The organism is Shewanella sp. SR43-4 (assembly GCF_014163845.1).
In the GTDB taxonomy this organism is placed as follows: domain Bacteria; phylum Pseudomonadota; class Gammaproteobacteria; order Enterobacterales; family Shewanellaceae; genus Shewanella; species Shewanella vesiculosa.
The window spans coordinates 20,172-77,842 of record NZ_JACJEB010000007.1 but is presented as its reverse complement, the minus strand read 5'-3'; the positions used below and the strand labels follow the sequence as shown (position 1 = coordinate 77,842).

52 protein-coding genes (1 of these 52 only partly in view) are annotated in these 57,671 nt (G+C 41.7%); 22 read left to right on the top strand and 30 right to left on the bottom strand.

The window, feature by feature from the left end; genetic code table 11:
* The 11 genes from H5123_RS09805 to H5123_RS09755 form a co-directional block, all read right to left on the bottom strand.
* On the bottom strand, positions 1-479 hold the 5' portion of the coding sequence (locus tag H5123_RS09805; RefSeq protein WP_124015673.1) for a Na(+)-translocating NADH-quinone reductase subunit C. Its footprint begins 307 nt before the window's first position; the window shows 479 of its 786 coding nt (coding positions 1-479); its start codon is at positions 477-479; its stop codon lies beyond the left edge, outside the window.
* A complete protein-coding gene (locus tag H5123_RS09800; RefSeq protein WP_124015672.1) occupies positions 472-1,671 on the bottom strand; it encodes an NADH:ubiquinone reductase (Na(+)-transporting) subunit B in 1,200 nt (399 codons plus the stop codon). The genes H5123_RS09805 and H5123_RS09800 overlap by 8 nt, the downstream gene beginning before the upstream one ends.
* On the bottom strand, positions 1,671-3,005 hold the full coding sequence (locus tag H5123_RS09795; protein ID WP_182697845.1) for a Na(+)-translocating NADH-quinone reductase subunit A: 1,335 nt from the start codon (positions 3,003-3,005) through the stop codon (positions 1,671-1,673). The genes H5123_RS09800 and H5123_RS09795 overlap by 1 nt, the downstream gene beginning before the upstream one ends.
* Positions 3,006-3,461: 456 nt before the next feature.
* Complete coding sequence (locus H5123_RS09790; protein ID WP_182697844.1) at positions 3,462-5,537, bottom strand: TonB-dependent receptor; 2,076 nt, start codon at positions 5,535-5,537, stop codon at positions 3,462-3,464.
* 196 nt (positions 5,538-5,733) lie between these two features.
* Complete coding sequence (gene luxS, locus H5123_RS09785) at positions 5,734-6,243, bottom strand: S-ribosylhomocysteine lyase (RefSeq protein ID WP_124015669.1); 510 nt, start codon at positions 6,241-6,243, stop codon at positions 5,734-5,736.
* Positions 6,244-6,332: 89 nt separating this feature from the next.
* Complete coding sequence (locus tag H5123_RS09780) at positions 6,333-7,457, bottom strand: TRAP transporter substrate-binding protein (protein ID WP_182697843.1); 1,125 nt, start codon at positions 7,455-7,457, stop codon at positions 6,333-6,335.
* A gap of 145 nt (positions 7,458-7,602) precedes the next feature.
* Positions 7,603-7,902: a BolA family transcriptional regulator gene (locus H5123_RS09775; RefSeq protein ID WP_124015667.1), complete on the bottom strand. Its 300-nt coding sequence runs from the start codon at positions 7,900-7,902 to the stop codon at positions 7,603-7,605.
* 119 nt (positions 7,903-8,021) lie between these two features.
* On the bottom strand, positions 8,022-9,443 hold the full coding sequence (locus tag H5123_RS09770; RefSeq protein ID WP_182697842.1) for a DASH family cryptochrome: 1,422 nt from the start codon (positions 9,441-9,443) through the stop codon (positions 8,022-8,024).
* 296 nt (positions 9,444-9,739) lie between these two features.
* Positions 9,740-10,309, bottom strand: coding sequence for an alpha-ketoglutarate-dependent dioxygenase AlkB (locus tag H5123_RS09765; protein WP_310736380.1), 570 nt, complete (start codon positions 10,307-10,309; stop codon positions 9,740-9,742).
* A gap of 119 nt (positions 10,310-10,428) precedes the next feature.
* A complete protein-coding gene (locus tag H5123_RS09760; protein WP_124015664.1) occupies positions 10,429-11,397 on the bottom strand; it encodes a magnesium transporter CorA family protein in 969 nt (322 codons plus the stop codon).
* Positions 11,398-11,438: 41 nt separating this feature from the next.
* Positions 11,439-11,765, bottom strand: a complete 327-nt coding sequence (locus H5123_RS09755) for a winged helix-turn-helix domain-containing protein (RefSeq protein WP_182697840.1) — start codon at positions 11,763-11,765, stop codon at positions 11,439-11,441.
* Between the two features lie 228 nt (positions 11,766-11,993).
* Here H5123_RS09755 and H5123_RS20630 point away from each other — a divergent pair, with 228 nt between their 5' ends.
* From H5123_RS20630 to H5123_RS09740, 3 genes are read left to right on the top strand one after another with little or no spacing between them, the layout of a single operon-like run.
* A complete protein-coding gene (locus H5123_RS20630; protein WP_259395625.1) occupies positions 11,994-12,737 on the top strand; it encodes a PH domain-containing protein in 744 nt (247 codons plus the stop codon).
* Positions 12,730-14,373: a PH domain-containing protein gene (locus tag H5123_RS09745; RefSeq protein WP_182697839.1), complete on the top strand. Its 1,644-nt coding sequence runs from the start codon at positions 12,730-12,732 to the stop codon at positions 14,371-14,373. Before H5123_RS20630 ends, H5123_RS09745 begins: the two co-directional genes overlap by 8 nt.
* Positions 14,374-14,377: 4 nt before the next feature.
* Positions 14,378-14,935: a DUF924 family protein gene (locus tag H5123_RS09740; RefSeq protein ID WP_182697838.1), complete on the top strand. Its 558-nt coding sequence runs from the start codon at positions 14,378-14,380 to the stop codon at positions 14,933-14,935.
* A gap of 56 nt (positions 14,936-14,991) precedes the next feature.
* On the opposite strand, the gene H5123_RS09735 is transcribed toward H5123_RS09740, so the two are convergent.
* The gene (locus H5123_RS09735) at positions 14,992-15,423 is read right to left on the bottom strand and encodes a universal stress protein (protein ID WP_124015659.1); all 432 of its coding nucleotides are present in this window, start codon (positions 15,421-15,423) and stop codon (positions 14,992-14,994) included.
* Positions 15,424-15,725: 302 nt separating this feature from the next.
* On the opposite strand from H5123_RS09735, the gene H5123_RS09730 reads away from it, so the two are divergent.
* Entirely contained in the window at positions 15,726-17,147 is a 1,422-nt protein-coding gene (locus H5123_RS09730) for a coniferyl aldehyde dehydrogenase (RefSeq protein ID WP_182697837.1), read from the top strand.
* A gap of 137 nt (positions 17,148-17,284) precedes the next feature.
* Positions 17,285-17,872 (top strand): TetR/AcrR family transcriptional regulator, encoded by a 588-nt coding sequence (locus H5123_RS09725; protein WP_259395624.1) that lies wholly within the window; start codon positions 17,285-17,287, stop codon positions 17,870-17,872.
* A 16-nt stretch (positions 17,873-17,888) separates the two neighbouring features.
* Here the strand turns inward: H5123_RS09725 and H5123_RS09720 are convergent, their stop codons facing one another.
* Positions 17,889-18,206 carry a DUF1289 domain-containing protein gene (locus tag H5123_RS09720; protein WP_124015702.1) on the bottom strand — a complete coding sequence of 106 codons (318 nt, stop codon included), beginning with the start codon at positions 18,204-18,206 and terminating at the stop codon, positions 17,889-17,891.
* 175 nt (positions 18,207-18,381) lie between these two features.
* Between H5123_RS09720 and H5123_RS09715 the strand changes: the two genes are divergently transcribed.
* From H5123_RS09715 to H5123_RS09705, 3 genes are all read left to right on the top strand, one after another.
* On the top strand, positions 18,382-18,963 hold the full coding sequence (locus H5123_RS09715; protein ID WP_182697836.1) for a DUF4136 domain-containing protein: 582 nt from the start codon (positions 18,382-18,384) through the stop codon (positions 18,961-18,963).
* Positions 18,964-19,080: 117 nt separating this feature from the next.
* Positions 19,081-19,725 carry a DUF2913 family protein gene (locus H5123_RS09710; protein WP_182697835.1) on the top strand — a complete coding sequence of 215 codons (645 nt, stop codon included), beginning with the start codon at positions 19,081-19,083 and terminating at the stop codon, positions 19,723-19,725.
* A 51-nt stretch (positions 19,726-19,776) separates the two neighbouring features.
* Complete coding sequence (locus H5123_RS09705) at positions 19,777-20,520, top strand: ABC transporter substrate-binding protein (RefSeq protein WP_182697834.1); 744 nt, start codon at positions 19,777-19,779, stop codon at positions 20,518-20,520.
* Between the two features lie 40 nt (positions 20,521-20,560).
* Here the strand turns inward: H5123_RS09705 and H5123_RS09700 are convergent, their stop codons facing one another.
* Entirely contained in the window at positions 20,561-21,133 is a 573-nt protein-coding gene (locus H5123_RS09700; protein ID WP_182697833.1) for a DsrE family protein, read from the bottom strand.
* A gap of 114 nt (positions 21,134-21,247) precedes the next feature.
* On the opposite strand from H5123_RS09700, the gene H5123_RS09695 reads away from it, so the two are divergent.
* The 3 genes from H5123_RS09695 to H5123_RS09685 all read left to right on the top strand — a co-directional run bounded on the left by H5123_RS09695 (position 21,248) and on the right by H5123_RS09685 (position 23,163).
* Positions 21,248-21,739, top strand: coding sequence for a GNAT family N-acetyltransferase (locus H5123_RS09695; protein WP_182697832.1), 492 nt, complete (start codon positions 21,248-21,250; stop codon positions 21,737-21,739).
* Between the two features lie 632 nt (positions 21,740-22,371).
* Complete coding sequence (locus H5123_RS09690; RefSeq protein ID WP_124015653.1) at positions 22,372-22,626, top strand: DUF2960 domain-containing protein; 255 nt, start codon at positions 22,372-22,374, stop codon at positions 22,624-22,626.
* A gap of 27 nt (positions 22,627-22,653) precedes the next feature.
* Complete coding sequence (locus H5123_RS09685; RefSeq protein ID WP_124015652.1) at positions 22,654-23,163, top strand: RDD family protein; 510 nt, start codon at positions 22,654-22,656, stop codon at positions 23,161-23,163.
* 95 nt (positions 23,164-23,258) lie between these two features.
* Here H5123_RS09685 and lptG read toward each other — a convergent pair whose 3' ends face one another.
* The gene (lptG, locus tag H5123_RS09680) at positions 23,259-24,317 is read right to left on the bottom strand and encodes an LPS export ABC transporter permease LptG (RefSeq protein WP_182697831.1); all 1,059 of its coding nucleotides are present in this window, start codon (positions 24,315-24,317) and stop codon (positions 23,259-23,261) included.
* Positions 24,314-25,426: an LPS export ABC transporter permease LptF gene (gene lptF, locus H5123_RS09675; protein ID WP_124015650.1), complete on the bottom strand. Its 1,113-nt coding sequence runs from the start codon at positions 25,424-25,426 to the stop codon at positions 24,314-24,316. The genes lptG and lptF overlap by 4 nt, the downstream gene beginning before the upstream one ends.
* A gap of 273 nt (positions 25,427-25,699) precedes the next feature.
* Between lptF and pepA the strand changes: the two genes are divergently transcribed.
* Entirely contained in the window at positions 25,700-27,208 is a 1,509-nt protein-coding gene (pepA, locus tag H5123_RS09670) for a leucyl aminopeptidase (RefSeq protein ID WP_124015649.1), read from the top strand.
* Between the two features lie 114 nt (positions 27,209-27,322).
* Here pepA and punR read toward each other — a convergent pair whose 3' ends face one another.
* Positions 27,323-28,225, bottom strand: coding sequence for a DNA-binding transcriptional activator PunR (gene punR / locus H5123_RS09665; RefSeq protein ID WP_182697830.1), 903 nt, complete (start codon positions 28,223-28,225; stop codon positions 27,323-27,325).
* Positions 28,226-28,437: 212 nt separating this feature from the next.
* Here punR and punC point away from each other — a divergent pair, with 212 nt between their 5' ends.
* The 7 genes from punC to H5123_RS09630 all read left to right on the top strand — a co-directional run bounded on the left by punC (position 28,438) and on the right by H5123_RS09630 (position 37,739).
* Positions 28,438-29,712: a purine nucleoside transporter PunC gene (punC, locus tag H5123_RS09660; protein ID WP_404948304.1), complete on the top strand. Its 1,275-nt coding sequence runs from the start codon at positions 28,438-28,440 to the stop codon at positions 29,710-29,712.
* A 457-nt stretch (positions 29,713-30,169) separates the two neighbouring features.
* Positions 30,170-30,457, top strand: a complete 288-nt coding sequence (locus H5123_RS09655) for a hypothetical protein (RefSeq protein WP_182697829.1) — start codon at positions 30,170-30,172, stop codon at positions 30,455-30,457.
* A 410-nt stretch (positions 30,458-30,867) separates the two neighbouring features.
* Entirely contained in the window at positions 30,868-31,560 is a 693-nt protein-coding gene (locus tag H5123_RS09650; RefSeq protein ID WP_182697828.1) for a hypothetical protein, read from the top strand.
* A 466-nt stretch (positions 31,561-32,026) separates the two neighbouring features.
* On the top strand, positions 32,027-32,476 hold the full coding sequence (locus tag H5123_RS09645; RefSeq protein ID WP_124015645.1) for a DNA polymerase III subunit chi: 450 nt from the start codon (positions 32,027-32,029) through the stop codon (positions 32,474-32,476).
* Positions 32,477-32,509: 33 nt separating this feature from the next.
* A complete protein-coding gene (locus H5123_RS09640) occupies positions 32,510-35,416 on the top strand; it encodes a valine--tRNA ligase (protein ID WP_182697827.1) in 2,907 nt (968 codons plus the stop codon).
* A 217-nt stretch (positions 35,417-35,633) separates the two neighbouring features.
* Entirely contained in the window at positions 35,634-35,972 is a 339-nt protein-coding gene (locus H5123_RS09635) for a PBPRA1643 family SWIM/SEC-C metal-binding motif protein (protein ID WP_182697826.1), read from the top strand.
* Between the two features lie 231 nt (positions 35,973-36,203).
* On the top strand, positions 36,204-37,739 hold the full coding sequence (locus H5123_RS09630) for an MFS transporter (protein ID WP_124015642.1): 1,536 nt from the start codon (positions 36,204-36,206) through the stop codon (positions 37,737-37,739).
* 633 nt (positions 37,740-38,372) lie between these two features.
* On the opposite strand, the gene H5123_RS09625 is transcribed toward H5123_RS09630, so the two are convergent.
* The 3 genes from H5123_RS09625 to H5123_RS09615 all read right to left on the bottom strand — a co-directional run bounded on the left by H5123_RS09625 (position 38,373) and on the right by H5123_RS09615 (position 42,835).
* Positions 38,373-40,769 carry an OmcA/MtrC family decaheme c-type cytochrome gene (locus H5123_RS09625; RefSeq protein WP_182697825.1) on the bottom strand — a complete coding sequence of 799 codons (2,397 nt, stop codon included), beginning with the start codon at positions 40,767-40,769 and terminating at the stop codon, positions 38,373-38,375.
* A gap of 331 nt (positions 40,770-41,100) precedes the next feature.
* The gene (locus H5123_RS09620; RefSeq protein WP_124015640.1) at positions 41,101-42,057 is read right to left on the bottom strand and encodes a LysR family transcriptional regulator; all 957 of its coding nucleotides are present in this window, start codon (positions 42,055-42,057) and stop codon (positions 41,101-41,103) included.
* Positions 42,058-42,121: 64 nt separating this feature from the next.
* A complete protein-coding gene (locus H5123_RS09615; RefSeq protein WP_182697824.1) occupies positions 42,122-42,835 on the bottom strand; it encodes a 16S rRNA pseudouridine(516) synthase in 714 nt (237 codons plus the stop codon).
* An 81-nt stretch (positions 42,836-42,916) separates the two neighbouring features.
* Here H5123_RS09615 and glnD point away from each other — a divergent pair, with 81 nt between their 5' ends.
* Positions 42,917-45,562, top strand: coding sequence for a [protein-PII] uridylyltransferase (gene glnD, locus H5123_RS09610; RefSeq protein WP_182697823.1), 2,646 nt, complete (start codon positions 42,917-42,919; stop codon positions 45,560-45,562).
* A gap of 170 nt (positions 45,563-45,732) precedes the next feature.
* Complete coding sequence (locus H5123_RS09605; protein ID WP_124015637.1) at positions 45,733-46,233, top strand: YcxB family protein; 501 nt, start codon at positions 45,733-45,735, stop codon at positions 46,231-46,233.
* Positions 46,234-46,268: 35 nt separating this feature from the next.
* Here H5123_RS09605 and H5123_RS09600 read toward each other — a convergent pair whose 3' ends face one another.
* A complete protein-coding gene (locus H5123_RS09600; RefSeq protein ID WP_404948307.1) occupies positions 46,269-46,856 on the bottom strand; it encodes a uracil-DNA glycosylase family protein in 588 nt (195 codons plus the stop codon).
* 113 nt (positions 46,857-46,969) lie between these two features.
* Between H5123_RS09600 and H5123_RS09595 the strand changes: the two genes are divergently transcribed.
* Positions 46,970-47,215: a hypothetical protein gene (locus H5123_RS09595; protein WP_182697821.1), complete on the top strand. Its 246-nt coding sequence runs from the start codon at positions 46,970-46,972 to the stop codon at positions 47,213-47,215.
* A gap of 95 nt (positions 47,216-47,310) precedes the next feature.
* Here H5123_RS09595 and H5123_RS09590 read toward each other — a convergent pair whose 3' ends face one another.
* The 9 genes from H5123_RS09590 to H5123_RS09550 all read right to left on the bottom strand — a co-directional run bounded on the left by H5123_RS09590 (position 47,311) and on the right by H5123_RS09550 (position 57,338).
* Positions 47,311-47,694, bottom strand: coding sequence for an MAPEG family protein (locus H5123_RS09590; RefSeq protein ID WP_124015634.1), 384 nt, complete (start codon positions 47,692-47,694; stop codon positions 47,311-47,313).
* A 255-nt stretch (positions 47,695-47,949) separates the two neighbouring features.
* On the bottom strand, positions 47,950-49,281 hold the full coding sequence (locus tag H5123_RS09585) for a PAS domain-containing sensor histidine kinase (protein ID WP_182697928.1): 1,332 nt from the start codon (positions 49,279-49,281) through the stop codon (positions 47,950-47,952).
* Complete coding sequence (locus H5123_RS09580; RefSeq protein ID WP_182697820.1) at positions 49,281-50,720, bottom strand: sigma-54 dependent transcriptional regulator; 1,440 nt, start codon at positions 50,718-50,720, stop codon at positions 49,281-49,283. The genes H5123_RS09585 and H5123_RS09580 overlap by 1 nt, the downstream gene beginning before the upstream one ends.
* Positions 50,721-50,836: 116 nt before the next feature.
* Positions 50,837-52,045 carry an ABC transporter permease gene (locus tag H5123_RS09575; RefSeq protein ID WP_124015632.1) on the bottom strand — a complete coding sequence of 403 codons (1,209 nt, stop codon included), beginning with the start codon at positions 52,043-52,045 and terminating at the stop codon, positions 50,837-50,839.
* A 24-nt stretch (positions 52,046-52,069) separates the two neighbouring features.
* Positions 52,070-53,383 (bottom strand): ABC transporter permease, encoded by a 1,314-nt coding sequence (locus tag H5123_RS09570; RefSeq protein ID WP_124015631.1) that lies wholly within the window; start codon positions 53,381-53,383, stop codon positions 52,070-52,072.
* A gap of 18 nt (positions 53,384-53,401) precedes the next feature.
* Positions 53,402-54,100 (bottom strand): ABC transporter ATP-binding protein, encoded by a 699-nt coding sequence (locus H5123_RS09565; RefSeq protein ID WP_124015630.1) that lies wholly within the window; start codon positions 54,098-54,100, stop codon positions 53,402-53,404.
* Between the two features lie 190 nt (positions 54,101-54,290).
* Complete coding sequence (locus tag H5123_RS09560) at positions 54,291-54,512, bottom strand: hypothetical protein (protein WP_182697819.1); 222 nt, start codon at positions 54,510-54,512, stop codon at positions 54,291-54,293.
* A 66-nt stretch (positions 54,513-54,578) separates the two neighbouring features.
* Entirely contained in the window at positions 54,579-55,838 is a 1,260-nt protein-coding gene (locus tag H5123_RS09555) for an efflux RND transporter periplasmic adaptor subunit (protein ID WP_124015628.1), read from the bottom strand.
* 504 nt (positions 55,839-56,342) lie between these two features.
* Positions 56,343-57,338 carry a DUF5677 domain-containing protein gene (locus tag H5123_RS09550; RefSeq protein WP_182697818.1) on the bottom strand — a complete coding sequence of 332 codons (996 nt, stop codon included), beginning with the start codon at positions 57,336-57,338 and terminating at the stop codon, positions 56,343-56,345.
* Positions 57,339-57,671 lie beyond the last annotated feature (333 nt).

The following is a 57,671-nucleotide window of genomic DNA, read 5'->3' as shown; positions in this document are numbered from 1 at the left end:
TCAAGTGCCAAAAGTGCATACATGGTTGACCACAAACCATAACCGTGAATAGGAAGAATGACGCTAGTCAGTTTACCTTCATCATTATGAACAAGGTAAACCACTGCGGTATCTGCAACACGTTTAATCGAGGCAATATCGTTTTCTGGCACAGACGAAGTGTCAGTATCACGAGACGCTTTACGTTGATCATAAAGGTTAGCATTACCTTCAACAAACTCACCGGTTTTAAGATCAACTAAGCGAGCTTCAACATATTGTTCGTACTTGCTTAGGATTTCTTTCTTGGTGACTTTACCTTCTTTGGTATTTATCAGGCTCGCCGCTTCAAGAATATACTTTTGCTTATCGAGTAACTTATTTTCTTGCTGAATAGGCTTTAACACCACGGCAGCGGTCGAAACCAGTACTGAACAGATAAGACATAAGCCGACAACAACAAATAGCGTTCTTCCGAACGAATCTTTATTACTAGCCACGAGCAATCCTCCGCTTGATATTTGACTGTACGACAAAGTGGTCAAATAATGGAGCAAATAGGTTAGCAAACAAAATAGCTAACATAATACCTTCAGGGAATGCAGGGTTAACCACACGGATAAACACTACCATTGCGCCAATAAGGAAACCGTATGCCCACTTAGCGGTATTAGTAAACGACGCAGAAACAGGGTCTGTCGCCATAAACATCATACCAAATGCAAATCCACCTAACACTAAGTGCCAATACCAAGGCATTGCAAACATCGGGTTGGTGTCACTGCCAATCATGTTAAGTAAAGTCGCAATAGCAACCATACCTAAGAAAACACCACTGACAATTCGCCAAGAGGCAATACGGGCATAAATGATAACTAGACCACCGAGCAAAATAGCAAAGGTAGAGACTTCACCGACTGAACCAGGAATGAAGCCCATGAAAGAGTCAATCCAGTTAGCCGTTGAGGCATAGTCAAACGTACCTTGTGCTGCTTGGCTTAATGCTGTTGCACCTGAATAACCATCAGCAACAACCCAAGTAGTATCACCAGACATGCTTAATGGGTAGGCAAAGTACAAGAAAGCTCGACCAGCCAATGCAGGGTTTAAGAAGTTACGCCCTGTACCGCCAAAGATTTCTTTCGCTACAACCACACCGAAGGTAATACCTAGTGCAACCATCCACAATGGAATAGTAGCCGGTAAAGTCAGAGCAAATAGTACCGAGGTAACAAAGAAACCTTCGTTAACTTCATGACCACGCACTGATGCAAATAGCACTTCCCAAAAACCACCGACGATGAAAGTCACGGCGTAGATAGGTAGGAAGAAGCACGCACCGTAGAACATCAAGGACGTTATGCCAGAGTCTGCAGTAAGTTGAGCGCCAAATAACTCAAATAAGCCAACTTGCCAAACATCTGGCGTACCGAAACCGGCTGCCATCGCGACTTGAGCTTGTAAGCCTACGTTATACATACCAAAAAACATTGCTGGGAATGTACATGCCCAAACCGTAATCATGATACGTTTTAGGTCAACATTATCGCGAACGTGGGTAGCCCCTTTGTTCACTTTACCCGGAGTATAAAATACTGTGGCAGCCGCTTCATAAAGGGCATACCACTTTTCGTACTTGCCGCCTTTTTCAAATTGCGGCTCAATACGTTCGATAAAATCTTTCAAACTCATTAGCCTTCCCTCTCGATCGTATCTAAACAATCACGCAAATATGAACCGTAGTCATACTTACCTGGACATACGAACGTACACAATGCCAAATCTTCTTCATCTAACTCTAATGCGCCTAAACGGGCTGCGCCGTCAAAATCGCCAGAGAGTAAATCACGAAGTAGCATAGTAGGTAGAATGTCTAGAGGCATCACGCGTTCATAGTTACCAATAGGTACCATTGCACGGTCTGAACCGCAGGTGCTAGTGGTCATATTAAATAGACGCGATGGGCTTAAGTGGCCTAAGAATGCACGAGTGATAGAGAATTTATCTGCGCCAGGCATAGCCCAACCGAACAATTCTTTTTCTGTCCCTTCTTCCAGTACGCTCACCTGCTGATGATAGCGCCCCAAATAAGCTTGAGGTCCAACCGCTGTGCGACCGCTTAACACTGAGCCCGAAATCACACGAACACCATCACCAACTGTTTCATCAGCAGTCAGTTCAGTCATGCTTGCACCCAAAACGGTACGAACTAGACGAGGTTTTTTCGCTTTAGGACCACCAATTGCAACCACACGTTCAGTGTTTAATACACCTTGAGTGAACAGTTGACCAAAAGCAATCACATCCTGATAGCCAATATGCCACACAGTACGAGTTGCAGAAGCTGGAAGAACGTTGTGAATATGCGTACCCACAAGGCCTGCTGGATGTTTACCCGCAAACTCTTGGACTTGCGCATTGGCTGCTGGGATATCGGCACCTTGTGCTTTACATAGGTAAACTTTACCTTCAGTCAATCGTGCTAGAACCTTAAGGCCGTTAGCAAAATCTTCTTTATGTTGAGCTATGACTACCACAGGATCGGCAGCAAGAGGTTGGGTATCAATTGCAGTAACAAAAATACCTGCAGCAGTAGCATCTACAGCCGGCACTTTACTGAAAGGGCGTGTACGTAAAGCAGTCCACAAACCTGAGTCAATCAGATTATCACGAACAACTTGTACGTCTAACGTGTCTAACTTATCAGCATCGTATTGAGCAAAAGTAACGCTATCGTCACCTTCCACAGCAATAACAACTGACTGAAGTACACGTCTTGCACCTCGGTTGATTTCTAAAATAGTACCACTGGCTAAAGCCGTATATTTAACGCCTAAGTTCTTTTTATCTTCAAAAAGAACTTGGCCTTTTTGTACTTTATCGCCCACTTTGATTTTCATCGTTGGACGTAAGCCAATATACTCTTCACCCAAAGTCGCTACGTGTCTAATGGCTGGGCCATTATGGATAACTTGCTCTGGTCCGCCTGCTATAGGCAGTTCCAATCCTTTCTTAATTGTAATCATATCCACAAGCACTACGTTTGAAGGAAAGACAATGCGCCACGTTCCGCTGCAAAAACAAAGCATTAACAAATGCCTCACGTTTGAGCTAGCGCAGATTTAACTCGAAAATGCGATCGTAATCACGCTGGTCGCGCGCATTTTACCGCAAATATGAGACTATCGCCACGAAAATTATAGGTGTTTTCATACCAATACATTACTTTGCTAAATGATTTTTAGATCAGACTGAACGAATAAGAACCTGCAAGGTTATGCCGTATACTAAAATCTGATAAAAAAACTATCGCATTAATTTTAAAGAAATAAATTTCAGCTGTTCAACCACGAGAACAATTGTGACATAAATAATACTCCCCAAATGAGTCATCACTTGAGGAGTATTGGTATTTTGACATCAAAGTCACATCAGTTGTGATCGACTATGTCTACAGCTTACCTTAGCCTATAAACGATTCTCTAGAAATGGCCTTGATAACCAAAGTAAGTCGTCATTTCAGACTGTCCTTGGGATCCCATTACAGTGCGATTTGCCACTAACTCTTCGTCTAACAAATTCTCTACACGAACATACAGCTCGTGCTGCTCAGTCAAACGGTAAGTTGCGGCGATATCAACTTTCCATTGACTATCGATAGCACGCTCATTTGTGAAGCCACCTTGATAACCTAATTCAGATTGATACAAGGCTTGAGCCATAATAGAAAAGTCGCCATAAACAACACCTGAGCTTAAGGTCAGTTGTTGTTCAGGTACCCAAGGTAGTTGACTATTAGCAGCAAAACATCCCATCAACTCATTGCAATTAGCATTATCTGTTTCAGCTTGGGTATATTGATATTTGGCTTTAAGAGGAATTGAAAAACTATCAAAACTAACGCCATAGGCTATGCTCAAATCTGCGCCGACAACTGAGACATCTTTAATATTCTCTTGTAATGATATTTGCTCATAATCACATACCATGCCCGGCAAACAGCTCACATGCTGGCTATCGTAATCATGGATATAAGCCGTCATGGCAATCGATAAAGCATCTTGTTGATAGCTTAACGCTAATTGATATTGCAGTGCTTCTTGCGCCGTTTGCTCAATATTGCCAGCTGATGCGGCGGTCCAAGCTTGTTTGGCTTGTAACGCGGCTAACCAAGGCCCACTCTGATAAGCCACTTCAATAGATGGCAACCAGCCATCATCAGAAAAATCAGCAGCATTAAGACTCGTATTTACATCACCAAGCTCGCGCGAAACACTGACATGCTCATAACCTAAACCAAGGTTAACAGACCACTGACCATAATTTAATTTGGTATCTACCGCAGATGAAAAAGCTGAAGCATCGTCAGTATATGTTAGGGCATATTCATTGTCTGTGGTGGGCAAAAGTACCAAATCATTGCCCCATAACCAATCTCGTTGACCTAAACGCATTTCAGCTTTGTCGGTGTGATAACGTGCACTATAAGTCACTTGATGTTGACCATACATAGTGACACCTTTAGTTTGCACACCAAAGCCAGCAAAGTCGTTGTTTTGCGTTAACGCGCCTAAGTTCATGCCATCGACAGTGGGTGATGTTTCAAACGTCGCAATGTCAGTTAGTGAGTCATTATCAATCTGCACACCATCAACAAAACGCATTTCTTGAGTTTGTTGCGAATAGGTTTGATAGTAAAAATCAGTATCCATGGTTGACGTCGCTGACAATATCACCTTATGAGCGAGTACATAACGTTGACGTTCGCCATCTGTGTTATCTGTGCTGGATGCGGAATATAAGGCAGTCGGGTTTAAGGCGAAATCTGCAGAGGTTAGCCCTAAGTTTCCGCGATCACTGTCTTGCGATGAATACTGGTAACTGAATTCGGTAGTCTGTTGGTTGCGCGCACCAGGTAAACTTTTGGCTGCTATTTTAAATAAAATATCTTTTTGGGTGGTATCGGCCTCTTGCGAAATACGATAACCGACATCGTCTGACGCTGATTGATAATCAACCGCCAGTAACATACCAGATTCTTTTGAAGTGCCACTCACTATGACACCACCATTGATGGCGCTATTATCACTGCCTTCAAGGTTAACATCAGTTGCAGCTTTTTTAGGGCTAATTTGTACAGACTGATAATCCAATTTACCAAAAGCGGCTTCAGAGCTTTCGGTGACACTGGTCATCCCCGTAAAGGATACTTGTTGTTGATGCAACAAATTAGGTTGCAATACTAGATGCTGTCCTGAATACGGCGCCGGAGAAAAGAAGATTCCATCTTGTAAAATAGCAACACCGTCTGTGGCACCCGCATGGGTGAACATCACATTTTGATGTGGTGTAGCAGGTAATACTGTTGCGCCCGCCAAACCGAGCACAATATCACTCTGACGATAATGATATTGGCTTATTGATGACTGCTGCAACTCAAGTTGATTATTAATCTTATCAATAGACTCTGTTACCGTTTCGGCAACAGCATTGGTTGAATAGCAAACATAAAGCACTGCGGTGGCTATCACTGACAGGCTAAATGGGTGGTTAGACATATTAATCTCCGTATATGTGTCTGTTCACGCAAAAATCGCTTAATTTGACAAGTTACTAACTAAAACATAAGCATCACAATAACGGTTTTTTTCACATAAAAATAGCGTACTTTTAACGTTTACTCGACATTGAGATGTGCTATTTTCAAAAAAAGCGGCTAAAGCCGCTTTATGATTACCGAGTTAATCAATTGAATTATAATTTACCTAAAATTTCATCACTCAGTTTGAGATCATCATTTTGGTTAACGCTTACGCCAGCAGCAATAATCATCCGCGCAATATCTTGAGCTTGTTCTAATGAGTGCATCTCGTATGTGCCACATTGATACTCATTTAATTCAGGGATATCTTTTTGATCAATCACATTTGTGACGTCAATCATGGCTGCTAACCAAGCATCAGCAACGTTACTTTCTGTCGGTTGACCAATTAAGCTCATGTAAAAACCTGTGCGACATCCCATAGGTGAAATGTCAATAATCTCAATACCATCACCATTCAAATGATCACGCATAAAGCCAGCGAATAAATGCTCAAGCGTATGAATACCACGCTCGCTGAGGATATCTTTATTGGGTGCACAAAAACGCAAATCGAATACAGTAATAGCATCGCCACTTGGCGTGCTCATATGCTTAGCAACACGAACCGCTGGCGCATTCATACGTGTATGGTCTACGGTAAAACTGTCTAATAAAGGCATTGCTTTCTCCAAAATAAATTTAAAAATCTTACAATATAAAGCCTAATAACCAGATACTATCACTATTCCAGCATTGTCACAGTCAGAGTTTACTGCGGATGTTGTTCATCTATTTCAAACTGACTTAACGCATCTTCGGTATAACTAAAATAACGTTTCACAGACTTCTCATTAGCGATATATGACTCTAATACTTTATTAAATAGCGGATCTTTAGCCGCTTCATGATTAAGGACATCATCTCGGGCATTTTTTAATGCTCGCATAACACTATAGGGAAAAGCTTTCACTTGGACATTGTGTTCGTTAAGCAATACGTCCATGGCAGCAATATGGCCTTGAGTATAATCATCTAACATATCTTGGTTAATCGCACTTGCCGCAACTTTAACCATCATTTGTAAATCTTCAGGCAAGGCAGAGAAAGCCTGCTTGTTAATGAGAAATTCCATGGTCGATCCAGGCTCGTGCCAGCCTGGATAATAGTAGTACTTAGCCACCTGATACAAACCTAGCGATAAATCATTATAAGGTCCGACCCACTCAGCAGCATCAATAGCCCCGGTTTGAAGCGCGCTATATAATTCCCTGCCAGCTAGCGCATCAACAGGAACACCACCCAGTTTCTTAAGCACCTCGCCCCCAATACCGGGTAGGCGCATTTTAAGACCTTTAAAATCTTCAGGTGTTGCAATGACTTTATTAAACCAGCCGCCCATTTGCATGCCGGTATTTCCTCCTGCTAACGGTAACACGCCAAAAGGCTGATAAACTTCCTCCCACAATGCCATCCCACCACCATAATGAAGCCATGCATTCATCTGTTGTGCGGTTAAACCAAAAGGAATTGATGAAAAAAACTGCGCGGCGGAAGCTTTGCCTTTCCAATAATATGAAGCGCTATGTGCCATTTCAATGGTGCCTTTACTTACACCATCAAAAACCGATAATGCAGGCATCAACTCCCCGGCGCCATAAACCGTAATCACTAAACGTCCGTTTGACATTTGTTTGACTAACTGCGCAAATCGTTCTGGGGCCATGCCTAAACCGGGCAAGTTTTTCGGCCATGAGGTTGCCAAACGCCATTTAATAACTTGATGAGGGAGTAAATCAGTTTGAGAAACAGAGTTTACCTTTGCAGGCGCCTCTTGTTGACAGCCAAATAGTAATATAAGAACCATTAACCAGCAGATTGGTACCACCTTGCCCATGTCTATATCCTTTATCAATCAGGCTCTTCTACTCCATGACTGTAACATATTCATAACGAGTGACAAATACAACTGATTTACGACAAAAACAAAAAACCTCACGTCATCGGTGAGGTTTTTTATACACTAGACAAAGTGAAAAACATTAGCCTTTACAGTTAGGCGTTTTAGGTACTTCATCTAAAGCTTGCCATTCTGGCTGGCTGTAAGCATTGATAGATAAGGCATGTACACCGTTGGCTAATTCGTCTGCAAGTGCTTGGTTAACCAAACGGTGACGAGCAAGTAAACGCTGTTCGCTAAATTGATCGCTAACTACAACCACTTTAAAATGGGTTTCTGAATTAGGCGGCACATGATGACGGTTACTTTCATTAATCACCTCTAGATGCAATGGCGCAAAAGCGTGATTCAATTTATCGGTAATGATTTGTTCGACAGACATAGTGATACTCTTATTAATCCATATCGATGAAATCGCAGGGTACTGGTTTGCCGAATAAAGGTCAAACAAGCAGGGTAAAAGTTAACGTTTGAGCACAGCTTTCTCAAGTCGAACTGACATTAACTCCTTGGCCAATCGGTTATATCGACACTATCGATAAAATATAACGCATGGCTCTCATCATGTTGCTGTAATGCCTCACGTCCCAACCATGCATTAATAAATAATCCTTGTGGATCGTATGTCTGCTGCTGTTTTTGCAGATTAAAACGTCTCGAACCGCGTGGGTCGGCGCCAACACCGGCTAGATACTGCCAATTGCCCCAATTCACAGCTGGATCATAATCAATTAATTGCTGTTGAAAATACGCCGCCCCATAACGCCAATCACATTGCAGTTCATTGACCAAGCAACTTACTACAATTTGCCTGCCGCGGTTTGACATATAGCCAGTGTCATTTAACTGCTTCATCAATGCATTCACAAACGGATAAGGTGTCGTGGCGGTTTTCCAAGCTTGAATGCGTTGGGCGTAAAAACTGGTTAATGGTTTACGCCCATTAATGCCTGAAAATCTAAACACCAGCGTATTGAATTTATGCGCGTAAAAATGGAAATACTCACGCCAAAGCAGCTCATACAAAATACACTCGGTCGATTCGTTAGCACCTTGTTGCAACTCAAATTGCTTTAATGCTACCACGACTTGTCTTGCCGATAAGCAACCATTGGCTAACCAAGGCGAAAACTTTGTTGAGCATTCCCAGCCATCAAGTTCGTTGCGTACCGCTTTATAGTTATGGGCTAAATTTGACGAAAAGTAACTGTCTAATTGCAATTTTCCTTGTGCTTCACCACCGCAAAAGACATTGTTCATCGTTTGAGTTTGTGGCAACCAACTAGGATAAGCCAGCCAAGACTGAAGTTGTTTGTCTTGTTGCTTAAGTGCAACCATAGGCGGGAGCCAAGATACTGCATCAGTGGCTGGGCTGATATTAACGTTGTCGACCTTTTTACGAAACTGGCTGAATGTCGCAGCCAGATCGGCTAATTCAAAAGGCAGTTGCTGCAGCTCAAACAGCGTTTGCGTAGTAATAGTCGAATATTCAATATTGGGGCATTGCTGCTGAATCACTTGCCAAGCCGTTTGCTCATCGGCACCACTATGGTTACTACGGTATACCCTTGAAATATTATGAGTTTGAATTATATAGGGTAACGATTTTTGCGCTGAGGCATAAACAATATGCACCTGTTGACCATATTGATTCAACGTTTCGTCTAAAGCCCGTAATGACTCCAGTAAAAAACGCAGTCGGTACTTACCAACATACTCAGCCTGATATTGAGCTTGACGAAACCAGCTAGGGTCGATGCAGTACACCACCATCAACTGTTGTGCATGCAGGGCGATATCTGCAAAAATGGCATTATCTGCTACCCGCAGATCATCACCTAACCAATAAAGTGCATTGACAGTAGATTGGGACGTCGATTGTAGGTTCGAGTCTTCGAAAGTTTGCCCACCAGCATTATTCATCTATTCATTACCACAGTTTGTACTAATGCTAATGAGTACGTATACATAGCGGTTAACGGTTCAATAATGATCCATTTTAGCGATATTCTCAAACTAGCTCGACCTTCGGTCTTCGAGGTTCTAGAGTCGCTTCGCTGCTAGTTCGCTACGCGGATACAGCACTTCAATTTTACTCGATATCGCTTGTCATCTCTGGGATAGAGACTGCTTAGCTGCTGAGATTCTATAGCATCTAGCCGCGCAGCGTCCTAGCCTCTTGGCCTTTCGCTTTTAGCTATGGCCATTAACGATATCTGTTAACCATAGTAATTAGGGATAATTTGTCGAAAAGTAAAATTAATACGCGGTTCAACCACCTTAAGGCGTTTAGGTAAAGCATGTTGCCAGTCTTGCTGCATACTGGGATGCATAATGAGTAAATCGCCAGATCCAAGTGCAAAATTCACTTTTATTTTAGTGTTTTTGTGACGCACAACAAAGTCTCTACAGGCGCCTAAAGTAACAGAGGCGATAGCAGAACCGCTGACAATCTCAGGTTCATCATCACTGTGCCAGCCCATACAATCATGGCCATCAGCATAACGATTAACCAATACTGAATTAGTGTCTATTTGATGATCATTAAGTAATTTGGCACGTAATCGGCTCAGGACTCTGGGCCAAGGTAATGCGGTAATGTGTAATTTAGAATAATGATAATCGCATCCAGGATCACCAAACCACACTTGGGTTCGAGGAGTCAGATGCTGTTTACCGTATACCTCAATTGAAACCCGCTCTAATGGATATTGATTCACTTCATTGAGCAATAACTGCTGTTGCTTGGGCGATAGAAAACCTTTAATCCAAGTAACTGGGGGGCTAATTGGATTTTTAGCCGATGGCTCGACAACATAATCTTGGGTTAAGCCGTCTTGGGGCCCACCGAAATCTAACCCATGTTGAAATCCTGCCACCTCAATTACCCTCTTATCACTCAGCCTAGTTAATACCAACGCTTAATCTTGGCAATCCATAAACCTGATACCGCAATAACAGCCATTAGGATCAATACCGCAAAATAGCCAAAGCGCCATTTTAATTCAGGCATATTATCAAAATTCATTCCGTAAATACCCGCCACTAAGGTTAACGGTAAAAAAACGGCGGTAACTAGGGTTAATGTCATCATGACCCGATTGGTTTTATGAGCACTCACCGAAATAAAGCCATTAATGAGGCTATCCACTAAGCCTTGATAAAGACTGGCACGACTGGATAATCGCTCAAACTGATTATATAAATAGCTTAGCTGTTGATAATCCATCTTAATATGTTGATGGCTGTCATCGCGAAGCAATTGTTGCAATATCTCTTCGAGATAACTGAATGAACGTTTTGCTTTTTGTAATTTACTGCTATAACCGATTAACTCTGCCAGTAAATCATCAGATGACACCTCAAAAATCTCATCTTCTATGTCACTTAAACGCTCTTCTAACGCTAACATCACAGCTAAATAATCAACCACAATTTGGCGCATGAGATCAAAGCACACTTGACTCATATCAGCATTATCAAGCTGACCATGCTCAGAGATCCGTTGGGTAACCTTACTGACACTGACTGACGGTTTAATATGTTGGGTGACTAAAAAATGATCATTTACATGCAGTAGTAACTGGCTACGTTCAAGCAGAAGATACTCTTCTCGGTCCATAAGCTCATGGGTGAGCAAGTATGAATGTGTCTCATATTCTTCAAACTGTGGAGGATGACGTTCACGTTGTGCGTCTTCAAAATCGAGATGATCGATACCAAAGTAAGGATATTGTTTAAAAAATGCTTGGCTATGTTGACTGGTAATATCGACCCATATTAAGTGCTGTTGTGGGTCATATTCAGCCATAAGGGCCTCATCTCCTTGAGATAATAATAGACCTTGTGCATTGAATAACATTATCTTTATTGCCATGAATAGCCCTTTTAACAACTCATTATTGCAGTAAAAATAGCCTAACTTACCCTTTCAAGCTCAGCAATCGTCTTAATATGTTGTTTAATCTGCTCAAAATGACTATTAACCCAAGCACTGCTAATTGGTCCCCAGGTTGATATGCGATAATAACCATCATTATGACGTTGGCCTTGTTGCACAAAGTCCACTTCAATCCCAATATCGACAAATGCCGCTATTGCATCTTGCAATGTTCTTCTGGGCATCTGAGTCAGTTTTTGCAGGCTTAATAAGTTGTGCTGTTCTTCATCAAGCAAATGCGCTAAATATAATTTCCGTAAAAATGCTTTTTGCGATTTATTGATCACGTAATTATTTGAAAACATCTTTTACACGCCCTATTGTCTCTATATCACTCAGTTGAAATTACTGTATCAATAGCCCGTCACGCAAGCACTATTACTGGAGTGGCTTTATTACTGCATAATTAATTACTGATTGTTAAGCCACGGCATTGATTTATCGATACCTAAGATGATTAACACTACCTAAGTCACGACAATCTAGTTATAGTTTTTAATAATAGAAATAGCAGACATGGACAGCGAACAAACATGGATACTCCACCGCACGTGAAGAGCCCATTCGAGCAACCACCAATCAATGAGCCTGCAATAATAAGCGATACCGCTATATTATTCGCAGAAAAATTGTCAGCAGAAAAAGAATCATCAACAAATATTTATGATCATGGCCGACGTTTATCTCAAGCCGATTACATTCAGCTGGCCGACTTACCACTGAGCAATATTGATGCTAACTATCCTAAGTTATTGCTCATCATTAGTACGCTTATAGCAGTGGTTGCCTTATCGCTATTAAGTGTATTTCAATTAATCGCTCAACCACTGCCATTAATGATAGCCCTAGTAGGGCTAGTTTCAGTAACCTTGTTGGCCGCTATAATCATTAAACTTATCCACCTCAAAGCCAGCAAAATTGCTTATGGATTGTTTAAACATGAAATGGTGCTGCGTGAAGGATTATTTTGGATATCGACAACAGCGCTGCCCTATACTCGGCTGCAACATGTTAATTTGTCTCAGGGACCTCTTGAGCGAAAATACAACTTGGTCACCTTAAAATGCTTTAGTGCTGGCAGTGGATTAGCTGAAATAGATTTACCAGGCCTCAATGCTGATTTAGCTGAACATTTACGCCAACACTTATTAAGCCGAGCGGCAGCGAGTCACCCGTCAGGCATTGCCGAAGATGATATGGTTGAAACAAGGGCTCCTAACCAAGAAACCGATACTTTATCCATTTATCCTGCGCAACAGGATAACCATAATGGATAAGCCATCAACAGCAGATAACCATCAGCCGCATGGAACGGAAGACGTTGTCACTGTTCAACCAGTTGATGCAGCCAGCAGCGATATTAATCATACGCTAACCGATAACATCAATATCGCAAGTGATTTACAGCAATGGCAAGCACTGTCAGCGTGGTCTATCGTCAGTAATATTTTCAGTACCTTAAAAAGCATCCTTAGCAATGGCTTTGCTATTGTGCCCATTGTTTACACTGGATGGAAACAAGGTTTTGACATGCAATGGGGCATATTGGCGTCTGGCATACTATTATTGCTGGTGACATTATTGGCGATAATAGAATGGCGTAAATTTCGCTTTCGTCTTAATAACCATCAACTTGAAGTAAAACGCGGCTTATTGTTTACTAAAAAAGATGAAATACCCCTTAGCCGTATTCAAAATATTCGTTATGAACAACCCTTTTATTTTAAGCCACTGTCACTTGGAACCTTAGTGATTGAAACTGCAGGTTCTAAGAATGATGAGGCTCACTTAGCGGCTTTAGATACCCAACAAGCGCAAACCCTAAAACGTTTGCTGCTAAATTTACCCTACGCAAAAACAGTATCAACAAGTGAACATTCACAGGTTAACGAACAAGATAGCGCAGATACCTCCCAGACTATAGTGCGTAAAAGTTTATGGGACTTAGTGTTATTTGGCTTTTATCAAAACAACTTTATTTGGTTTGCAGTCATTGCCGGCCCCATAGCAGGCCAAGTCAATTGGGATAACATATTCGACTCACCAGTGGCGCAGCAATTTTGGCTATGGGCCCAACAACAAACCCATCAAAATATTGGCCTACAAACCATCATGGTCATAGTGGTGTTGTTTGGGATTTACAGCTTGTTTTCGTTAATTTCAATTATCGCGGCAATCTTAAAATATCATCCATATCAGCTCGACAAACATGATGATACTTTACAGCGCAGTGGCGGTGTGATTTCACATCAACAAGATGCCTTGGCTATAAGGCGTATTCAATTAGTACATGTTCAACAACCTATCATTGCACGTTTATTTAACCGCTGGACCTTATACTTCAAACAGGTCAAAGGCCATGAGGTTGAACATAAGACCAAGCAACACATGTTAGTTCCAAGCGTTAAGTCAGCTGAAATAGAATCTCTTTTGGCAAAAATACCTCACCTCAGCGGTGGAGCAAGCGCACTGCCCAACAGTTACTCGCCTATTCATGTTAATTGGCTAACCAGAAGAATCGCGCTGCCACTGACCCTAGCCAGTGTAATCAGTATCATGGGGTATTATGGCCATCAAAGCCTTGGTTTTTTTGAAGTGATTTGGTTTGCCGCCACCATGGTAACAGTCGCACTGTTTATCCGCTATAAGCAGTGGGGTTATGTCGTAGCAGATCAGGTGATTTGGCAACACAGTGGCTTTTTAGGTCAACAATGGAAGCGAGTCACATTTGAAAAAGTTCAACACGTTTCGATTACTCAAACTCAAAGCCAAAAACAGGCTAAACTAGCATATGTTGAAGTTGGATTAGCCAGTGGCAGTGTGGTGTTCCCATATATACCCATACAAGTGGCCGAACTGATTATTACACGATCACTTAATGCAACGAGTCACGATAACCGCAATTGGATTTAGCAAAATGAATCAAATAATAACAAGTGTTACCCCAGACCATGTAATTGATTTTTGGTTTGTGCAACTATCCTCTAAGCAATGGTGGATAAAGGATTTAGCGCTTGATTTGCAGATAAAACAAGCTTTTAGCACCACGCTTGATGCAGCCGTAAAAGGTGAATTACAACATTGGCGTACTAATGCTCAAGGCCGATTAGCTGAAATTATCGTGCTAGACCAATTTTCACGAAATATTCATCGCGATACCCCAGCGGCATTTGCCGCTGACAATATCGCGTTAGTACTTGCACAAGAAGCTGTAACATTAGGTTGTTTAGCTCAGTTACCAACACAACAGGCGGGCTTTTTAATCATGCCCTACATGCATAGTGAATCAATGATAATCCACCAACAAGGCTTGCCATTATTTGAGCAATTTGCGCCCAATAATCTGCCCAGCCAACAGCAACATCAAGCTATTATCGCGCAATTTAATCGTTATCCACATCGAAATAAAATATTAGGGCGCGACTCTACAACTGCCGAAATCGAATTTTTAACTCAACCCGGCTCTAGCTTTTAAGCAGATTAAAAGCATCGTTTGGTAATACCCTAGCCAGCTAGCTTCAACAAGCCATGCTATTTAACCACTAATACCGGGCAATCAGCTTTATTGGCAATTGCTTCGGCTACATTATCATGTAAAAAATGAGCCAACCCGCTTCTGCCATGACTGGCAATTACTACCATACCAATATCACCTTTATTGGCTTCGGCTAAAATTTCGGTAATCGCATCGCCACGGCGGATAACCGTTTCAATTTTTAAATTAGTATTTAGCTGCCCAAGCAGTTCATGCATTCGACTCGCAGCCGCTTCTTCCATACTTTTAGCTAACTCTTCGGGAGTAATCGCAAGTACCATATAATTTTCATCACCAAAAGGCTGATCAACCACGTGCACAATACGAATCCCAACTTGGTATAAATTTGCCATTTCAATGGCATAACGTAATGCATGTGACGCCGTATCAGAAAAATCGGTAGGCCATAAAATATTACGAGTACGCATATTATCTTCCTCCATATCATTTGCTAAAACATTACATACCAGATAAACACACTCTGTTTCGTTTCACCAATATAAGTTTCATCGACGCTGAATAACACCCCACGTTTAAAGATATGTTCAGCATTGAAGTTAAGTATAGTCAATATTAAAGAGTCACTTAGTGACCAAAGTCAAATCAAAGCCGAAAACTTGCTTTAGATCAAAAAACAACCTAACATTAGACCGACTAATCAGTCGGTTTATTGAGTTGTTCAATATGACACTCAGCAAATCAACATCGTTATTTTTGTTGGAGACAAAATATGAATATGGCCGTTGATAATATTGAAACACAACTACGACAATCACTAGCCGATCAACGCGCGCGTTTCCAGTCTAATCCAGCACCTGATTATCAATCACGAGTCGATAAATTAACTCGTCTAAAACAAGCATTACTCGATAACCAGCAAGCTATTATCGATGCCTTAATCAATGATTACGGTCATAGATCGCCAAATGACACTATCATTTCCGATATTATGCCTTGTGTAAATAACATCAATTACACCATCAAACAGCTTAAATCATGGATGAAACCCAGTCGACGCCATGCCGGTTTATTACTGTCACCGTCTAAAGTTTCGGTGCAATATCAGCCATTAGGCGTGATAGGCATCATAGTGCCGTGGAACTTCCCGGTCATGTTATCAATGGGTCCGCTAATCACCGCCATTGCCGCCGGTAATGGCGCAATGCTCAAAATGTCTGAGTTCACTCCGGCAACGAATGCGGTATTAAGTCAGATGTTGGCAACAATATTTGACCCTACAGAAGTTGCAGTCGTTGAAGGTGAAGCCGATGTGGCCGCGGTGTTTTCAGGATTACCGTTTGACCATATTCTGTTTACCGGTTCTAGCGTTGTTGGCCGCCATGTTATGCGCGCCGCAGCGAATAACTTAACCCCAGTCACCTTAGAGCTAGGGGGCAAATCGCCAGCGATCATTGCTCCAGATATGCCAATAGACACAGCAGTAGAGCGACTTATTTTTGGTAAGTGCTTAAATGCGGGGCAAATATGTGTCGCCCCTGACTATGTCTTATGCCCAGCAGAAAAAGTTGAGGCATTTATTGCCGCTTACCAACGTCGATTTAATAAAATGTACCCTAACTTCGACACCAACCCAGACTACGGTAATATCATTAATGATCGTCAGTACCATCGCCTAATCAAAGTGTTAGACGATGCAAAAGCCAAAGGTGCAAGCATCACTTCCGCCATTACAGGCCCAATATCAACAACACAGCGGAAAATAGCCACTCAACTAGTGACCAATACCACTGATGATATGCTGATTATGCAAGACGAGATCTTTGGACCTTTATTACCGATTATTAGCTACCAGTCGATTGATGAAGCGATGTCTTACATCAATAAAAACGATCGTCCATTAGCCTTATATGTGATGAGTTTTGAGCCACAAACTCAACAAAAAATATTAGCTCACACTCATTCTGGTGGTGTATGCATTAATGATACGGTATTTCATGTTGCCGCCGATGATGCGCCCTTTGGTGGCATTGGTCCATCAGGTATGGGGCACTACCACGGCAAAGAAGGTTTTTTAACCTTTAGCCACGCAAAAACCATTCTACACAGCGGTAAAATAAATAGTGGTATCTTGGTTCACCCGCCTTATGGCGGTATTATCCAACGGTTATTAATGAAGTTTTTCTTGCGTTAACACCGGTTTATCGCCACTGCAATTATTGTGTGACAAGCAATAATTGCTCAGCGTAATGAAGAGTCAAACTGATTTAACAGATAATCATCAACTCTCTCCTTATAAACAGACTTTAGATCAACAGGTATCTTGATTCGATGAGCAGTAAAGCAGTGATGACCACAGATAAGAAACAAGCCATTTTAGATTCAGCTTTACAGCTGTTTGTAAAGAAAGGCTTTAATGCTACATCGACCGCCTCAATAGCCAAAGCGGCTGGCGTGGCAACGGGCACCTTGTTTCATCATTTTCCAACCAAAAAAGACATCATGAGCCAGCTGTTCTTGTCCATTAAACAAGAATTTGCGACCAATATGATCAGCAATACTAATTTTATTGGGGATATTGAACAAGATGCTAATACTCTATGGCAAAAAGCCATCGATTGGGCGATTGCACAACCGTTAAAGCAACTGTTTTTTTTGCAATATTCGATGTCAGCAGACATTGATGCTGACGTAAGAAAGCAAGCGATGAATAGCATTTTAGGATTTGTGGTCGAGTTGATTGAGCAAGGTAAACAACAGCAGATTATTGCAGACTTTCCCAATGCCTTATTACTCGAAAACTGCCATGGGCAGTACTTAGCGGCGATTCGATTCTTTACCGATAACCCCAATTTAGGCGACGATGATGCGCACAGGAACGCTAGTTTTAGACTATTTTGGCAAGCAATGAAAGCGTAGCGTACTGAACACTGTATTATTCATCTACACTAAAACCGCTTAAATCAATTTCTTCATTGTCTGCTGTTATCTGGGTATCAAAATCTAATTGAGGTGTATGCGCGGTTTGCAGGGTTTGAAGCTCAAGCTGTTTCGCTTTATGAATGGCATACTGGCGACGTCGTTTACGCTGTAAACACAAACGGATCACATCTTGCTTTTGTAACTCGCTAAACGTCATCCAGTTAAAACGTTCATCGCGACTACGATGGCAGCCCATACAGTAGCCGCGACTGTCTGACTGACAAACGCCGATACAAGGGCTTGGCACCGCAAAAAAACTTAACTGTTCCATCATTAGAATGCTTAACCTCAGCGAATATTGTTAAATGCCAAATATACGATATAGTCATTAATAGTTTGCTTTGATAACGGCTCAGAACCGACTAACGTCGTTATCGAACACCTTGATATTAAGGTTATACTAATTGAGTTAATTTTGTACATTATTGCACGTTAAAGGAAGTCTTATGACAACACCACAGCGTTCAGGTAAGTTTTTTACTCAAAAAATAGCGCATTATCAATTCATTACCCTAATCTGTAGCCTGCTATTACTGACATCTTGCACGGTAAAACCCAAGCAAGATTATGATGTTAATTATGATTTTTCTGTACTCAAAACATTCAGTCAGCTCAGCGTAAAACAAACCGATGATCCATTAACCGCTGATCGTATTAATGCCGAAATTAAACAAACCTTACTTAATCAAGGTTATGTCTTTACTAAAGACAATGCTGACTTTTTAGTGAGTTACGCATTTTTCACTGAAGACGAAGAGCAAGATTCTGGGTTATCTTTTGGTTTAGGCTCTGGAACGTGGGGCGCTAATGGTGGGTTAATCGTTGGAACAAGTATGGGGATCCCTCTAGGCAGTGACACGGCTAAAATTCAAACGATTCAAATTGATATTATCGACCCTGCCAGTAAACGCTTAATTTGGCGTGGCACTAGTCAGTATCGCTATGATCAAGGTGGCGAATATAAAGTGAAAAGTATCCAGCAAACTATCATCGCTATTTTGGGGCAATTTCCCCCCAAAAAAGAATAATAGCCTTAATTTTACTCTCGGTAATAATCGATGCACAGTGGCTGATCAAATATCTATTTAGCAATGAGTCACTTCACGGTAAACTAAGCGCCACATTACTTTATTGACCCAGTTGAAATGACGACAGAAACATACAACCAAGCTTTATTAACACTTGCGCTAGCTGGAATAGAAGCCATAAATACTTCGGCATCACAACACAAATCCGTCAGAACACCAGCACAAGAAAGCCATTTTTTATGTAACTGGATGGTTGAGTCGTTAAAAACAAAACGCTTTTCAAAGCTCATGGCAGACGACTTAACAACTTGGATCAGTCAAGCAAGAAGTCAAGGTGCAGGAGCTCAACTGAAACGTTTGTTAACCTGTATTGCAGATCAATATCAACAAGCTAACAACAGTACTATTGCGACCGGTGCAGGACTTAAAGGCCTTTTAGCCGCCTTGACGGAACAAAAGTGGGTGGTGATCACCGATACCGATATAGATGTAAAATTAAAACTCGGCAGCGATGGTCAATCCAGTATAGTCATCTCAGCAAAACAATTTAATCAGCATATTGTTGACGATAAAATTGTTAAACCCATCTCAATGTACATTCGCGGCGACGAAAAACTGGTCGCTCGCTTAGCACTAGAACAAGGTTTATTACTCAGTCAAGCCAATAAAAAGACTTCTCTGATCAAACACCATAAAACTTATATGCTAATGCCAAGTAATTTACATCCAAGTTTATGTTTGCTGTGTCTTGACCTTTATTAACTATCAATAGTTGATGTAGTCTTGATACAAAAATAAAAATAAGGAATCACCATGAAAAAACGTTTTATAGCACTGTCTTGCTTTGTGATGTTTTTTTGTGGTTCGACAGCTCAAGCCGCTACAGTTCTTAAGTACAACGTCAACGCCTCAAGCAGTTGGGTACCTTATTATATTGCTGACTCAGCAGAAGAGCCTGGAATACTAGGAGAGCTGGTACCTTTACTGCTGGCAAAAGCCAATATTGACATTGAAAAACATAACTTCCCGCCAAAAAGAACCAATTATGCCCTCGATAACGGCTTATTAGATTTCGACTTTGTTAGCCCCGATTGGTTTCCTAATAAGGATTTAGGCACGCTTTTTGTACAATCTGATCCCATAATAGCTATCCAAGAAAATATTATTACTTTGGAGGAAAATGCTAAAAACTGGCAAAATATCAACAATATTAAAGGCAAAGAAATAGGCACGGTACGTGGTTATTTGTACCATGATGATGCGCAATATACTCGGGTCGATTTTGTTTCAGAACGCGATCTCATCAAAGCCCTATATAAAAACAGAATTGATGTGGCTATCTGCGGCGATTTACCCGCTTTATATTGGGCTAAAAAACTCAACAGTCCTATCAGCCTTGCGGCAATTCATACACAAGGCGAGTTAGTGATGCGTCTTCGTAAAGAACACCTAGCCTTGTTACCACAAATCAACGCCGCTATTGCAGAATTTAATCAAAATGGTACTACTCAAAATATTATCGATAAATACACCAAGCAAGATGTATTTAATCGATAATGCGATTGCCTACTAGTACTGCCAACATTCTACAGGCAAATTAAAACGGATTTACACTGTAGCCTTCATGAGCCAACACGGCATGGGCAGTTAACGCCGATAATGCCATCTCAACGCCTGGCAATAAATCGTCAGGGGTAATGCCATAATATGCCGCGGTTTGACCACATACATAGAACTTTGCGCCATGTTTAACTAGCTGAGCAATTAAGTCTTTATTGACATTTTTTTGTCCCGCATTGAGCTGCTGATAAACACTATCCTTGGTCATATCATTCGCAGCTTTACCATGCACCACCATAGCAACAGAAATATCTTCAAGCTTAACCCCGGCTGCCACATGCATGTTGATAAAACGCGCTAAGGTATCAATACTACGATTTAATTCTGCAGGTTTTGCTGCACTACTTAAATCAAAAGCGACTTTGAACTTCATTCCAGCAGGTATCACTAAGCTACTATTTACTTCAGCTATTTTGCCATAATCTTTAATTATCGACCCTGATTTAAATGCCTCAGTCCCAGCGGAAGCGGTAAATGATAAAGAGGTCATTAAGGTAAATATCGCCGCTGCCAAAACACATTTACGGGCTGAATGTAAACTGACTGTCATTATATTGATATTCCTTATAGCTATTATTATGGTTACTCTAGCACTGATTTATACTTATGATTCATGCCGTTTCTGAGTATAATTACGCCCTCAAAACTACCACGAAAGAATGATATGTCAATTCGTCCAATTACCGCTAATGATTGGCCCGCTATTATGGCGATCCAAGCGCAATGTTATGTTGAACTAACACCAGAATCGCTTGAGGTTATGCAAAGTAAATGGCAACTCTCGCCTGCTAGCTGTGTGGTATTTGAACAACAAGGTAATGTGCTAGCTTATGCTCTTGTTCACCCGTGGCAAAGAGGCGATGCCCCGTCACTGAACCGTGAATTAAAAGGGCCTATTGAGAGCAACAGCTGGTATTTACATGACATGGCTATCTCACCCAATGCACAAGGTATGGGTGTTGGTAAGCAGCTATTTACCTACCTAGTTAATCAGGCTAAAACATTAATGGTCAATGGTATTGGATTAGTTGCAGTGCAAGGCGCACAAACGTATTGGCAACAGCAAGGGTTTAAACCTGAGCCCACCTCAGCAAAGCTAGCACAATCATTAGAAAGCTACCCTACTGGGGCATGTTATTTATATTTACCCTTATGATAAAAGCTCGCGCCATGTTGCTATCAGTTTATAACCACTGTGCGTTTAACACTCTATGACGTTACTAATCAACTTAAGCAGTAACGTTGCGGCTCTATTAGGGTTCTCGCCGATTGAGATATCCTAGGGTATGTTGATGTTTCAAGGTTATTTTGCAGTGAATGTTTGATCTATAACGGCAACAGTAGCCAATAAGACTAGGGCTTAGGAATGAAGTTATGCAGCATAAAAGCCGATAACGCAGGAGCGATGGCCAGTAAACACTGCCCGAAGGTCCAGCTAAAATCGTGTTGCTGTTTGTTGAGCGAATCTTGCTTAAATTGCTAGGCGGCTATCCACTCGCCTCGATTAATACACGTTTACATTGAACAAAATACAACCAGTAAAGTTCAATTGTTTCTAGTGGTGAAAAATTTATTGCCAGTTACAGCAAATCGGCTTGGTTATAACGAGATGAACGTGGGACAATTAACCGCTATGCAAGAGGCCGCTAACTTTACTGTATTTGCCCTTTTGTAGTTTGGTATCTCAAAGCCCCACGAATAGCTTAACGACTTGCAGGCAGAACCTGCATTTTTAGGTACCATATTGTTTATTTTTTACAGTGAATTACATTAATTTCAGGAGTTTACATGGCGCGCCAAGTGATTTACACCTTTAAAGGTCAAACCAAAACCATCGCTTTTAGCTACGACATACATCGCGATCTTTATGAAGCAGCCGCTGAAGCAGAAGGGATTGACTTAAAGAAATTTTTGGCCATGGAACAACAAGTTGCCTTAACGTCAAAAAAAGGCGCTAAAGCAGAAAAAGAATTTCGCAAGACCGAGTTTGCACGTTTTGGTTTTAGTAGCATTAAATTTGTTCGTGAAGATGATGATATTTAATCATTTTGATATCAATAAGGACTGTCTATGTTGAATTCAGATCATGCTAATTTCCCTCGTGCGAGTTTTATTCGACGTTTAGGTGCTATGGCGTATGACTCAATGCTCGCAGTAGCCGTTTATATGTGTGCTGGTGCGTTGGGCTTTGGGGTGTTCTTTGCTTTACAAAGCAGTGGCCTTATCGCGATGAATGGTCATGAACACGTGTCAGATCTTCTTAATAACACCCCCATTTACCATGGATTTTACCAACTCTGGATAGCGCTTTGTGTTGGCGGATTTTATGCCATATTTTGGAGTAAAGGCGGGCAAACCTTAGGTATGCGCGCTTGGCGACTCAAAGTGCAACATCCTAACGGTCAAAACCTGAGTTTTATTACCGCATGTGCTCGAATCGTGTGGTCTTTACTGGGTATTGGTAATCTATGGATTATCATCAATGATGACAAATTAGCATTACAAGACAAGATGACTCGTTCAGAAGTGGTAGTGCTGTCTGTAGAAGCCAATCAAATGCGAAATTGGCGCGGCGCATAGCACATTCACCCACGGCTAATGGGTAGTGTTAAAGCAAAAAAATGGCAACCAGAAGGTTGCCATTTTTTTACAGATTATCGATTAAATGTTCAGTGTTATTTGCGAATATAATACAAAGCTAATCCGGTAAATAACATGCTAGGAGCAATTGCACCGACTACTGCGGGCAATTCGTACACTATGCTCATAGGCCCAAATATCTCATTGCTAATATAAAAACTAAACCCAGCGACCACACCCAACAACACGCGAGCCCCCATGGTTACGGTACGTAATGGTCCAAACACAAACGATAAAGCGACTAACATCATTACAGCGACGGTGACGGGTTGCATAATCTTGCGCCATAATGCCAGCTCATAACGACTCGGATCTTGTTGGTTAACTTTTAAATAATCTAAATAATCAATTAAGCCACTTATGGATAATGCTTCGGGCTTAATCGACACAACACTCAACTTATCTGGGGTTAATGTAGATTGCCACACATCGGAATCAAGAAAATCTCGCACCACTCTATCATCGACCACAGTCGTGTTTTCAACCACAGATAATTGCCAAGCATCATCCCTAAATTGAGCGCTTTTAGCATGTGTCACTCTGGTTAATTCTTGTTGGTCATTAAACTCATATAAACTAATATTATTCAGAGTATTAATGTCTTGAACCTCACCGATATTGACGAATAAATCACCATCTTTCGCCCAAATACCTCGATGAGATTTGATTAAACTCCCGCCAGATATTTTAGTCGCTTGAAGCTCTTTAGCACTTTTCTCAGCAATAGGTGCACCCCACTCCCCCAGAGCCATAACCAGAATCATCAATGGAATCGCTGTTTTCATCGCCGACTGGGTGATTTGTAAGCGCGACATACCTGAAACTTGCATCACCACTAATTCAGAGTTAGATGCCAGCATGCCCATACCAATTAGCGCACCAAGCAGCACTGCCATTGGGAAAAACATTTCAATATCTCGAGGGATCAAAAACAATACATAGATAGCAGCATCGAGCATGGTATAAGCACCCCGCCCAACCAAACGTAATTGATCAACCCACTTAATGATGCCAGATAAACCGGTCAAAATAAGTAAACATAAGCCAGATGTACTAACGATCATCCGCGCAATATACAGGTCTAATATTTTCATAGCGTCACCTGCTTACGTTTAAATAAGCCCAAGAACTTCATCCCTGTTGGTCGCTCTTTAATTAATAACAATAATCCTAACATGAGTGCTAATGCATGGATCCACCACATGCCTAAGAACTGCGGCACCACCTCATCTTGCAGTGCTTTTCGCCCTGCAATCATTAATCCGAAATAACCTAAATACAGTAAAATAGCGGGGAACATTTTGGCAAACTTCCCTTGGCGAACATTCACTCGCGCTAATGGCACGGCAATTAAGGTCAACAATGGAATTGAGATAGGGATCGCCAGTCGCCATTGAAATTCAGCCGCCGCTTCCGACCCTGGGGTATCCAACAGTTCATTGACTGGCAGTGCAGAAAGTTTACGTCGGCGCTCATCGACTTCTTGTTCTTTGATTTCCATTTTATAGCCGCCAAACTCAATTACTTGTAATTCGAGTGATTTAGGGCTGCCTTGATAACGAAAACCATTGTCGAGTTGTAATTGTTGACTACCGATATTATCTTCAACCACCCGACCTTTTTTGGCCACAACAATATTAGTTAAGCCATTCTCATCTTCTGGGTCTGGCAGCTGCGCGACAAAAACTTTATCTAACGTATTGTCTTTATTTATTTTTTCAACAAACAATACCGCGCGGCCATTTGGGCTTGCTTGAAAACGGCCTTGAGTTAGTGCTGCAAGACCAGCTTCAGACTGAGCCTTTTCTAGTACTTGATTTTGGCGTTCTTCTGCCCAAGGTCCGACGTAAACAGACAAATAGGCCGTGAACAATAAATTAGCAAATGCGACCAATAACGTTACTCGAGTGACATACCACTCACTGACACCAACACCATGCAAAACGACCATTTCATTTTCAGAATACATGCGCCCGTGAGCCAACAATATCCCTAAAAAGAAACTCAGCGGTAACACCAATACGGTTAATTGAGGCAAGTTTAAGCCCAATAATGTCATCACTAAAGAAGCCGGAAATTCACCATCTGAGGCATCTGCCAACACGCGCACAAACTGTTGGCTAATAAAAATAGTTAGCAGTACCAAAAGTACCGCAAATTGCGCTTTTAAAACTTCACTAATAAGATATCTAAATACAATCACAAGTATGATCCGGTGGCTAAACTTATCTTTTTACTGGTATCAGAGCAACTTTCATGTAAACTGACTACTTTCAGCAGTTTTGCTAGTTTTCTGACCAGCGCGGAAGGTGCTTTGGGGTCAAGGTTAACATCTATTTGGGCTGCCAATTTGCGCCTCTTTTTCGTTAATAATCCCAAACAGTTATCACCTTTTCGTTGATTATATGCCAGATGGCCTAATGCAAACATTATCTAATAAATATAAAAATTTGTCTTTAAGAATCTAGGAGTGCTCATGGAGTTTAGCGTAAAGAGCGGTAGCCCCGAAAAGCAACGTTCAGCCTGTATCGTTGTTGGCGTATACGAACCTCGCCGTCTGTCTGGTATCGCAGAGCAATTGGATAAAATCAGTGAAGGTTACATTAGTAACCTCCTTCGTCGTGGTGACCTTGAAGGTAAACCAGGACAAATGTTGCTATTGCATCATGTACCAAACGTATTGAGTGAACGTGTTTTACTGGTTGGTTGTGGCAAAGAGCGTGAGCTAGACGAGCGCCAATACAAACAAATTATCACAAAAACCATCAGTACCCTAAATGAAACCGGTTCAATGGAAGCTGTTTGCTTCTTAACTGAACTGCATGTCAAAGGCCGTGACACCTACTGGAAAGTTCGTCAAGCCATTGAAAGCACGCAAAATAGCTTATATTCATTTGATGCATTAAAAACCCGTAAAGGCGAAACTCGTCGTCCATTACGTAAAATGGTATTTAACGTGCCAACACGTCGTGAATTAACTATTGGTGAGCGTGCCATTGAACACGGCACCGCAGTATCTGCAGGTATGCATTTGTGTCGTGATGTCGCAAACATGCCACCGAATATTTGCAATCCAGCTTACTTGGCTTCACAAGCCCGCCAAATGTCTGAAGTTTACGAAAGCTTGAAAGTGACCACCATAGGTGAAGAGCAAATGGCCAAGTTAGGCATGAACTCTTATTTAGCCGTAGGCCGTGCAAGCAGTAACGAATCAATCATGACCGTGATGGAATATCAGGGCGCGGTTGATAGCACCGAAAAACCTATTGTGCTTGTCGGTAAAGGATTAACCTTCGATTCTGGCGGAATTTCATTAAAACCTGGCGAAGCCATGGATGAAATGAAATACGACATGGGCGGCGCTGCTGGTGTGATTGGCACCATGAAAGCACTATGCGAAATGAAGTTGCCTATCAACGTCATTGGTATTTTAGCCGGTTGTGAAAACATGCCTGCGGGTAATGCTTACCGTCCTGGTGATATTTTAACGACTATGTCAGGTCAAACAGTTGAAGTGCTTAATACCGATGCTGAAGGCCGCTTAGTATTGTGTGATGTATTAACTTACGTTGAACGCTATGATCCTGAATTAGTGATTGATACAGCGACCTTAACCGGTGCCTGTGTTATTGCACTCGGTAAACATGCGTCTGGCTTATTCAGTTCACACAACCCATTAGCCCATGAGCTATTAAATGCTGGTGAGCAAAGCGGTGACCGCGCGTGGCGCATGCCGTTATGGGATGAATATCAGGACATGCTAGACAGCCCATTTGCTGACATGACAAACTTAGGTGGTCGCCCAGCTGGGTCGATTACTGCGGCGTGTTTCTTGTCTCGCTTCACCAAAAAGTACAACTGGGCGCATTTAGATGTCGCAGGTACAGCTTGGAACAGCGGCGCGAATAAAGGCTCTACTGGTCGTCCGGTACCGATTTTAAGCCAATTCTTAATTAATCGTGCTGGAGTTGAAATCAACGAGTAATCGTTTGGTTTATTTAAGTACATATTGAAAGGGTAAAGCTTAGTGCTTTACCCTTTTTTGTTATCAATGAGGTAAGTTAAAGTACAAGCTCACCCACATGATTGATGTCATCGATTAGGCTAACCATTGACGATGTAATTGCTCACTATCACCTAGGTAATCTAATACCCAAGCCAATGCAGGTGACATTTGATCGTCATTCCAAGCTAAACAACAAGCACTAGGCTGTTTCACTTTATGCAGTTTTTTACACACTAATTGACCAGATTTAATCAAAGGTGCTGCCAAATGTTCTGGCATGTAACCAATCCCCAGTCCTTCAACAAAACAGTTAATTGCGCTGTGCCAGTCAGGCACCACTAACCGTCGCTGATTCGTTAACAACCAAGTGATCCGCTTGGGGATCTCACGGGAAGTATCTTCAAGACAAATAGATGGAAAACCTCGTAACTCATCATCACTTAGTGGACGCATTATCTTGGCTAATGGATGCCCTGCACTGACCACAAACAGCCAATCAATATTACCCATGTTAGTGTATTTGAATGTCCCGCCAACCGGATTTGCAGTTGTCGCACCAATGGCGATGTCACTTAAGCCTTTGGCAAGCGCTTCCCAAACACCGTTAAAAACTTCGATACGAATAATCAGTTCAACATCATGAAACTGTCTGTAAAAATCTGCGATTAATGCATGCATGCTGTCAGTTCTGGCAATATTATCTAGCGCAATAGATAACATAGGTTTCCACCCATTAGCGACTCTAAGGGTATCTCGTTTCATCAATTCCATCTCGCTTAGAAACTGACGTGCTTTGGCTGCAAAATGTTTTCCCGCAGGGGTTAGGCTAACGCTTCTATGATGGCGAACAAATAGTTCAACCCCGAGTTCTGTTTCAATTTGCTTAACTGAGTAGCTTATAGCAGACGGTACTTTATGCAGTTTTTTTGCTGCAGCAGTAAAACTGCCAGTTTGAGCAACAACATCAATTAGCTCAAATATTTGTTGTGAAAGCATATCTATTTAACTCATTTAATTGCGGTATTCATGGGATATAACAGGACAAAATGATTCATGTGCTAAGGGCATAATCGGATTCAATTATGCTTTACAACAAGCATCCAATCAAATTTTTTGATGATAGAATTCAAAAATAAACGTTTTAAGCTAATTAAGTAAACCATTAAGCTAACAAGCTTTATTGAAGCAACGAAAAAGACATGTTTAAAATGAGTAACAACGACCTAATAATTAACAAAAAAAACACTAACATTACATTTTACCTCTTCCTGTTTTATTTAGCCTTAATGAGTATGTTAGGTTTCATTGCTACCGACATGTACCTGCCATCATTCAAATCTATTGAAGGGACTTTTAATGCCAGCACTTCTGAAGTGGCCATATCGTTAACCAGCTTTTTGGCAGGGCTTGCAATTGGACAGTTATTATATGGACCATTAGTCCATAAAATAGGTAAACGTAATTCACTGTTTATTGGACTAAGCGTATTTATGTTGGCAAGTGCTCTGATTGCACTCAGTGACAGTATGATGGCGATGAATATTGCCCGCTTCTTCCAAGCGATTGGCGCTTGCAGTGCCGCAGTCATTTGGCAAGCGATTGTGATAGAACAATACCCAGCCGATAAAGCTCAAAATATTTTCTCTAATATTATGCCTTTAGTGGCATTATCTCCGGCATTGGCGCCCATTGCTGGCGCAATGATACTGAATAGTTTTGGCTGGCGCGCGGTGTTTATTAGCTTGTGTATTATAGCTGTGCTGTTGATTGTCATGACCTCTATTTTTGTCCCCAAAGAAACTGTGAGCCTGCATAAAAGTAAGCCTAATATTGGCTATCAACAATTACTGGCTAATACACGATACTTAGGTAATGTGATCATTTTTGGCGCCTGTTCTGGTGCTTTCTTTGCTTACCTAACGCTTTGGCCTGCGGTGATGGAACAGTATGGTTATGCTGCGACTGAAATTGGCTTAAGTTTTATACCTCAGACCATTATGTTTATTGTTGGTGGCTACTCGAGTAAGTTACTGATTAAAAAGTGGGGAACTCAAGTCAGCTTGAACTGTTTACTTATTTTCTTTGGTTGTTGTGTTACAGCCATTTTTGTATCCAGCGTGATCCTCGATACTGAAACAATCTTACCACTGCTAGTTGCATTTTCATTACTCGCAGGAAGCAATGGCGGTATTTACCCGATTGTGGTTAATAATGCCTTGCAACAATTCAGCAATAACGCATCCAAAGCTGCTGGATTACAAAACTTTCTTCAAATCACCATCGCTTTTGGGGCATCAAGCTTGGTTGCCGTGTGGGCGAGTGCTGGCGATAATGCCATTGGTTGGGGAATTCTAGCCTGCTCCATTCTGGTTGTGGTAGGCCACTGTATTAAAAGTCATGATTCTTGGGCGAGCATTCGCGAGAATTTTACCTTTCCCGACCCGGCAAGACTATCTCAAGCCTTCACCAAACATGATCAATAACTGTGATGTGGCGATAAAATAATCATCATATGATGGAGTTATAATTTGCCTATAACTTCATCATATTTTAGGTTGTTTATCGAACAATTTAACGCTAACGCTTATAGTCAAATTAACAATCACAAGGAATTGATTGAATGACGCAACACAACCGCTTGATAATGTCATTAGCAGTGGCATACAAATAAAGAAGCGGTTGCTTTGCATATACGCTAACCAACGAGCTCTTTGCAAAAGACCATCCGCAAGTTCATTTCATCCCCCATCCTTTACCCCATTTAGTTACCTAGACGATGACCGTTTAAACGGTTTTCAATCGATATTATTCAAGCGATGATGGAATATACCCAGCCAACATTGAAATGCCTCCCCCTTTAATAGAGCTTTTCAGTTATTAAAGTCGCAACCAAACACGGCGTTATTTGTCATTGCTAAAAGGCCGGAAAGAGAAGTAAACATGAAATGGGTAGGCCCCATTATTAGTAGCGGAGTGTATTTTTACCAAAAGCGTAATTCCGGATTATCATTAGCAGATTTAGAAGACTTAAAACGAGTCCGAAATGTTGGCGCAGTGCTTGGTAATGCTGAACATACCTATTTGGACTCCCAAGGATTCACCAACCTCAGTACTGATAAACCCCAATTACAATCGCTCAAAATGCTCAGTTATGGCCGAGTTGATGTTGCGCCGATGAGCGAGCTAGTGATGCCTTTTTGGCAAAGTCAGCCGATATCAACTCAATAGAACGTACTCCTATTAAGTTGTACTACTCTACCTTATATATCGCATTTTCAAACGACACTTCTGATGAGGTTATTGCACTATGGCAGTAAGTATTTGATGAGTTAACATCATCAGGGATGTACCAAACCATTTAGCAAGATTATTTTCCAACTGATACCGATTTTGCTAAACGATAACGGATGATTAATTTCCAATACATAACAACTGCAATAGATAGTTTTTACTATTGAATTTTCGTTACCCGCTAAATATGCTTAATGCAATCTCCCCAAAAGATCCTTTCTAAACCAAACTGACTAAGAATAAACAATGATTAACTTGTTACATCTAAGTAACAAATTTAACATAAAACCCAAAATAGCTTAAATGTATAATTTAATGAAATAAAACTCACTGAAAGGAATGTTCAGATGAAGGCGATGAAAGTCATACTCATTTCAATAGTCAGCGCGTTGGCGCTTTTTGGGTTAATGGCTATTTTATTGGGCTGGCTACTCAGTTCCATGTGCGGTAATAACGTTTACACCGAATCACTTTCATTAGATAAAATGTACAAGGCTGTTATCTTTGAAAGAAGTTGCGGCGGCGCTTCTGGCCATTCAACCCAAATATCAATCATAAAAGCTGACGAGCAACTGTGTGACAATTGCGCTGGCGACGTGCTCGTTGCCAATGGCCATCCTAACAACAATAAACTCAAATTAGTATGGCTGGCTCAACATGATTCACAAGGTCAACAACTTCAAATTCATATTCCAGCTGATATCGCAATTGAGACTCAAGAAACTACTTGGTCCTCTTGGTTTGACAGTATCGATATTTCCTACCCTGTATTTGACCATTACCCATTAGCCTGTGAACAAACGCCGCAACCTAAAGCGTGTCAGTTTGTGACAAATGATCAGAAACTTATTGATGTGTTAATCAAGTATGAAGGCTTTAAAAACCATAAAGCACTGGCTGTATCGGTTAACGATATGGGTAATGTTAGATATGGATACGGTTTTGGTTATGACTCAATGTTAAAAGCACAACGCAGAGCTTTAAAAGAGTGCACCAAAGGGACTAGTCCTACTCATGTAAAGTGTGATTTAATCCGCTAAGGAGACCGAATGCGATTTGACCGTCGGCAACACAAAGCACATTGAATTAATAATCAAAAAATAGCTGCCTGTTACGACCGCTTCAGCACTCGTTTTAGCTTATCAGTCAATCAGCAACAAGTTTATAGTCGACTACTGCTGTTAAGCCCGTGGCGTAAACAGCAAATAATGATTAATAACATCCCCTATAATTTAATCATTAGGTGGTTTGTACTGTGGCGTTTAAGCTTAACGCCAGATCAACCATCTCCTCAACGTCCATCCATCACAGAGCTATTACCGCAACGGCGTAGAAAATCCATTGTGATAGCGATATATGCCGGATTAATAAGCGCGATTAAACTCACGTTGGTGATATTGAGCTATTCTAACCTCATATAAATATCGCACCTCACAACCATTAACCCACGGCCTATTTTAGTGTAAACTCGAGCTCATCTTTTTAACCTGTTAAAAGCATCACTACATGACTCAAGCCTTGTTTTACCTTATGCCTGATAATCATAATCAAATGAGTGCATTAGATGCGCTGTATTTAGCTGCGTGCAGGTTAGCTGAACAACAATATCGCCAACAAAAAACCGTCTACATTCACTGCAAAGACAAACAGCAAGCGTATGCAATTGACGAATTACTGTGGCAATTTGAGCCCAACGCTTTTGTACCACACAACTTAAAAGGTGAAGGCCCGATGACGGGCGCACCTGTGGAAATTGGTTTTGATACCTTAGGGCCAAATAAAAGTCGCCAAGTTCTGATTAATCTTGCAGACCAAATGCCCAGTTTTGCGGTAAACTTGCCCCATATTATCGATTTTGTCGCTAATGATGACGAACTCAAGCGCATTGCTCGCAATCGCTACCGTCAATATCAGAATGTAGGCATTACGCCCAGCACTCAAACATTAGCTGAATAAACACTTAATTTAGATAGAGAACATAACGCTCCTATGGAAAAAACATACAACCCAAAGTCTATCGAACAAGCCCTTTACCAAAACTGGGAAGAGCAAGGTTACTTCAAGCCGCATGGTGATGAATCAAAAGGCAATTACTGCATCATGATCCCGCCACCGAATGTAACTGGTAGCTTGCACATGGGTCATGCCTTCCAAGACACCATCATGGATACCCTTACCCGCTTTGAGCGCATGAAAGGTAAAAATACCTTGTGGCAAGTCGGCACCGACCACGCGGGTATCGCGACTCAAATGTTAGTTGAGCGTAAGCTTGAAGCCGAAGAAGGTAAAACTCGTCATGATTTAGGCCGTGACGCTTTTATTGATAAAGTGTGGGACTGGAAAGAACAGTCTGGTGGCACGATTACCAAACAGCTTCGCCGCATGGGCGCATCAGTTGACTGGGATCGCGAACGTTTCACTATGGATGAAGGCTTATCAAAAGCGGTTCAAGAAGTGTTTGTTCGCCTGTACGATGATGAATTGATTTATCGTGGTAAGCGCCTAGTTAACTGGGATCCAAAGCTACACACCGCCATTTCAGATCTGGAAGTTGAAAACAAAGAGAAGCAAGGCCACATGTGGCATTTTCGCTATCCTTTGGCCCAAGGCGCATTAACTAGCGATGGTAAAGATTACCTAGAAGTCGCCACGACTCGCCCAGAAACCATGCTAGGTGACAGCGCAGTAGCCGTGCATCCAGATGATGAACGTTATCAGTCTTTGATTGGTAAGTTCATTCTTTTGCCTGTCGTAAACCGTTTAGTACCGATTGTTGCCGACGATTATGTCGACATGGAATTTGGTACTGGTTGTGTAAAAATCACTCCAGCCCATGACTTTAACGACTATGAAGTCGGTAAACGTCATCAACTGCCTATGTACAACATCTTCACCTTAGATGCCGCCGTACGTAGTTTTGTTGAAGTGATTAACACTGATGGCACCCCAAACAAAGACATCGAAATGGCCTTACCAGAGCGTTATGCTGGCCTGGATCGTTTTAAAGCCCGTGATGCTATCGTGGCTGAATTTGACAGCTTAGGTCTACTTGAGAAAGTCGCTCCGCACGGCTTAAAAGTGCCTTATGGCGATCGCTCAGGTGTGGTGATTGAACCATTATTAACCGACCAGTGGTACGTGGCCGTGCAGTCAATGGCCAAAACGGCGATTGAAGCGGTTGAAAATGGCGACATCAAATTTGTACCGCAACAATACGAAAATATGTACTTCTCGTGGATGCGCGATATTAAAGACTGGTGTATTTCACGCCAACTTTGGTGGGGACACCGAATTCCAGCTTGGTACGATGAAAATGGTAAAGTCTACGTTGGCCGTAACGAAGCTGAAGTCCGTGCTAAACACAAATTTGCAGACTCAGTAATATTACGTCAAGACGATGACGTATTAGACACTTGGTTTAGCTCGGCATTATGGACTTTCTCAACCTTAGGTTGGCCTGACAACTTAGAAGACTTAAAAACCTTCCACCCAACCGACGTGTTGGTCACAGGTTTTGACATCATCTTCTTCTGGGTTGCGCGGATGATCATGATGACCATGCACTTCATTAAAGATGAAGATGGCAAGCCACAAGTACCATTTAAAACCGTTTACGTTACCGGTCTTATCCGTGACGAAGTCGGCAATAAAATGTCAAAGTCTAAAGGTAACGTACTTGATCCATTAGACATGATTGACGGTATCGAGCTTGAAACCTTAGTTGAAAAGCGTACTGGCAACATGATGCAGCCGCAACTGGCGGCAAAAATTGAAAAAAGTACCCGTAAAGAGTTTGCCGACGGCATTGAAGCTCATGGTACCGATGCACTGCGCTTTACCTTAGCTGCAATGGCTTCAACCGGCCGCGACATCAACTGGGACATGAAACGTCTTGATGGTTACCGCAGTTTCTGTAACAAGTTATGGAATGCGTCACGTTACGTGTTAATGAACACTGAAGTGCAGACAGATCCAGATAGCGATGAAGCTGGCGAGCCTTTAGATTGCGGTCAACTATTGGTTGATGGCAAACCAGGTGCGATGGAATTGTCGCTAGCCGATCGTTGGATCATTGGTTTATTTAACCAAACCGTGAAAACCGTTGAAGACCATATGGCTGCTTACCGTTTCGACTTAGCCGCTAATACCTTATACGAGTTCACTTGGAATCAATTCTGTGACTGGTATTTAGAATTAACCAAGCCTGTTATGCAAAATGGCACTGAAGCGCAAATGCGCGGCACTCGCCACACTTTGGTCAATGTGCTTGAAAAAATGCAGCGTTTAATGCATCCATTTATGCCGTACATTACCGAAACGATTTGGCAACGCGTTAAACCGTTAGCTGGCGTCACTGGTGACACCATCATGCTAGCATCGTTCCCAACTTATCAAGCAGATCAAGTTGATGCGACCGCGATGGCCGATCTTGAATGGGTTAAGCAAGTGATTGTAGCGGTACGTAATATTCGTGCAGAGCTTAATATAGCCCCATCAAAGCCGCTTAATGCGTTACTGCGTGGTGTCAGCTACGAAGATCGTATACGTCTTGAAGCAAACCAAACATTCTTTGCTAGTTTGGCTAAACTTGAGACGATGACTATTTTAGCGGAAGGTGAAACGGCACCAATGTCGAGTACTCAGTTAGTCGGCAATATGGAGCTATTAATCCCAATGGCAGGTTTGATCGATGTTGGCGCCGAAATGGCCCGTATCGATAAACAGCTAGAAAAGCTTGCTCAAGAAATTGCCCGTATTGAAGGTAAATTATCTAATCAAGGTTTTGTGGCTAAAGCCCCTGCGGCCGTTATAGATAAAGAACGCGCTAAGATGGCAGATTTAACTCGTGACATTGAAAAATTAAACGAACAAAAAGTCGAATTAGCTAAGATTTAACTGAAAGCCTCTATTTACCTTGGGGTTTACTCAGTTTACACAAAGCGTTCTATAAAAAACCAGCGAGTAATTCGCTGGTTTTTTATCTTTGTTGATGTGACTCATGGCAATAATTAACGCTTTATTTTGTTCAAAATTGAAACTTTGATATCTCACTTTACATTTTTGGTGTATAAGCTTCGGCCAATATCATCATTCTATTTAATGGGCTAAAACCATGTCTGATAAATTCTTTTTTAAAGGTCGTCAAACCCCTAAGCCGGCTTATGGCGAAAGTGGTTATAACACCAAGCGCACAGCTAAACCTGGTACAGAAGCATTACCGCTTAAGTTGTCTGTGCAAACCGAGGCGCGTAAAACGGAAGTTGCCGCAATGGTTGCTGAAAAACAACTCTTTGCCAATATCACTATTGAGGCTGACAAGCCTGAAAACATTATCGAATTAAGTGGTTTATTGAATAAACCTAAAACGGTAAAGTCTGAAGCTAAGCCTAATCGCAATGATGCTTGTCCTTGTGGCAGTGGTAAAAAGTACAAAAAGTGTTGTGGTGCCTAAACCGTAACAACAAGCTTAGCCCTGAGTATTTACATTTTTATATCAACATCTCAAATGAGAATGGCCGTTACGCAGTTACAGATTTTTAAGCTGTTACGAGCCAATGATTAAACAAAAAAGCGGATCATTTGATCCGCTTTTTTATTGGTTTTGGATATTTCAGCAGAACTTAGGTAAAGTGTCAGCCTTTGTTATAAAAATGATATAGAACATAAAATAAAAGGGTGACTTATGAGCACTAATTCACACTCAGGCAACGATCTGAGTGAAGTAAAACAATTGGGAATGTGGGCCTCTATCACCAGTCTCGGCTATATATTTTGGCTCGTTGGCGGCATGGAGCTGGTTGAACGTATCGCCTATTATGGCGTCAAGGCCAGTGCAGGCTTATACGCTAAATCTCCGGTGTCACAAGGCGGTTTAGGCATCGACTTGCACGACTACGGTATTATTCTTGCTGTTTGGGCAATGCTACAAACCTTTATTCCTGTTATCACTGGCGGAATTTCTGATCGTGTCGGATATAAAGAGACTATCTTTGTGTCCACGATTATAAAAATTTCGGGTTATCTCACCATGGCTTTACTGCCCAATTTTTGGGGTTTCCTTATTGGTGCGATGTTACTCGCTGCAGGTACAGGGGTCTTTAAGCCCGGTATACAAGGCACTTTAGTGCTGTCGACAAAACGCGAGAACACCTCTATGGCTTGGGGGATTTTCTACCAGGTCGTTAACATTGGTGGCTTTCTCGGCCCATTGGTGGCGGTGCACATGCGTCAGCTATCGTGGGACAACGTCTTTTATGCTTGCGCCGCGATAATCTCATTTAACTTCTTATTTTTACTGGCTTATAAAGAACCGGGTAAAGCTGATCGCATAGAGCGTGCACGCCAAGTAAAGTCAGGAGAACGGCAACAAGAAGCACTGTGGAAAGATGCCTTAAGAGAACTTAAAAAACCGATAGTAATTTACTACATGCTGGTGTTTGCTGGTTTTTGGTTTTTATATAATTCACTGTTTGACGTATTACCGATCCACATTGCCGAGTGGGTTGATACTAGCGTTATTGTCACCTCGCTATTTGGCCCTGAAGGCACCAGTAACGGCATATTACAGTTCTGGTTGGGATTAAATAATGACGGAACTAAGGTTATGCCAGAAGGCATGCTAAACCTGAACGCCGGTATGATCATGACCACCTGTTTTTTAGTGGCCGCGTTTACCGCAAAATACCGGATCACCACCACTATGCTATTTGGCTGCATCTTAAGTATTGCCGCGATTATGTTAGTGGGCGTATTTAATGCGGCATGGATGATTGTGCTGGCAATTGTGATGTTTTCTTTCGGTGAAATGATGATTAGCCCAAAGAAAAACGAGTTTATGGGTAATATTGCCCCTGAAGGCAAAAAAGCCATGTACTTAGGCTTTGTCATGTTGCCGCAAGGGATTGGTTGGACATTAGAAGGCTACTTTGCCCCTAAGCTTTACCAAATTTACGCCTCTAAAGAGATCATCTCTCGAAATGAACTGGTTAGCCGTGGCATGAGCCAAGTAGATGTTGATAGCATTCCGCAAGGTGAAGCCTTTATGCGCTTAGTCGACTTTACTGGCATAGAAGCACAACCCCTAACGCATATGCTTTATGAAGCCAATAATATCGGCATGGCTTGGTATATTATAGGTGCGATTGGGATTATTTCTGCGGTGGGTATTTTTATCTATGGAAAATGGTTATTGACCATGCAACGCCAACAAGCAGCTTAATTAAACAGATGGCATAACACTTACCAGTAGGTTTATGTTGATGAATAAAAAGGGAAGCAGCAATGCTTCCCTTTTGTTTTCTTGTTCTAAATACATTGGTCGTTTTTAATAAAAACCTAAGAAAACGACCCTGTAGTTAACGTCAATCTTATTAACCCTGTTCTCATTAGCGACTCTGTTTATTGCCTATTTGTCGCTACTGTACCTCAAATGGCATCCGCAAAATAACAGACGAGAGCCTGCAACCTCAACAACTTACAGATTTATGTATCCAGCTAATGAAGCCATCGTCTGTTGTAGGTAAACACCGCCACGCTTCATGATGCAATTAAGGTCAATACGGCATTAACCTCAATTCAGTGGCCAATTAAATAGCGATAACTCAAGCTGCTAGCTTTCAGAATTGATTGAGTTGATTAGATTGAGTTGGTTAGATTGAATTGGATTGAGTCGAATTGAACTGGGCTGGATTAAATCTAATCAGCTTGGATAGCTAATTTTTCGAGTAGTTATACTGATCACGGATGAGCATTAAGTGCTTATACCCTGATAGATAAAATGAATAAAAAAGGAGGCATTGCTGCCTCCTTCTTACTTACTTTCTTAAGTGATGATTAAGAAGTTATTTTATAACTAGTGCGCTGCACCTGAGTGAACTTTATCAAGACCATAAGTTTTACCTTCAGCATGACAAGTCGCACAAGACTCAATTGGTACACCGGCAGCAGACATTACGTTATCACCAGTAACTGTCGCACCATTACTCTTGAAGTGAGCTAGAGCAGCAGGACCAGAGTGAGCGTGACAACTACGACATGCTTCAGCGACAGGAGAAATAAATTCGCCACCACTGATTGCAATTGCAGTTCTACCAGATGTTAACGTACCAGTACCAGAGAAGAATGGCATAGCATCTCCCGCAGCATTGGCATCTTTATGACAAGCTTGGCAATTTGTTTTAGTTGCAGGATAGTTAACCCAAGTTTCACCATCTGTACCTAAGTAAATGCCAGCACCTGTGCTACCTGCAAACAAACCACTGTGGAAACGGTGAGCAACAGTAACTAAGTCACGATTGGTATAAGTTAATCCTTCAACCACTTCAAACGTAGGTTCGCCATCAGCATCTACACCAGCTTGCTTGTAAACATCAGCATGATATGAACCTGCATAGTTGTTGTTATGACAATCAGCACATTGTGTAAAGTTAGTCACACCATGGTTAGGTGATTTAATGTGAGATAAGTTGCCATGACAAGCATTACATTTAGCTTCATCAGCCGTTGTACGGTCGTTACCAGCCTGTGTAGGTGAGGTATAAGCTGTCAACTCAGGACTAACGAAACGTAGATTGTCCTCAGTTAATACGCCTTTAGCCGCAACTGCATCAAACATAAAGAACTTAGTCACTATGTTTGCTGGAACAGGTACATCACAAGCACCAGTATCGGTACCTGCACCTTCAGCTAGTTTGGTATTAACAACAACCATATCGGTCGTTGTATTGCCACACATGTTCATTTCAGAAGAAACTGAAAGTATTTTGCCGTCTAACTGGTTAGGGTTAAGTGCTTTAGTTAAGGTTAACTTGCCACTTTGAACCACGAACATTTCAGGATTAGAAGCAGTATTGATACTTAAGCCACGCACATAATCGCCATTGCTATCAAGTGTACCGATTAAAATATCATCGCCTGCTTTAGCTTTGTTTAAGTACTGAGTTAAATCAGTACCATCAGCCGCAACCGCACCATTTAATTTAACATCAATGATGACAGTTAATACGTCTGATGCGACTTCAGCTGAAGCGACTTCTAGTACCAAACCATTTTCAAAGGCTGCACGGCGGTCAACGCTGTGAGCTTGCATTGGGCTTAAACTACCAGCGCCATGACAACCTGAACAATTCGCGTCACTTGCTGGCACAATACCTCTGTGATTTTCACCAGTCTTTAAGTTCACATTGACGTGACATGACAAACAGGCTTCTGCATAGATATTGTCGTTCCACTGGGTGCCACTATCATGACAAACAGTACATTCGTTTAACTCAGCAGGAAATCCGATTCCACCAAACATATCTTTGGCTTCACCAGTTAGAGAGTCAGCAATATGATGACCCGCATGAATGGTATGGATCATGGCATTGAAGTTGACGTTAAAACCAACTGCCGGGTCGTCTTGTCCACCAGCATAAGCAGGATTATGACAAGCTACACAATTTTCAACTTTTTGGTAATTATGATGAGCACCAATGTTGCTAATGCGCATATCAGTATCAGCGTAACCTTCCATTGGGCTATGACATTTAATACATGCAGCATTAGACACTGAGTCTTTTGCAGAAATAGCAAGTTCGCCAGTAGCAGGAATAAAATCAACCGGAGTTGATAAAATCTTATCACTTACTGCTGTACCATCAGCCATAGTAACGTCATAAACACGGATCATCACCCGCACTAAATCGTTTGCATCACCACTTGCTAGTACCACAGGCGCATTACCATCATGTGCCCAAGAACCAGTATAAGTACCTGGGTTAGCAGGATCTTCAACTAATGTACATGCATCAACGACAGACCCATCACGTGCTGTCGTACTACCCTCTAAATTACAATACATGCTGCTACCAAAATCATTAGCAAGTGCATGGTTTGTCCATAACATTGGCGCACCAGTGTCAGTAGTATTCGCTGATTGACTGGTCACATATAACGCTACTCTCTCGAGTCCTGAATATGGAACGTCCGCTCCGCCACTTCCTTTACCTGTTGCAGTAAATTTGAGGCTAAAAGGATCTGTACCTACTACTACAATATCTGTAGGAGCCAGTGTTAAGGTAAAGTCATAGGCATTTTCAACTGTTGTAACGACCGAACCAGCTGGTGTGCCCGGAGTTCCATCAGCACCCGGTGCTCCAGGAGTACCTGCTTCACCTTGGGCACCATCACTGCCATCAGATCCACAACCTGTCACACCTAATGCAGCAATAAACGCTGCAGCAAGTAAGGTTCTATTATATTTTTTCATTTTAAATCCCCCGATTTAAATTTGTAGGTTTTACACTTATAAAGTATAGGGAAATAGAACAAAACACCCGCGCGCTGTAACAAACCTGTGAAGCTTGGTTGCAAATTCGTTAACAGGAATCGATAATTTTAGTTTTGAGTATCCATAAAAACGAAACTGCCAATTACAGATTATGTAACCATAAAGAGGTAGTTGAGGGTGAGTAAAATACAAATGAAGATAAGAGGATAAATAAAAAACCGTAACACATTGAATTTACGCGTTAATATATAAAAAAGATCCAGATCACACGTTAATCATGCTGGATCTTATTTCATAAAATGATAAATACTTATATCAACAATGACTTAGTGATATCAATTATCATTTGCTTGGTCTCTAACGAGTAACGACGATAATGCTCTGCACGCTCAATTAAACAATAACTTGGCATCGCCATAACGCTGTTAAGCTTATTAAATTCACTGTCGGGTAGTTTCTCTACTCGCAGTTGTGGAATTTGCTGTGCAAACGAACCTTCATTGCAAATCGTTATCGCCAAACTGTCCATGGTGAGCATGTGCCAATACCAATCCTCAAGCTTAGCAACGCACTCTATATCTTCGATGAACAAACCGTTGGTTTGACAATAAAGCTCTAAAGGATCAATACGGCAGTTAAAACCTTTGCAACTTAAATACACAATTGAATGTTGAATGATATTTTCTAATTTAATCTCGTCAACACTAGTCCAAAATTCATGGTTAACGTTACCCACAACACAAAAAGACTTCACATTGGCAATTGGGGAAGCCTCTAGACCATGAGCATTCTGAGTATCAAAGCCAATGCCAAAATCGAGCTCACCATTATAAATCAACTCTTCGGTGTCAACTTGCCAGCTATGAAGGCTCACCTTACCGATAACATTACGAGGCAATTTACTGAGTGCAATGGCGACGCTGGTAATAATACTGGGCGAGACAGCGATATGTAGAATGGGCATTTGATGGTGATTTTGACTTTCATCTGCCACACGCTCAATTTTACTTACCATGTCACACAATTGACATACTGGCTGATACAAACGCTCAGCTAATGGCGTTGGTTTTAATCCCTGTTGGCGACGAAAAAACAACTCATCATTAAAAATCACTCTTAACGATGTTAAACATCGACTAATTTTAGGTGCAGATACCGCAAGCTCTTTGGCGGCAAAGTTAGCAAAGCCTGTCTCGTAAATAAGCTTAAACACCAACAAACTAAATACGTCTAATTCGCTGACTTTTTTTAATGCTTGAATATCCACATATCACCTAATCTGCTGTAATGAGGCGATTAAATTAACATGTATTCAAATAATAAAAATTGATCTAGTGCTGAAAAACGCTATCAACTTCAGCTTTTGTTAATGCACGAAACTCGCCAGCTAACAAAGTGTGATCCAGCACAATATCGCCAACAGATTCGCGATGTAGCGCAACTACCGGATTACGAAAACGACCAAACATACGTTTAATTTGATGGTACTTACCTTCACGCAACACTACCCGAGCTTGATGACTAGATAAAAGCATCAATTGTGCCGGTAACGTAGTGATATTTTCATACTCAAAATACATCCCATTCGCAAAGGCCTCAACATATGCTTGATCCAGCGGATTGGCTAAGGTGACTAAGTACTTTTTGTCGACTTTATGATCTGGAGCCATCAAAGCCTCCGACCATTTAGCGTCATTGGTGAGCAATAATAACCCAGTAGAATGTAAATCTAATCGCCCAGCTATATGCAGCATCTCAGTATTAATGCCCGTCATTAGCCCCAATGCCGTCGGATGCTTATCGTCAATCGTGGCACTGACCACTCCGTCAGGCTTATTAAGCATATAGTAGCGTTTTTGATAATGACGTAGCACCACACCATTACACTCAATATGAGTAAACTCATCAATTTGTAAATCTAGTGACTTAGCAAATTGACCATCAACACGCACTTTATTGTTGATTAATAGTTCGCGCACGGCTTTTTTAGGGATCTGTAACGTGCCAGCAATAAATTGATCGAGTCGACCTCGTTTAGACACCATAAAACTTCACCAATATAGAATGATACCAATTTGTTTAAGAATACCTTATTCTGTTAAAAGGCAAAAACATTAAGGAGTAACATGCTTTCGCAACCTGCTAGTACAGTTTTGCGCTCAGATATGACTAGCGCCGAATTAAAACAGGCGATTAAGTCACTGGATCAACATTTACAAGATAACATTTTTCAGAGTGCCATTAACGACACCTTGAATAAGCGATCGCAGTTTTTCGATGCACTATTATGCCAACTCTGGCACCCCTTCGAATTAGACCCTGCGCGTATATCGCTTAATGCTGTTGGTGGTTATGGCCGCCAAACCTTACACCCTTTCTCCGATATCGATATTTGTGTTATCCATGATGGCCAATTAACACCTAAGGAAGCGGCTGCTATCAGCCAATTCCTTACCCAACTATGGGATGTAAACCTTGATTTAGGTCACGCAGTTCGCAGCTTAGACGACACATATCAAGCCTGTAAAGACGACGTAACCATTGCAACCAGTTTACTGGAAATCCGCCATTTATCCGGTAACCATCACCATCAGCAACAAGTTCTCAATGCCCTTTACGGCCAAGAGTTATGGCAAAGCCAAACGTTTTTCAATGCCAAACTCAGTGAACAGCAAGAGCGTCATGCCAAAGCACAAGGTACCTCATACAGCATTGAGCCCAACCTTAAAACCAGCCCTGGGGGAATGCGCGATATTCAAACCCTTACCTGGGTTGCTCGCAAGCATTTCGGCGTATCCAGCATGCAATCACTTCGACGCTTTGGTTTTTTAACCAATGATGAATATGCTGAATTAATGGAATGCCAACACTTTTTATTTAGGGTGCGCTTTGCCTTGCATCAATCAGCCCAGCGTGGTGAAAATCGTTTGTTGCTGCAATACCAAGCTGAAGTGGCAAAATTAATGGGTTTTGGTGATGGTATGCCCATCGGCGAAAGCGGCAATATTGCTATCGAAAAAATGATGCGCCAGCTGTTTCGCGCCATGAAGCGCATCGGCGAATTAAACAAAATTTTAATGGCCTATTTCCAGCGAGAAATTATTCCAGAGCTCAATCCACACATTATTGTGATTAACGAGAATTTTGAAATTGTCGATAAATACATTCATGTTCGTGATGAAACCGTGTTTATCGATCGCACCCAGATTATGGCGTTATTTGAATTTATCGCGATTCATCACGACAAAATTATCGGTATAACCGCAGAAACGCTACGTTCACTGCGCCAAGTGAGACGCCGCTTAATGGGCGACTTACAAGACTTTCAGCTGTGTCGTGAACAATTTAAAGCGATATTTGTTCACCCTCAAGGCATGGGACTGGCGATTACCTTAATGCATCAGCACGGTATTTTAGCGTCTTATTTGCCGCAATGGCGTGAAGTCGTTGGCCAGATGCAGTTTGATTTGTTCCATGCCTATACTGTTGATGAACACACCCACAAAGTGCTTAAAAATATTTACACTTACGGCCACGACATCAAAACCTTAGATAAAGATCTCACATTAGCTGCTGATATTTATCAAAAAATGTCCAATAAATCGACACTCTTGTTTGCCGCATTATTCCATGATTTAGCCAAAGGACGCGGCGGAGATCATAGTGAATTAGGCGCAGTCGATGCCAGTTTGTTCGCCAAGTTCCATGGTTTAAAAGCCTCACAAGAAAGACTCATTTGCTGGTTAGTAGAACATCATTTATTAATGTCTATTACCTCACAGCGCATGGACATCTATGATCCTGAAGTGGTCAACGCATTTGCCAAAAAAGTCGGTACATTAGCCCGTTTAGATGCTCTATATTGCCTTACCATTGCAGATATTCAGGCAACCAATGATGATCTGTGGAATGACTGGAAAGCATCACTGCTAAAAGACTTATATTTTGTCACCCGCAAAGCACTTCGAAGTGGTTTTGAAAATATTCTGCAACTGCGAACCTTAGTGCGAGAGCACAAACAAGAAGCGCTCAATTTATTGGTTGATGAAAACAACAGCGAAGAGATTAAAAAATTATGGCGTCGATTGCCTATCGCCTTTTTCAGTAATGCTGAAGCTGATGATATCGCCCGCTATACCCAAGCAATGATTAATCACGATCTTGCGCCAGCGACAGATAATCAATACAACACCCTTATTTTACTCGACGATGTGGTGGTAAAAGGCTGCAGTGATGTGTTTGTTTACACCAAAGACCGCCACGGCTTATTTGTAAAATTATTCAATACCTTAGCAACATTACGCATTTCGGTTAAACAAGCACAAATTGCCCGCACTAAAGATGGCTATGTGGTCGAGTCATTTAAAGTACTCGACTTCGACGAAAAACCCATCACCAGCGAGCAACGCCGCAAACAAGTTATTGATAAGTTACATCAAGTACTTGATCAGGGCATTACTTTATCGAAAAAGCGTCAGTCCAGACGGCATCAAAGTTTTGATAATCAACCTAACATCGAATTTTTGCATTCACGCAAATCGACTCGTAGTTTAGTTAATGTATCCGCACTAGACACCAGTGAATTTATGGAACAAATTGCCAGTGCGTTCAGGGAATTGGATTTAAATATTCATTCGGCCACCATCAGTACGGTCGGCGAACGTGCAGACAATGTGTTTTTATTATCCAATAAAGACGATCAACAATTAACCCCAGAACAACAGCAGCAATTGTCGGCAACATTAATGCAAGCAATTACCGCCAAACAATAGCAAGGCTTATAAGCCAGTCAGTGGATAAGAATATGATTCAACAATGTTGATTTACTGGGTCATGAGCGGCTTAACCGCCATGGCCCGCCTATTTCACCCTTAAGCATACTTTGAGCAAACAGATGACTATGCGATAATCATGCCCATCAACTGCCGTTCATTAGGTCATCATGTCACAAGCCTTTCGTTATACTGCTGAATATGTACTCGATAAGTCGTACTTTGAAGAATGCTATCAGCAATCAGTTAATCCCAATCCGTCACCAAAACGTTTTATTAAAACCGCTGTGTTTGCACTGATTGGTTTGGCTATTTTAATGCTCGACGCTATCAGTTCTGCGGCCATGAGCACCAAAGAAACCTACTATTTAGGCTACTTTTTCATTGGTTTAGCGGTTGTTGAGTTTTTAAGTATTCGCTTTAATAAAACCTGGTGGTTATGGCGTCAAATGATGAGTAAAGCGGCAGGTGAACATGTCAGTCTGACCATCGATGATAAAGGCATCAACAGTCAGTCGCTGCATGTAAATCAACAGATTTTATGGACAGATATTTATCGGATTACTGAAACGGATAGCGGTTTATTAATAAAGCTCGAAAAAACCACTACTTATTTATCTAAGCGTTGTTTAGATAAAAGCGCTATTGATTTTATCATAAATAAACAATAACTTAGGCATTACTCCAGCAATGAATAACTTGGCGATTACGCTAGCGCAATCGCCACCCGTTGACGAATATCACTCAGTAACTCAGCCTCAAACCATGGATTACGGCTCAGCCAAATATTATTACGCGGGCTAGGATGTGGAAGTGGAATGTAACATGGCCCAAAGGTGCGCCATTGCAGTACGGTTTCGGTTAAGGTTTTCGGTTTATCGCTTAAGTAGTACTGCTGTGCATATTGGCCCACCAGCAAAATCAACTTTACATTTACGAGTTGCGCTAACAACAGACTGTGCCATTTAGGCGCGCACTCAGGTCTTGGCGGTAAATCGCCAGACTGGCCCTTACCGCTATAGCTCCCAGGAAAGCAAAAGCCCATCGGCATGATAGCGATATGCTTCGCATCGTAAAACACCTCTCGGGTGATGCCTAACCATTGGCGTAATCTGTCGCCACTGGCATCGTCAAATGGGATCCCCGACTGATGTACCTTGCGACCAGGGGCTTGACCAATGATCAATATTCTCGCTTGGGGATCGATTTGCACCACAGGACGCACACCATTAACTAAGCTAGAAGCACAAAGCTGACAATTTTTGATTTCAGTCAGTAACCCTGTCATATCAATCCCATACATTTTGCATATAAAATCATAAAAAGCCCTTAAATAACCCTATCCAAGGGAACTAAGCTACAGTAGTATTTGTCGAAATAATAAAGTTCTCCCAAGAAGGAACACCCATGCAAGCATCCCGTATTACCCTAACCACATTAGCTGCAATATTCATCAGCAGCATAGCAATCAGTTTTAGTGCAGCTGCCCTTCCTCAAGCACCAATAAAAGATGTGGTGTCTTTAAAAGATGCTTGTAAGCAAATTGCAGTTGAAGATCAACTACCTGAATCTGAGGTTGGATCGTTTTTATTAGACTGTGTGAACGACCAGTTAACTGAAATGGGCTATGAACGGGTTACTAGCCTAGATTAAACAATATTATCGCTAAATATTATCGCTATCGTGAAAGTATCAACTAACGCGATAAAAAAACGCCTTTATGGCGTTTTTTTATCGGTGATTCAAACTTAAAATGCTTGGCAAAATATGCCAATCGATGCGCCAATCCCAACAAACCAAGTCAATGATCGCATGGTGCCATAATTCAATAAATACATCACATGGTAAACCAACCGCGCGACCACATGCACAATCGCTAATAACGCAACCATATCAGTAACATTATTAGTGATTAACGCCGTTAACACAGCAATACCAAAAATGATTAACGACTCAAACGCATTTTGATGCCCAGCAGCTGCTCGTGCACCATATCCGGTTAACTGAGCTTGCTGCGACCGCGGGTGGTTATTGTCATATTTGCCCAATTTAGCCATTGCCATTGCTAACGGTACTTTTGCCACATAAGGCAATAACATCGCAATCAATAAACATATCAGTATCGTCTGCATAATCTGTCCTTTTTATTAGTTATTAGTATTCTCAAGTCAATGCTATCGATAAAATAGTCAACTTATCTCGTCTTATTACGCCATCGTAAGTTAACACATCCACAAGATTTCAGTCACTTGTCTTGACGGTTACCTGAAACTGCTTTCCAATGAGATCGATTGTTAGGGGCAAACGTTAAGCTTAATGAATCAACGGCTGAGTCATTAGCGTGATGACATAAACATCCATCTAAACAGTAAGTCGCTAAAGCAGCATTAACTCTGTTGAGCAGGTAACCAAACTTTGACACTTAAGCCCCCTTCTGGGCGACTTTGCAGGCTAATTCGGCCACCGTGAGCTTCAATGATTTCCCGGCATAAGGGTAAACCAATGCCAGTACCAGACTGCTTGGTAGAATAAAAGGGCAACAGTGCCTGCGACAATACTTCGCTAGACATCCCCGAACCTTGATCATTCACTTTTATCAATAAACCAGCAACTGGATGGGTAATATCTTCAAAAATCAGCGCAACACTATCGGCATCCGCACCTGATTCATGGGCATTTTTAAGTAAGTTAATCAGTACTTGTTCAAGTTGAACCGCATCAAGCTTAATCGGCATTTGCGGCAGAGGCGATAACACCTGAAACGGATATTGCTGCGCCAGCTGTTGGGTCATCTTAGACCAATCAATTAGCTGTTTTTGTGGTAAAGGTAACTTAGCAAACTGGGCGTAATGAGAAATAAACTGACTTAAATGACTGGTGCGATTTTCAATAGTATCAAAAATCAGTTGCAGCTTAGTGTTGTCTAAATGTTGAGTTAAAAACCTACCTGAGTTAACCATAGAAGCGATAGGAGCCACTGAATTATTGAGCTCATGGCTGATAATGCGGATCACCTTTTTCCACACGGCGACTTCTTGGCGATTAAGCTCTTTAGTGAGTTGTTTAAGTAAAATTAAATGATGTTGCTGATTATTTTGGGTAAAGCGACCGCGGGAAATATGCCAGGTTTCAACATCATTCTCATCGATACTATCGCCTGAGCTGCTGCCCATCGAAAACAGCCCTTCTTGCTCACTATTTAATGCCGTTTTAAGCGCTTCTGGCAATATCGCAATCAGTTCAGGTAACAACATACCTTCAACTTTAACGCCATGATTAAACAAATGTCTTGCCGCGCCATTGGCATAAATAACTCGCTGTGAGTCATCAATTAATAACATCACATTTGGCGAGTTTTGAATCACTTTATCGAGCATTAACTCGCGCTGATAAATAAATTGTCGTTCGCTGCGCAGTTTTGCCGATGCTTGATTGTATAAACTCACCAAAGCATCAAGTTGCGGCTCACCATAAGGATGCAGCGACACACTAAAGTCGTTGTCTTTAAAGTTTAATAAGCCGATTTCCAACGCTTGCAGGCTGTCACTTAAGCGCTTGGTAAGCCACATACTGCAAAAGTAGCACACAGCCAACATTAGTAGCACAGCCAACCATAGCGAGTTATCACCTAATGTCAGCCACACTAAAGCCCCTGCCATTGCGGCCAAAAGGCAGCTTAACATGTTGCTTAACACGACTTTAGTGCGTAACGATAACATCATGGCTTAGTGACTCTAATCGCGTATTTTTCCATCCGCCGATACAGGGCTTGCCTGCTTAAGCCAAACGATTTAGCCACTCTGGCAATAACGCCATTATATTGGGTTAATGCAGCTTCTATCTGTTGTTTATCAGGCTCAAAAATAAGACCCGCACTGGCATCATCTGACTCATTCTGCTCAAGAGCATCATTAACAAAATATTGATTTTTAACAGCTTCACTTGAATGATGCAGTCTTGAAACCGCAGCCACTTGAGTAGCCGTGTTCGGGTTCAAGCCAAAGTCGTGCAGAGTAAGCTGGGCAGATTTTGCCAGTAATACCGCTCGTTTACAGGCGTTTTCTAATTCGCGTACATTGCCTGACCAACAATGGTTAAGTAACGCCTGCTGGGTCGTTTTATCAAGACTAAAGTTAGTGCCAATAAAATGTTTCACTAAGGGTAAAATATCATCTTGGCGTTGATGTAATGGTGGCACGCTCAGTTCAATCACATTTAAACGGTAAAACAAATCTTCACGAAATCGCCCATTGAGAATGTCATCGGCTAAATCGGCATTAGTTGCACTAATTACCCGTACATTGACTTTACGAGTTTGATGGCTGCCTAAACGTTCAAACTCGCCTGTTTGCAGCACTCGCAATAACTTCACTTGACCAGACAAAGGCAAATTGCCTATTTCATCTAAAAATAACGTGCCGCCATCAGCCGCTTCAAAACGGCCCATACGAGTTTTATTGGCCCCCGTAAAGGCGCCGGCTTCTGCGCCAAATAGCTCAGCCTCTAATAAATCTAGCGGCAAAGCGCCAATGTTGACCTTAATAAAAGGTTTATCTTTTAGTGGCGAATTAGCCTGTAAAATATCGGCGATTTTATCTTTACCCGCGCCATTTGGGCCAGTGATCATCACCGACACATCAGAACGTGCCACTTGTAACGCCAAATCAACACAGCGCTGCATCGCGCCACTACCAAATACTAGCCCACATAAATCAGCACCATTAATGGCCGACATCCGCTCGCTGTGTATGCGACTTAATTGGCTATTTTGTTGTGATAATCGATAAATAGATAATAAGTTGCTAATGCTATTGAGCAGCTTGGCGTCATCCCAGGGTTTGCCCATGTAATCAGCCGCGCCCGCTTTAACCAGTTCAACAGCAGTTTCAAGTTGAGTCCAAGCGGTCATTAAAATAATCGGTAAATTAGGCTGTAATTTACGTAAACCATAAAACAACTGTTTACCCTCTTCACCCGAAGTGGTATCACGGCTAAAGTTCATGTCTTGGATCACCAAGCAGATCTCTTTATGAGTGACAATCTCAACTGCAGCTTCTGGCGTGTGACAAAAAATAGCCTGATAGCCATGCAGTTCAATCATCAGCGCAAGGGCTTGGCAAATGGCATGGTTGTCGTCAACAATTAAAATATTATCCATTACTTTGATGTAATTCTCATTGGTTAAACTCCAAAACGCGATGTTGATTGAGCACCTTTGCTAGCCTAGCACGCTAGCGCAAAGCTAACTAGATTGCGAATAAAATCAGCATGACTCTAGACGCTGCGCGTCGCCATCGCAGGTGAAATATTGGCCGCTTTAGCCGCGGGAATAATAACCGCTAGCGTGGTAACTATCAGTAAGCCAACCACAGATGCTATCGGATAAACTACCGGCACCATTGGTAAGCTATACAGTTTCATTAATTGCTGTCCCAATACAAGTGATAACATGCCGCCAATAACACCACCGACAATACAAATCAGATAGTTTTCAACCATAAAATATTCAATGATGTCACGCTTACGAGCTCCCAATGCACGGCGAGTGCCGATTTGTTTGGTGCGACGTTGAATATTAAACATCACCATACCCGTTAATCCTAGCGCAGTAATGAGTAGCAATAACACCACCATAATACTTAATACGGTCGCCATTAAACGGTGGTTACTGTAAGTCAGGTTTCTGATTTCACTCAGAGTTTGAAAGTTATCAAAAACCCGATTGGGATTTTCAGCATGGAGGGCTTTTCGGATAGCGTTTTCTAACGCGGGGATGTGTTCAGGTAATGCCCGTACCATATAAGATTTATTACTGCTGTTGCCGCCAAAATCGATATTTTGGATCACGCTGTATTCAAAGTTCTTGTTATCAACCCAAGCCCCTTGCAGTTTATCAACCACGCCAATAATGGTAACACTTTGCTCTCCTTGATACATGGTTTTACCCAGCGGCGATTCATCTCCCCAAAAGGCTTTAGCTAAAGGTTGCGACACTAGCGCCAGCATGCCGCTATCACTCAAGCTGGTATTAATTTCATCTGCCGTAAAGTTGCGTCCGGCAATTAACTTAGCGCCCATCACATTGAGCAAATGCTCGTTACCCAAGTAAAATGCAAAACCTGGAGTGCTTTTGGCCGTATCTTCATTTGGGCTGTCAACATAGCGATCCATCCAACCACTGTCACTTAAGGGCAACATATTGCTAGAACTGGCATCGATAACATTAGGAAGTGAACGTAAAATCTGTTGATCTACCTCATTTTGCTTAAGATTATCAACGGCTGGGTCGAAGTTATAAACACTGAATGTGAGTATTTGATCTTCTGCATAGCCCGACTCACGCTGCATTAACGACAAACGCTCGTTAATAATAAAGCTAGCATTGGCGACAATCGCAACAGACAAAATGATCTGTAATAGCAATAAAACCGGCGCGCTTTTACTGCGCAGTAAACTGGATAAAATCGGTTTGATATGTAGCATGGTGATGTCCTTGTTTATAATCCGTTATTGGGCTTTTAAATACACGCTGGGTTTAGTGCGACACACTACCCATGCAGGATAAACCCCTGCCAATATCGCCGTTGAAATAGCGATAATTGGGGTGATAAACCACATACTGAGATCAAGCCCAGTGACACTTTGGTCCACTGAAAAATAGCTGTGTAGCGCCGTTAACGAACCCCATGCCCATAACAACCCGACGACCCCACCAATAAAGCCAATCATGCCCACTTCGACCATGTACTGGCTAAAAATCTGTCCACGGCTAGCGCCAATCGCACGACGGACCCCCACCTCTGGCGCACGCTTTAAAAATTTAGTCAGCAATAAACCGAGAATATTGACTAAGCAAACGCTTAAAAAAAGTAAGCTTAAACCGACTAATATTTTGTTATCTTTGGGCACCACTTCATTATCTTCAAGCCATTTGCTGATATCGCTAATTTGCACTGATTCGCCAGCGGTTTTAGCCGTATCAGTAAAGCGGCCAATGGCTCTTTGTTGCTCGACATAACGGATTAACCACGCTAAATAACTTTGTTTTTGCTCATCGGTTTTGAGTTCGGTCCAAAATTGAATCCACACTTTTTCTGACGTTAATCGATCCTTGTAAGTGAGCATGGGTTCAAATCTCCAACCACTGGTATTGCCCCACACATCAAACTCTTCTTGTTCGGTTAACGAAAAAGGAATAAATATTTCTTCAGCATCATTAAATGCGCCATTAGTTGGATCGTAATATTTAGGCTGTGGATTCCAATCTTCAATCACCCCCACAATCTGATAAGGCTTACGATCTAAAAACACCGTTTTACCCACACTGTTTTTGCCTTCAAAAAAGCGTAAATTTAACTTTTGGCTAATGACAACTTGGTAAGCTGGGCGTAAATCAACGCTGGCATCCCAGTAACTGCCATATAAAAATGGTACCGAGAAAATCCTAAAAAAGTCTCTGTCGGTAACTCGCACACTTTGCAATACTGGTTCAATCTTTGGATTATCAGACTGCAAAGCTAACCCAGTACGATAACTGGCAGCTTTAAGGCTTAACTCATCGTTATTACGCAAATTCATCGCATCGATATAAGTAATATTGGCAATAAACTCATCCCACGTATCCAATCCTTGGCTCCACAACTGTACCGAGTTAATCACTTCACTGCGATCACCTGCCGGATTATAAGACATGGTTTTATAGACATTTAACGTGGTAATGGTAATTCCAATCCCAATCGAGATGGCTAACACCATTAACATCGATAACATCGGCGTTTTACGTATGCTTCGCCATGCTAAATCGCAATAGTAAAAAAACATAATATTCCCCTTATGCGATTATCGCGTGCCTGTGGCAGCTTGTTGATACATGGAAAAGTCACATACTTGGCCATCGACAATTTGAATATTGCGCTGCGCGCGACGTGCAAGTTCGGAGTCGTGAGTCACCATAATAATGGTGGTGCCTTGTTGATTAATATTCTCAAGCAGCTCCATCACCTGACGCGCCATTAAGCTGTCTAAATTACCGGTAGGTTCATCGGCTAATAAAAATCGAGGTTCGCCCGCTAATGCTCGCGCAATCGCTACGCGTTGCTGTTGTCCACCCGATAATTGTGTCGGTAAGTGCTTCATTCGCGCACCTAAACCCACTTGCTCTAATGCTGACTCGACTCGACGCTTACGCTCACTGGCATTCATACCGCGATAGCGTAATGGTACTTCGACGTTTTCGGCTAAATTGAGATCAGGAATTAAATTAAACCCCTGAAATATAAAGCCAATTTTTTCATTACGCACTTTGGCACTTTTGTTATCGCTTAAATTCGATACATTGACGCCATCAAGACTGTATTGCCCAGATGAAAACCCTTCAAGTAAACCGGCAATATTCAAAAAAGTGGTTTTACCTGAACCCGATGGGCCCGTCACTGCCACAAACTCGCCTTCATTCACTTCCAGATTAAAGTCACGTAGCGCATGGGTTTCAACTAAATCGGTTTTGAATACTTTACTGATGTTTTTCATGGATAACATAATGGCTTCCTTGGTTAATTCGGTTGTCGCATCCCAGCGCTTATGGCTGATAATGTGAATCTTACTAATCTGAATACTGTTGTTTTAATGCTTTTTTTAATGCTATGAGTGTTGTTATTATCGGTTTAGGTGATATGTCGTGGTCGCTGATTTGATTAGTGCTGCCAGCAACAGTACCCGCTAGCCGTGGCTAAAACAGCAGCTTAATGTTGACCATATCGCTAATATCAATATGCAAGCGAACGGCCGGATTGACCCCCGTTAGCCGAGTTGAAACCTGGCTGCTCATGTCAATTAACTGCAAACTCACCGATAACCAATCGGTATGATTATCAATGCGATAACTCACGGCTATTGCGAGAACAAATAAAGCAGCGAGTGCGATAAGCTGTCTACGTTGAATAAAAGTCATTGAATGTCCTTACTCAGTTGAGTGTTTCGTTATTTGCTTAAGTCATTAACTTAGTTGCAGACTTGCTTAGCGGATCTGAATATTAGGTTCATTTTTAAAGCTTTCGGTACCTGATATCACCCAAACATCCCCTTCGTCACCGCCTTCAATCACTTCAACTTGGCTCATACTGCGTGCCCCCAGTTTGACGGTTTTCTTATGAGCAACCGCATCATTCACTTGATAGGCCACTTCACCGCCAAGATTGAGAAAATCACCGCGTTTTACTATCAACACATTGGGTCTGTTTTCCAGTAATACTCGGGCAGATAAACGCTGGTTTTGACGTAATGATAAGGTGTTGCTGTCTGCAAAACGCACTCGGGCAGTCACTTCGCGGTTACGCACCTCAGGTGAAATTGACGACAATTGGCCAACCACATTAACGCTACCAAAACTCAACTCAACATCCATTCCCAAGCCCAACTCATCGGCATAGGATTCTGGCACCGCAAGCTCTGCTTCAAAGGCGGTTAAGTCGACCACTGTTAGCATTGGCTGACTCGGACCGATACGGGCTTTTTGCTCCACCAGCCAGTTACCAATAATGCCGCTAACCGGAGCAATAATATTCAGAGCATTGGCTTGACGAGTTAACTCTCTCACCACTAAATCTTGACGTTGTACTTCAAGAGTACGGTTTTTAATTTCAAAACTCAGGGTATCGCGCATTAACTCAACTTCTTGCTGGGCATGCTTATGCAGTAATTTAGCTTTGTGTAAATCATCTTTGCTTTTTTCAAAATCGATTTTGCTGATCAAACTCGACTCAATCAATTGATCGCCACGACGGCTTTCACGATCCGCAGCTTCTAAATCCACTGTCGCCATGTCTAAAATCTGACTGACACGAAGTTGCTCGCGGCGGGCGTCTAACTTGGCACGTTCTAAACTGCCCTGCATCCCTTCAAGCATCGACTGCTGTTGTTGTAATTCACTTTGCAAACGTGGGCTCTCAATTTTAGCGACTACCTGTCCTTGCTCAACTTCATCACCTGGTTGGCTCAGTAAAGTCACCACACCTTCTTCGGTGCTATATAAAATCGGCGCATTAGCAGCCACTATTTTACCGGTAGTGGCTATATCACGAACTAAGGTTCCACGAGTGATCGTTGCTAAGCGTAATTCAGCGCCATCAACTGAACGCACCGAACTGTCATGGCCCAAACTCGCCCACACCAATGCACTCATCAATATTGCACCGCCACCTATAATTAAGGGTAAGCGCAACTTACGACCTAACTTAGGCGCAATAACAGTATCTTGGCTACTTGTGTCTTTAATCATCTTAGTTCCTTAGGTACGCACAAACCGCACCCACAACTTCACATTTATACCAAGATAAAGCACAAGCCATGCCAATAGTTATTTATTGTTATTTTTCATAATGATAAGTATTTAAAAAGATAACCGAACACTCTAAAAGTGTCCGCGGACAGATGTATAAACTGTCCGGTCATTGAGAAAGTGTCCGAGCGGACACTTTTAAAAGGAGATGTTGATTGGTCTTGGCAATTTCGTATTAATTAAGTTTAACTAAAACCATAGCTTTATTAGTACTTATTGCCTGCAGCAAGCTTAGTGCAGATGATTCACCGAGACGCCGCAAGCACATCCATGTGGGCTAAACCAAAACATCCATGTTTTGGATACTCGCTGACTCATCTACACCAGTAATTTAACTCTCTTCGATTTAGCCTCATGGTTGTCTGCAGGTAAGACAAGTAGGGATACTAAGCATATATGTAAAAAATGAGTGATAACGATTAGGCATCAATTATAGTGCGCGTGTTATTTTGGCTTTTTGGCACTTAAAAAAGCCTCTCCGACTTCTTTGACATAATTATCTATTATTTTCATAAACAACAATGAATCTTTGTAGTCCAAACCACTATTTTCATCTTCAATATACGAACTTAAAAAGGTAGTTGTAACTTGAGCTAGGCTGATAGCCGTAAAGTGAGCAGGTTCAGTTAATCCCGAGTTTGATTGACCACAAAGCAACATGTCTTGATTTGTCTCTTTCATTGCATATAGCGACATCATTTCGTAATAATCAGAATGAATATTACGACTCGCACGCTTGTAATTATGTGACCATTTATCTAGTTCAACAAACTCACGTAACTTATCTATTTTCTTATATCCTGTATGCTTCCGAGCCCAATGCCATCCGGAGTCACCATTAGTAATTTCTTTTTTTAGAGCAGAGTACTGTTTAGCTTCTTCATCCGAGAAAGTTTCTTTTCCCATCGCTTCTGCAGTTTTTCTGTGTTCCTCAATTATTTCTGCGGTCTGGACCATACCATGTTTAATATAATCAACTGCAGCCTCTCTTCCACATTTTTTGATTACAAAGCACGTCACTACTATTTCATATAGCGTTCGCCAACGTGCTAACGCGGCATCAGGATATCCACCTTCTAAAAGATGAATTATCTCTCCAGAAATTCTGCATGCATGAGCATGTTGTCGCATGAGAACACCAACTAGCTCGTCATTTTCGTATCTTGGTAGTTGTAGGAATTGATGTTGAAAATTGATTCCAGCTTGTAGGCATGTTTCTCTTAAAGCATGTAACTTGGTAAAACCAACATCCCACCTTTCGCGATTTCTGTTAGTAAAAGCATCATGTTCTGAGATAACACGTTTAACATTACTTTTTTCTTGCTCTTTGGTATCTTCAATCAACACCCTTGATGCCAAGTCAATGACAGATTCGTAATCTGGACTGTCTCCATTTTCCCGGAGTTTTGCTTCAGCAAGTTCTAACAATTCCTCGAACAATATTTACTCCAAACTTTATAGAATAACAACGTTTTATTATTTGTACATTGTGCCCATTTACAATGGCATAAATCGCTTGTTGGACTTGGCTGATACCAAATCCATATTAACCGGTAATTCTTTATCTAACGTAAGATGCTATAGGAATTTGATTTTTAACGGTAGTTGTTTTTTGTACAACCTTTAGGCTAATTGCCTGTTCTGATTACACCTTTTTAAGTAAATTCTTGGTGAGGAATTCTTTTACCAAATTAAAACTCATACCACAGTCTATCTTAAACATTCAGGATCCAATACTTTGAGGACGTTGAAGAAAATAGCGTGAGCCTGACA

Bases quoted from the DNA above. Each gene is read 5' to 3' on its own strand.
- H5123_RS09565 (WP_124015630.1), bottom strand. From the start codon at position 54,100: ATGTTATCCATGAAAAACATCAGTAAAGTATTCAAAACCGATTTAGTT.
- H5123_RS09655 (WP_182697829.1), top strand. From the start codon at position 30,170: ATGAAATGGGTAGGCCCCATTATTAGTAGCGGAGTGTATTTTTACCAA.
- H5123_RS09650 (WP_182697828.1), top strand. From the start codon at position 30,868: ATGAAGGCGATGAAAGTCATACTCATTTCAATAGTCAGCGCGTTGGCG.
- H5123_RS09720 (WP_124015702.1), bottom strand. From the start codon at position 18,206: ATGGAACAGTTAAGTTTTTTTGCGGTGCCAAGCCCTTGTATCGGCGTT.
- punC (WP_404948304.1), top strand. From the start codon at position 28,438: ATGAGTAACAACGACCTAATAATTAACAAAAAAAACACTAACATTACA.
- H5123_RS09605 (WP_124015637.1), top strand. From the start codon at position 45,733: ATGTCACAAGCCTTTCGTTATACTGCTGAATATGTACTCGATAAGTCG.
- punR (WP_182697830.1), bottom strand. From the start codon at position 28,225: ATGCTTTCACAACAAATATTTGAGCTAATTGATGTTGTTGCTCAAACT.
- H5123_RS09555 (WP_124015628.1), bottom strand. From the start codon at position 55,838: ATGATTAAAGACACAAGTAGCCAAGATACTGTTATTGCGCCTAAGTTA.
- H5123_RS09695 (WP_182697832.1), top strand. From the start codon at position 21,248: ATGTCAATTCGTCCAATTACCGCTAATGATTGGCCCGCTATTATGGCG.
- H5123_RS09755 (WP_182697840.1), bottom strand. From the start codon at position 11,765: ATGTTTTCAAATAATTACGTGATCAATAAATCGCAAAAAGCATTTTTA.
- H5123_RS09630 (WP_124015642.1), top strand. From the start codon at position 36,204: ATGAGCACTAATTCACACTCAGGCAACGATCTGAGTGAAGTAAAACAA.
- lptG (WP_182697831.1), bottom strand. From the start codon at position 24,317: ATGAAAATATTAGACCTGTATATTGCGCGGATGATCGTTAGTACATCT.
- H5123_RS09795 (WP_182697845.1), bottom strand. From the start codon at position 3,005: ATGATTACAATTAAGAAAGGATTGGAACTGCCTATAGCAGGCGGACCA.
- H5123_RS09625 (WP_182697825.1), bottom strand. From the start codon at position 40,769: ATGAAAAAATATAATAGAACCTTACTTGCTGCAGCGTTTATTGCTGCA.
- H5123_RS20630 (WP_259395625.1), top strand. From the start codon at position 11,994: ATGGATACTCCACCGCACGTGAAGAGCCCATTCGAGCAACCACCAATC.
- H5123_RS09585 (WP_182697928.1), bottom strand. From the start codon at position 49,281: ATGTTATCGTTACGCACTAAAGTCGTGTTAAGCAACATGTTAAGCTGC.
- H5123_RS09800 (WP_124015672.1), bottom strand. From the start codon at position 1,671: ATGAGTTTGAAAGATTTTATCGAACGTATTGAGCCGCAATTTGAAAAA.
- H5123_RS09575 (WP_124015632.1), bottom strand. From the start codon at position 52,045: ATGCTACATATCAAACCGATTTTATCCAGTTTACTGCGCAGTAAAAGC.
- H5123_RS09580 (WP_182697820.1), bottom strand. From the start codon at position 50,720: ATGGATAATATTTTAATTGTTGACGACAACCATGCCATTTGCCAAGCC.
- H5123_RS09770 (WP_182697842.1), bottom strand. From the start codon at position 9,443: ATGAATAATGCTGGTGGGCAAACTTTCGAAGACTCGAACCTACAATCG.
- H5123_RS09715 (WP_182697836.1), top strand. From the start codon at position 18,382: ATGACAACACCACAGCGTTCAGGTAAGTTTTTTACTCAAAAAATAGCG.
- H5123_RS09640 (WP_182697827.1), top strand. From the start codon at position 32,510: ATGGAAAAAACATACAACCCAAAGTCTATCGAACAAGCCCTTTACCAA.
- H5123_RS09645 (WP_124015645.1), top strand. From the start codon at position 32,027: ATGACTCAAGCCTTGTTTTACCTTATGCCTGATAATCATAATCAAATG.
- H5123_RS09760 (WP_124015664.1), bottom strand. From the start codon at position 11,397: ATGGCAATAAAGATAATGTTATTCAATGCACAAGGTCTATTATTATCT.
- H5123_RS09570 (WP_124015631.1), bottom strand. From the start codon at position 53,383: ATGTTTTTTTACTATTGCGATTTAGCATGGCGAAGCATACGTAAAACG.
- H5123_RS09685 (WP_124015652.1), top strand. From the start codon at position 22,654: ATGTTGAATTCAGATCATGCTAATTTCCCTCGTGCGAGTTTTATTCGA.
- H5123_RS09615 (WP_182697824.1), bottom strand. From the start codon at position 42,835: ATGGTGTCTAAACGAGGTCGACTCGATCAATTTATTGCTGGCACGTTA.
- H5123_RS09745 (WP_182697839.1), top strand. From the start codon at position 12,730: ATGGATAAGCCATCAACAGCAGATAACCATCAGCCGCATGGAACGGAA.
- H5123_RS09780 (WP_182697843.1), bottom strand. From the start codon at position 7,457: ATGGGCAAGGTGGTACCAATCTGCTGGTTAATGGTTCTTATATTACTA.
- pepA (WP_124015649.1), top strand. From the start codon at position 25,700: ATGGAGTTTAGCGTAAAGAGCGGTAGCCCCGAAAAGCAACGTTCAGCC.
- H5123_RS09635 (WP_182697826.1), top strand. From the start codon at position 35,634: ATGTCTGATAAATTCTTTTTTAAAGGTCGTCAAACCCCTAAGCCGGCT.
- H5123_RS09590 (WP_124015634.1), bottom strand. From the start codon at position 47,694: ATGCAGACGATACTGATATGTTTATTGATTGCGATGTTATTGCCTTAT.
- H5123_RS09705 (WP_182697834.1), top strand. From the start codon at position 19,777: ATGAAAAAACGTTTTATAGCACTGTCTTGCTTTGTGATGTTTTTTTGT.
- H5123_RS09690 (WP_124015653.1), top strand. From the start codon at position 22,372: ATGGCGCGCCAAGTGATTTACACCTTTAAAGGTCAAACCAAAACCATC.
- H5123_RS09790 (WP_182697844.1), bottom strand. From the start codon at position 5,537: ATGTCTAACCACCCATTTAGCCTGTCAGTGATAGCCACCGCAGTGCTT.
- glnD (WP_182697823.1), top strand. From the start codon at position 42,917: ATGCTTTCGCAACCTGCTAGTACAGTTTTGCGCTCAGATATGACTAGC.
- H5123_RS09595 (WP_182697821.1), top strand. From the start codon at position 46,970: ATGCAAGCATCCCGTATTACCCTAACCACATTAGCTGCAATATTCATC.
- H5123_RS09735 (WP_124015659.1), bottom strand. From the start codon at position 15,423: ATGCGTACTCGTAATATTTTATGGCCTACCGATTTTTCTGATACGGCG.
- H5123_RS09775 (WP_124015667.1), bottom strand. From the start codon at position 7,902: ATGTCTGTCGAACAAATCATTACCGATAAATTGAATCACGCTTTTGCG.
- luxS (WP_124015669.1), bottom strand. From the start codon at position 6,243: ATGCCTTTATTAGACAGTTTTACCGTAGACCATACACGTATGAATGCG.
- H5123_RS09560 (WP_182697819.1), bottom strand. From the start codon at position 54,512: ATGACTTTTATTCAACGTAGACAGCTTATCGCACTCGCTGCTTTATTT.
- H5123_RS09725 (WP_259395624.1), top strand. From the start codon at position 17,285: ATGAGCAGTAAAGCAGTGATGACCACAGATAAGAAACAAGCCATTTTA.
- H5123_RS09710 (WP_182697835.1), top strand. From the start codon at position 19,081: ATGACGACAGAAACATACAACCAAGCTTTATTAACACTTGCGCTAGCT.
- H5123_RS09740 (WP_182697838.1), top strand. From the start codon at position 14,378: ATGAATCAAATAATAACAAGTGTTACCCCAGACCATGTAATTGATTTT.
- H5123_RS09730 (WP_182697837.1), top strand. From the start codon at position 15,726: ATGAATATGGCCGTTGATAATATTGAAACACAACTACGACAATCACTA.
- H5123_RS09700 (WP_182697833.1), bottom strand. From the start codon at position 21,133: ATGACAGTCAGTTTACATTCAGCCCGTAAATGTGTTTTGGCAGCGGCG.